Annotated in this window: 53 protein-coding genes, 1 tRNA gene and 1 pseudogene (1 of these 55 running past the window's edge); 30 read left to right on the forward strand and 25 right to left on the reverse strand. The window is 66.2% G+C overall.

Annotation, left to right across the window (positions count from 1 at the left end; translation table 11 throughout):
• Positions 1–52: 52 nt before the first annotated feature.
• From PARHAE_RS21200 to PARHAE_RS15315, 7 genes are all read right to left on the reverse strand, one after another.
• The gene (locus PARHAE_RS21200) at positions 53–193 is read right to left on the reverse strand and encodes a hypothetical protein (RefSeq protein ID WP_164555274.1); all 141 of its coding nucleotides are present in this window, start codon (positions 191–193) and stop codon (positions 53–55) included.
• A 231-nt stretch (positions 194–424) separates the two neighbouring features.
• Positions 425–1012: a DUF5946 family protein gene (locus PARHAE_RS22165; protein ID WP_420899415.1), complete on the reverse strand. Its 588-nt coding sequence runs from the start codon at positions 1010–1012 to the stop codon at positions 425–427.
• On the reverse strand, positions 901–1272 hold the full coding sequence (locus PARHAE_RS15295) for a hypothetical protein (RefSeq protein ID WP_126155441.1): 372 nt from the start codon (positions 1270–1272) through the stop codon (positions 901–903). The genes PARHAE_RS22165 and PARHAE_RS15295 overlap by 112 nt, the downstream gene beginning before the upstream one ends.
• A gap of 88 nt (positions 1273–1360) precedes the next feature.
• Positions 1361–1867: a GNAT family N-acetyltransferase gene (locus tag PARHAE_RS15300; RefSeq protein ID WP_164555275.1), complete on the reverse strand. Its 507-nt coding sequence runs from the start codon at positions 1865–1867 to the stop codon at positions 1361–1363.
• A gap of 168 nt (positions 1868–2035) precedes the next feature.
• Positions 2036–3256: an amidase gene (locus PARHAE_RS15305; protein WP_126155443.1), complete on the reverse strand. Its 1221-nt coding sequence runs from the start codon at positions 3254–3256 to the stop codon at positions 2036–2038.
• Between the two features lie 97 nt (positions 3257–3353).
• Positions 3354–4253: an alpha/beta fold hydrolase gene (locus PARHAE_RS15310; protein WP_164555276.1), complete on the reverse strand. Its 900-nt coding sequence runs from the start codon at positions 4251–4253 to the stop codon at positions 3354–3356.
• A gap of 104 nt (positions 4254–4357) precedes the next feature.
• Positions 4358–4813, reverse strand: coding sequence for an SRPBCC domain-containing protein (locus PARHAE_RS15315; RefSeq protein WP_126155445.1), 456 nt, complete (start codon positions 4811–4813; stop codon positions 4358–4360).
• Between the two features lie 182 nt (positions 4814–4995).
• Between PARHAE_RS15315 and PARHAE_RS15325 the strand changes: the two genes are divergently transcribed.
• From PARHAE_RS15325 to PARHAE_RS15345, 5 genes are all read left to right on the forward strand, one after another.
• A complete protein-coding gene (locus PARHAE_RS15325) occupies positions 4996–5937 on the forward strand; it encodes a GlxA family transcriptional regulator (protein ID WP_126155447.1) in 942 nt (313 codons plus the stop codon).
• Between the two features lie 102 nt (positions 5938–6039).
• Positions 6040–6654 (forward strand): glutathione S-transferase C-terminal domain-containing protein, encoded by a 615-nt coding sequence (locus tag PARHAE_RS15330; protein ID WP_126155448.1) that lies wholly within the window; start codon positions 6040–6042, stop codon positions 6652–6654.
• Positions 6655–6715: 61 nt separating this feature from the next.
• Complete coding sequence (locus tag PARHAE_RS15335; protein WP_126155449.1) at positions 6716–7201, forward strand: DUF1772 domain-containing protein; 486 nt, start codon at positions 6716–6718, stop codon at positions 7199–7201.
• Between the two features lie 15 nt (positions 7202–7216).
• Positions 7217–7663 carry a hypothetical protein gene (locus PARHAE_RS15340; protein WP_126155450.1) on the forward strand — a complete coding sequence of 149 codons (447 nt, stop codon included), beginning with the start codon at positions 7217–7219 and terminating at the stop codon, positions 7661–7663.
• 664 nt (positions 7664–8327) lie between these two features.
• Complete coding sequence (locus PARHAE_RS15345; protein ID WP_126155451.1) at positions 8328–8912, forward strand: hypothetical protein; 585 nt, start codon at positions 8328–8330, stop codon at positions 8910–8912.
• Here PARHAE_RS15345 and PARHAE_RS15350 read toward each other — a convergent pair.
• A complete protein-coding gene (locus PARHAE_RS15350; RefSeq protein ID WP_126155452.1) occupies positions 8909–10579 on the reverse strand; it encodes a formate--tetrahydrofolate ligase in 1671 nt (556 codons plus the stop codon). The two genes, PARHAE_RS15345 and PARHAE_RS15350, sit on opposite strands and share 4 nt — an antisense overlap.
• 71 nt (positions 10580–10650) lie before the next feature.
• Positions 10651–11238, reverse strand: coding sequence for a uracil-DNA glycosylase family protein (locus PARHAE_RS15355; protein ID WP_126155453.1), 588 nt, complete (start codon positions 11236–11238; stop codon positions 10651–10653).
• A 150-nt stretch (positions 11239–11388) separates the two neighbouring features.
• Here PARHAE_RS15355 and PARHAE_RS15360 point away from each other — a divergent pair, with 150 nt between their 5' ends.
• The 3 genes from PARHAE_RS15360 to kdsA are packed head-to-tail and all read left to right on the forward strand — an operon-like array spanning position 11389 to position 14583.
• Positions 11389–12042 carry an ABC transporter ATP-binding protein gene (locus PARHAE_RS15360; protein ID WP_126155454.1) on the forward strand — a complete coding sequence of 218 codons (654 nt, stop codon included), beginning with the start codon at positions 11389–11391 and terminating at the stop codon, positions 12040–12042.
• Entirely contained in the window at positions 12026–13744 is a 1719-nt protein-coding gene (locus tag PARHAE_RS15365; RefSeq protein ID WP_126155455.1) for a KpsE/RkpR family capsule polysaccharide export protein, read from the forward strand. The genes PARHAE_RS15360 and PARHAE_RS15365 overlap by 17 nt, the downstream gene beginning before the upstream one ends.
• The gene (gene kdsA / locus PARHAE_RS15370) at positions 13741–14583 is read left to right on the forward strand and encodes a 3-deoxy-8-phosphooctulonate synthase (RefSeq protein ID WP_126155456.1); all 843 of its coding nucleotides are present in this window, start codon (positions 13741–13743) and stop codon (positions 14581–14583) included. The genes PARHAE_RS15365 and kdsA overlap by 4 nt, the downstream gene beginning before the upstream one ends.
• Here kdsA and PARHAE_RS15375 read toward each other — a convergent pair.
• The gene (locus PARHAE_RS15375; protein WP_126155457.1) at positions 14580–15755 is read right to left on the reverse strand and encodes a BaiN/RdsA family NAD(P)/FAD-dependent oxidoreductase; all 1176 of its coding nucleotides are present in this window, start codon (positions 15753–15755) and stop codon (positions 14580–14582) included. The two genes, kdsA and PARHAE_RS15375, sit on opposite strands and share 4 nt — an antisense overlap.
• A 93-nt stretch (positions 15756–15848) precedes the next feature.
• On the opposite strand from PARHAE_RS15375, the gene PARHAE_RS15380 reads away from it, so the two are divergent.
• Positions 15849–15923 (forward strand) — tRNA-Gln (locus PARHAE_RS15380).
• Positions 15924–16426: 503 nt separating this feature from the next.
• Here PARHAE_RS15380 and PARHAE_RS15385 read toward each other — a convergent pair.
• Complete coding sequence (locus tag PARHAE_RS15385) at positions 16427–19183, reverse strand: right-handed parallel beta-helix repeat-containing protein (RefSeq protein ID WP_126155458.1); 2757 nt, start codon at positions 19181–19183, stop codon at positions 16427–16429.
• A gap of 1 nt (position 19184) precedes the next feature.
• The gene (locus tag PARHAE_RS15390) at positions 19185–19511 is read right to left on the reverse strand and encodes a hypothetical protein (RefSeq protein ID WP_126155459.1); all 327 of its coding nucleotides are present in this window, start codon (positions 19509–19511) and stop codon (positions 19185–19187) included.
• Between the two features lie 104 nt (positions 19512–19615).
• Here PARHAE_RS15390 and PARHAE_RS15395 point away from each other — a divergent pair.
• Positions 19616–20079: pseudogene (locus PARHAE_RS15395) on the forward strand (IS5 family transposase); the annotation flags it as partial.
• Between the two features lie 126 nt (positions 20080–20205).
• Here the strand turns inward: PARHAE_RS15395 and PARHAE_RS15400 are convergent.
• Positions 20206–20706, reverse strand: a complete 501-nt coding sequence (locus PARHAE_RS15400; RefSeq protein ID WP_126155460.1) for an Lrp/AsnC family transcriptional regulator — start codon at positions 20704–20706, stop codon at positions 20206–20208.
• Positions 20707–20824: 118 nt separating this feature from the next.
• Here PARHAE_RS15400 and trxB point away from each other — a divergent pair, with 118 nt between their 5' ends.
• Positions 20825–21847 carry a thioredoxin-disulfide reductase gene (gene trxB, locus PARHAE_RS15405; protein WP_241232845.1) on the forward strand — a complete coding sequence of 341 codons (1023 nt, stop codon included), beginning with the start codon at positions 20825–20827 and terminating at the stop codon, positions 21845–21847.
• 180 nt (positions 21848–22027) lie between these two features.
• Here trxB and PARHAE_RS15410 read toward each other — a convergent pair whose 3' ends face one another.
• The 4 genes from PARHAE_RS15410 to PARHAE_RS15425 all read right to left on the reverse strand — a co-directional run bounded on the left by PARHAE_RS15410 (position 22028) and on the right by PARHAE_RS15425 (position 26306).
• Positions 22028–22975, reverse strand: coding sequence for a D-ribose ABC transporter substrate-binding protein (locus tag PARHAE_RS15410; RefSeq protein ID WP_126155461.1), 948 nt, complete (start codon positions 22973–22975; stop codon positions 22028–22030).
• 88 nt (positions 22976–23063) lie between these two features.
• Entirely contained in the window at positions 23064–24092 is a 1029-nt protein-coding gene (locus tag PARHAE_RS15415) for an ABC transporter permease (RefSeq protein ID WP_126155462.1), read from the reverse strand.
• Positions 24093–24117: 25 nt separating this feature from the next.
• Positions 24118–25650, reverse strand: coding sequence for a sugar ABC transporter ATP-binding protein (locus tag PARHAE_RS15420; RefSeq protein ID WP_126155463.1), 1533 nt, complete (start codon positions 25648–25650; stop codon positions 24118–24120).
• Positions 25647–26306, reverse strand: a complete 660-nt coding sequence (locus tag PARHAE_RS15425) for a DUF2291 family protein (protein WP_126155464.1) — start codon at positions 26304–26306, stop codon at positions 25647–25649. Before PARHAE_RS15425 ends, PARHAE_RS15420 begins: the two co-directional genes overlap by 4 nt.
• A gap of 368 nt (positions 26307–26674) precedes the next feature.
• Here PARHAE_RS15425 and PARHAE_RS15430 point away from each other — a divergent pair, with 368 nt between their 5' ends.
• From PARHAE_RS15430 to PARHAE_RS15450, 5 genes are read left to right on the forward strand one after another with little or no spacing between them, the layout of a single operon-like run.
• The gene (locus tag PARHAE_RS15430; protein WP_126155465.1) at positions 26675–28237 is read left to right on the forward strand and encodes an FGGY-family carbohydrate kinase; all 1563 of its coding nucleotides are present in this window, start codon (positions 26675–26677) and stop codon (positions 28235–28237) included.
• Position 28238: 1 nt separating this feature from the next.
• Positions 28239–29768 carry a glycerol-3-phosphate dehydrogenase gene (locus tag PARHAE_RS15435; RefSeq protein ID WP_126155466.1) on the forward strand — a complete coding sequence of 510 codons (1530 nt, stop codon included), beginning with the start codon at positions 28239–28241 and terminating at the stop codon, positions 29766–29768.
• A gap of 5 nt (positions 29769–29773) precedes the next feature.
• On the forward strand, positions 29774–30706 hold the full coding sequence (locus PARHAE_RS15440) for a sugar phosphate isomerase/epimerase family protein (protein ID WP_126155467.1): 933 nt from the start codon (positions 29774–29776) through the stop codon (positions 30704–30706).
• The gene (locus PARHAE_RS15445) at positions 30706–31851 is read left to right on the forward strand and encodes an iron-containing alcohol dehydrogenase (protein ID WP_126155468.1); all 1146 of its coding nucleotides are present in this window, start codon (positions 30706–30708) and stop codon (positions 31849–31851) included. Before PARHAE_RS15440 ends, PARHAE_RS15445 begins: the two co-directional genes overlap by 1 nt.
• Entirely contained in the window at positions 31851–32792 is a 942-nt protein-coding gene (locus tag PARHAE_RS15450) for a sugar-binding transcriptional regulator (protein WP_126155469.1), read from the forward strand. Before PARHAE_RS15445 ends, PARHAE_RS15450 begins: the two co-directional genes overlap by 1 nt.
• Before the next feature lie 149 nt (positions 32793–32941).
• Here the strand turns inward: PARHAE_RS15450 and tkt are convergent, their stop codons facing one another.
• Complete coding sequence (gene tkt / locus PARHAE_RS15455) at positions 32942–34972, reverse strand: transketolase (RefSeq protein WP_126155470.1); 2031 nt, start codon at positions 34970–34972, stop codon at positions 32942–32944.
• 143 nt (positions 34973–35115) lie between these two features.
• Here tkt and PARHAE_RS15460 point away from each other — a divergent pair, with 143 nt between their 5' ends.
• The 5 genes from PARHAE_RS15460 to fba are packed head-to-tail and all read left to right on the forward strand — an operon-like array spanning position 35116 to position 39143.
• Positions 35116–35880 carry a DeoR/GlpR family DNA-binding transcription regulator gene (locus PARHAE_RS15460; RefSeq protein ID WP_126155471.1) on the forward strand — a complete coding sequence of 255 codons (765 nt, stop codon included), beginning with the start codon at positions 35116–35118 and terminating at the stop codon, positions 35878–35880.
• 13 nt (positions 35881–35893) lie between these two features.
• Positions 35894–36661 carry a triose-phosphate isomerase gene (locus PARHAE_RS15465; protein WP_126155472.1) on the forward strand — a complete coding sequence of 256 codons (768 nt, stop codon included), beginning with the start codon at positions 35894–35896 and terminating at the stop codon, positions 36659–36661.
• Positions 36658–37119: a D-erythrulose-4-phosphate isomerase gene (derI, locus tag PARHAE_RS15470; protein WP_126155473.1), complete on the forward strand. Its 462-nt coding sequence runs from the start codon at positions 36658–36660 to the stop codon at positions 37117–37119. Before PARHAE_RS15465 ends, derI begins: the two co-directional genes overlap by 4 nt.
• A gap of 1 nt (position 37120) precedes the next feature.
• Complete coding sequence (locus PARHAE_RS15475) at positions 37121–38101, forward strand: class 1 fructose-bisphosphatase (RefSeq protein ID WP_126155474.1); 981 nt, start codon at positions 37121–37123, stop codon at positions 38099–38101.
• A gap of 7 nt (positions 38102–38108) precedes the next feature.
• A complete protein-coding gene (fba, locus tag PARHAE_RS15480; RefSeq protein WP_126155475.1) occupies positions 38109–39143 on the forward strand; it encodes a class II fructose-bisphosphate aldolase in 1035 nt (344 codons plus the stop codon).
• A 47-nt stretch (positions 39144–39190) separates the two neighbouring features.
• On the opposite strand, the gene PARHAE_RS15485 is transcribed toward fba, so the two are convergent.
• Positions 39191–39460 carry a DUF6525 family protein gene (locus tag PARHAE_RS15485; protein ID WP_164555277.1) on the reverse strand — a complete coding sequence of 90 codons (270 nt, stop codon included), beginning with the start codon at positions 39458–39460 and terminating at the stop codon, positions 39191–39193.
• Positions 39457–40674 (reverse strand): GTP-binding protein, encoded by a 1218-nt coding sequence (locus tag PARHAE_RS15490; protein WP_126155476.1) that lies wholly within the window; start codon positions 40672–40674, stop codon positions 39457–39459. Before PARHAE_RS15490 ends, PARHAE_RS15485 begins: the two co-directional genes overlap by 4 nt.
• Before the next feature lie 104 nt (positions 40675–40778).
• On the opposite strand from PARHAE_RS15490, the gene PARHAE_RS15495 reads away from it, so the two are divergent.
• The 3 genes from PARHAE_RS15495 to PARHAE_RS15510 all read left to right on the forward strand — a co-directional run bounded on the left by PARHAE_RS15495 (position 40779) and on the right by PARHAE_RS15510 (position 45466).
• On the forward strand, positions 40779–42626 hold the full coding sequence (locus PARHAE_RS15495) for an ABC-F family ATP-binding cassette domain-containing protein (protein ID WP_126155477.1): 1848 nt from the start codon (positions 40779–40781) through the stop codon (positions 42624–42626).
• Between the two features lie 124 nt (positions 42627–42750).
• Positions 42751–43494, forward strand: coding sequence for a MipA/OmpV family protein (locus PARHAE_RS15500; protein WP_126155478.1), 744 nt, complete (start codon positions 42751–42753; stop codon positions 43492–43494).
• Between the two features lie 685 nt (positions 43495–44179).
• Positions 44180–45466, forward strand: a complete 1287-nt coding sequence (locus PARHAE_RS15510; protein WP_126155479.1) for a solute carrier family 23 protein — start codon at positions 44180–44182, stop codon at positions 45464–45466.
• A 5-nt stretch (positions 45467–45471) separates the two neighbouring features.
• Here the strand turns inward: PARHAE_RS15510 and PARHAE_RS15515 are convergent, their stop codons facing one another.
• Positions 45472–46743, reverse strand: a complete 1272-nt coding sequence (locus PARHAE_RS15515; RefSeq protein WP_126155480.1) for a hemolysin family protein — start codon at positions 46741–46743, stop codon at positions 45472–45474.
• A gap of 137 nt (positions 46744–46880) precedes the next feature.
• Positions 46881–47882 carry a TerC family protein gene (locus tag PARHAE_RS15520; protein WP_126155481.1) on the reverse strand — a complete coding sequence of 334 codons (1002 nt, stop codon included), beginning with the start codon at positions 47880–47882 and terminating at the stop codon, positions 46881–46883.
• 251 nt (positions 47883–48133) lie between these two features.
• Between PARHAE_RS15520 and PARHAE_RS15525 the strand changes: the two genes are divergently transcribed.
• Together PARHAE_RS15525 and PARHAE_RS15530 are read left to right on the forward strand one after the other, a co-directional pair.
• Complete coding sequence (locus PARHAE_RS15525; protein WP_241232846.1) at positions 48134–49369, forward strand: AGE family epimerase/isomerase; 1236 nt, start codon at positions 48134–48136, stop codon at positions 49367–49369.
• A gap of 70 nt (positions 49370–49439) precedes the next feature.
• Positions 49440–50858, forward strand: coding sequence for an alkaline phosphatase D family protein (locus PARHAE_RS15530; RefSeq protein ID WP_126155483.1), 1419 nt, complete (start codon positions 49440–49442; stop codon positions 50856–50858).
• Here PARHAE_RS15530 and PARHAE_RS15535 read toward each other — a convergent pair.
• On the reverse strand, positions 50855–51424 hold the full coding sequence (locus PARHAE_RS15535) for a retropepsin-like aspartic protease family protein (RefSeq protein WP_126155484.1): 570 nt from the start codon (positions 51422–51424) through the stop codon (positions 50855–50857). The genes PARHAE_RS15530 and PARHAE_RS15535 overlap by 4 nt on opposite strands.
• Positions 51424–52041: a MarC family protein gene (locus PARHAE_RS15540; protein WP_126155485.1), complete on the reverse strand. Its 618-nt coding sequence runs from the start codon at positions 52039–52041 to the stop codon at positions 51424–51426. The genes PARHAE_RS15535 and PARHAE_RS15540 overlap by 1 nt, the downstream gene beginning before the upstream one ends.
• 204 nt (positions 52042–52245) lie before the next feature.
• Between PARHAE_RS15540 and PARHAE_RS15545 the strand changes: the two genes are divergently transcribed.
• From PARHAE_RS15545 to PARHAE_RS15560, 4 genes are read left to right on the forward strand one after another with little or no spacing between them, the layout of a single operon-like run.
• Positions 52246–52509, forward strand: a complete 264-nt coding sequence (locus PARHAE_RS15545; RefSeq protein WP_126155486.1) for a twin-arginine translocase TatA/TatE family subunit — start codon at positions 52246–52248, stop codon at positions 52507–52509.
• Positions 52510–52536: 27 nt separating this feature from the next.
• Positions 52537–53052 carry a Sec-independent protein translocase protein TatB gene (gene tatB / locus PARHAE_RS15550; RefSeq protein WP_126155487.1) on the forward strand — a complete coding sequence of 172 codons (516 nt, stop codon included), beginning with the start codon at positions 52537–52539 and terminating at the stop codon, positions 53050–53052.
• Positions 53053–53904, forward strand: a complete 852-nt coding sequence (gene tatC / locus PARHAE_RS15555; protein ID WP_126155488.1) for a twin-arginine translocase subunit TatC — start codon at positions 53053–53055, stop codon at positions 53902–53904.
• Entirely contained in the window at positions 53904–54743 is an 840-nt protein-coding gene (locus PARHAE_RS15560) for an ATP-binding protein (RefSeq protein ID WP_126155489.1), read from the forward strand. The genes tatC and PARHAE_RS15560 overlap by 1 nt, the downstream gene beginning before the upstream one ends.
• A gap of 101 nt (positions 54744–54844) precedes the next feature.
• Here PARHAE_RS15560 and PARHAE_RS15565 read toward each other — a convergent pair whose 3' ends face one another.
• On the reverse strand, positions 54845–56057 hold the 3' portion of the coding sequence (locus PARHAE_RS15565) for a thiamine pyrophosphate-dependent enzyme (RefSeq protein ID WP_126155490.1). The gene runs 452 nt beyond the window's last position; 1213 of the gene's 1665 nt are visible here — the last part of the coding sequence; its start codon lies beyond the right edge, outside the window — the gene reads right to left on this strand; its stop codon occupies positions 54845–54847.

Consider the following 56057-nt stretch of genomic DNA (forward strand, 5'->3'; position numbering starts at 1 on the left):
CCCCGCATAAGATACGTCGTTAACGACGTCGCTATGCACGTGTCTTAGCCGATCACCCCACGCTCAGGCAGGCGGTGGCAACCGGGCGGTTACGATCCAGGCTCGGGCGGCCGAGGAACTGACCTTGCTGCCAGATGGCTCGGCCATTGCCGAGATGCTGAGCGACTACGGCGTCATGCGCGATCAGGCTCAAGCGTGCAACCGCGCACAACACCCGGTGTCAACCACTCTCGGGGGACGAATGCCCGATCAAACACAACTTTCCCACTCCGCGCTGTGCCCGCCATCTGATCGATCCCTGCCGCCTGGACTTAGAGAACTCGCATCATGACAGCTTACGAACCAGGTTGTGCAGTCGCGCCCAGTACGCCCGGTAATAACAGATCATCGAAAGAAGGCGCCGATATGGCTTGCGGCAGTCTTCCTAAATGCCACATGCCTCAGAGACCCACTGCCGAGCTAACCCCCAGTGATCCTTCCAGGCGCCCCAGGCAGAGCGCGCCCACGTCCAGGAGTGCGCTTCGTACTCGTCGAGGGTGTCGGCAAGCACCATATCGGAAATCGTGAATCCTCCCCTGTGTAGGGGCTTGGGCGGCTGGACTCGAGCGAACTTCCTGGGACCATCGAAAAAAGCCTTGAGCCGGGGATGCAGGTTACAGGTCAATCCTTGCTCCATTGACCAGCACATCGCAGCCAGATGGGCAGCGGCCGATTTGGAAGAGATCATGTAGATTTCCGGGTGCTGCAAGCAGTAGGCGTCAACTGTCAGCCGATGAAAAGCGAAGTAGGAAGCATCGGAGAACTCCTTCTCGGCCAGAGCACCGAATAGCTCCCGACATCCATCGAGCCCACCAACATCTGACGCGCCACAAAGCGGACATTCTCTGTTGTGCGGGCCACTCACGTCGTGACGTGCCCCGCCAATCCCAGCAGCGCCACGGCGGCAAAAGCAATCCACTGCGGCATATCGCGGTGTCGTTGCCGCTTCCAAATCACGACGGTGAAGCTCCACACTGCGAGCAGGGCTATCAGGATCGTTCCCGCCAGAGCGAAATCCCTCCATCCATTTGACATCGCTGCAGCGATGTAGCCTGCCGCAGCCCCGGCCATGACCAAGGTCACAAGATGCCAGCACAAGAAGAGCACGTACTTCACGTCGTCCTTGAACTCACGCGAAGCGAGCAGCGGGCTCACGACTTCCTTCTCGCCCGCCGTCAGATGGACCAATATCAAGACCAGAAGGCCGGCCGCCGCAGTCCAATACGCAATCATGGTGCATCCTATTCTTTAGAAAAATCCTGAACAGCGGCATTTGGCGACCGCCGAAACTGAGCAAGACCATCTCCTTCGTCGCATCGATTTAGCCTCGATCCGACCGCCACATGCGCTTTTCACCCATGCTGAACTGTCGCAGACCCGTCTTTCGCGCAAGCTGCTCTGCCGCGGCATTCTCGATCGCCGTCTCGGCGATGAACGTTGTCAGACCGAACCGCCGGGTAGCCCAGGGAAGGATTGCTGCCATAATCTCGGTCGCCGCTCCGTTACCCCAGCAAGACGAAATCAACTCAATTCCAAGATCGGCCTGACCGGGCGCCAACCCTCCCATTCGAACACCGACATTGCCGAGGTATGTTTTCGGATCGTCACGGGGCGCGACCGCGAGTTGGTAGTTCAGCCTGGGTTCCTCGCGTTGCCAGAGAAGAAAAAGATCGAAAACCGACGAAGCATGCGCCGCGCCGCGTTCACTCTCCAGATGGAACCGCGAGAACTCCGGATCCATGTGGCAGGCAATGAATGCTTCACGGTCATGCTCCGTAAACTCCCGGACCATGAAGCGGTCCGTAGTCATGAGGCCCGCAATCGACATGTGTCTATCTATCCTTTCCACGGATGAACAATTGTGTGACATGCCAGCGCCGCCCTTCCTTGCCAACCTCGCAGCGTCGACATGGGTCTGAACCATTACCGGTCACCTCATCGTCGACTCGTCGTTGTTGCCGACAAAAACTCACACGGTCTCCGCGTATCCAGAAGCTCAAGGGACAGGATGCCTTGAGCCGAAGCTTGCAGACATTTCATAATGGTGCGCAACTTGCAGGATGTTTCGTTCGCCGCCGGGCTTTCCGACAATTTGCAGGCCAATCGGCATGCCCTTGCTGTCGAAGCCGCAGCAGACGGTAACAGCAGGCAGCGCATAGTAATTGGCAAAGGCCGTGTTCTCCGGCGCAACACCCTGATCCGGATTATTTGCCGCTGCCTCGATTGACGGAACGCACGAGGTCAGAGTTGGAAGCAGGATTATATCGGCATCGGCAAACGCATCGCGAGTGACATTGGCCCGATCTGCTTCAATAGTGTCCAAGCCGGCTTGGGGATTCCAGACCGGCACCGCGGATTCACCCAACCCGTATCCAACGCCCCGGAGGATGTTCACCGCCTGGTCGAAGGCATGTCTGATTTCCCCGTCGGATTTGAGATTGTTTCCAATACCAAGTCTCAGGCTGGTGGCTGGATCTTCAAGGTCGGCGAGAGAAATATTGCCCTTGCGCTCAGACAGCACATTCAACATCAACGCGGTATCGGAAGCGCTGCGAGTCGTGATCCCTGCATGCGCCATCCAGCGGATAAAGTCATCGACAGGCTCGTCGCCCAAGATGCCTTTCGTACTGATCAGATCAAAGCCGCCCTTGAAACCCACCACACCGCAACATGCCGCAGGCAGGCGCGTCGAACCGACCGCATCGGTATCAATCGTCGCATAACAGAGCCCGGCAGCCACAGCGACTGCAGAGCCAGCAGACGAACCGCCGGGAATATAGGCTTCGTTCCACGGGTTTCGCACCGGACCAAAACAGCTGGTAAGTCCTGTGGTCGCCATCCCCAGGGCATCCATATTGGTCTTCCCGACAATTATTGCGCCGGACCGTTTCAGTCTATCGACGGCTTGCGCATCCGCCTCCGGCACGCGGTCCTTGAAGTGCTCGAACCCGGCGGTGGTTCTGACGCCGGCCGTATCGTAAAAATCCTTCACAGCCACGGGGATGCCGTGGAGCGGTCCGCGACGGTTACCGCCCTTGATTTCCGCTTCCGCCTGCCTTGCCTGCTCGCGGGCGTCATCGTCCATCACCGTGATGAAGGCGTTCAATTTCGGGTTCAACGCAGCGATCCGTCGCAAACATGCTTCGACTACATCAATCGGCGACACCTCCCGCGAACCGATGCGCGTGCCCAGATCCTTGATGCTATCGTAGTACATTGAAGTTGGCCCTTCTGTTCAGGGTGTCGATTTGTCCTCGCGGACCCGCCCCTGCTTTATCGATGGTGGACATCCAGGGGATTGCTGTTTCTGTACCTCACGGCGTGGGCAGGTCTCGCACGAAATCTACGATACGCTCTGCGACAGCCGGCGCCGCCGCGTCGGAAAGAATGTGCCCCATACCGTCGATCACTTCGATCGGAGCATTTCCCAGGGCTGCCGCCGTGCTTTCGGCATGTACCAGCGGAAACCATGGATCATCATCGCCATGAAGAACGAGCGCAGGGACTTCGATTGAGCGCAACAATGCTCTTCTGTCGCCCGTTCGGATCGCCGCCGCCACCTGCCGCTCGGCGGCGTTCGGGTCCTGCACGGCCATGTCGGCCTCCACCCTCGCAGCAACTTCGACATCCGGCATCCTGTTGGCCTCGCCCTCGAAGATGCGATAGAACCGCGCGAGTTGATCGGCCATCGGTGCGGACGCGTTGGGCGGCGGCTCGGACATTGCCGCCATTGCCGGGCCGTAAGCCAGCCCCGGTTCTCCCGATGTGGACGAAACCGAGATCAACGACAGCACCCGGTCGGGGTACTCCGCGGCAAGAACCTGGGCGATCATGCCGCCAAGCGAGTGGCCCATGACATGTGCGCGGTCGATGCCGGCAGCGTCGAGGACCGCAATCGTGTCCGCAGCCATGTCGGAAAGGTCGTAGGCGGCAGAACCGTCCGCGCTCAATACCGTGCTTTGGCCTGAATCGCGATTGTCGAAAAGCACGACGCGAAAACCATCGGCAAGAAGTGCCTTTGTCAGCCCATCGTTGTGGGGCCGTGTCGCGACGCCCTGGCCGTTGATGACGATAATCGGAACGCCGGCCTCAGGGCCATGTATCCAATAGGCGAGGTCCACCGCGCCGTTCCTGGCGATGTCCGCGCGTTCCTGCGCGACTGCAGGGGTCAGCCATAGCAATGCGACAAGCGCGGCAGCCGAAGCATGTATCATGGTCTTCCTCCTATTATTGTATTCGATTCGCCGATGCCCCAATGCGTATCCGCCGGACTTTCTGGCCTGGTTGCCCCAATCGCAGCCCATTTCGCCTGAACGGCTCAGCGTCGGCCGCGAAGGTATTTTCCGAGCGATTCCAGCATCCCTTCCCAGCCGGATCGATGGCCGGCGACGTCATCCTGGCCATCGAAATAGAGACCCTGTTCGATCAGCCTCATCCGCGTGCCGTCTCCCGTCGTCTCGAAGGTGATGGCGAGTGTGCCAGCGAAGGTCAGCCGGTCGGCGCTCTTGAGGGACGTTGCGTAGACGATCCGCTGTTCCGGCTCGATCAGCAGATAGCGGTTCTCGTTGATGTATTGCGGACCTCCCTTGGGGCCGAAGCGGCAGATGTCCGTTTCGCCGACGTGGAAGCGGAACCGCTCGAAGCTCATCTCCCAGCCCTCTCCGGGTTCGCCCCATGTCCGTTGCGCATCTTCACTCGACCAGGCCGCGAAAACCTCTGCGATCGGCTGGTCGAAATCTCTCGTCAGGTCGACGGTTCCCTCCACGATGCTCATGCCATTGTCCCTTCGTGATGTTGTTTCTGGCGTGGACCGAGACTGCGCCGGATCGGCCTCAAACGTCAGTGTCAGACTCGACAGTTTCGGGGCATTTGTGCCAGAACTTGAGAATGCCGATACGCCCACGTCCTACAGAACCTCTTCGTGTTTCTATCCTGAGCCTGCCGGAAAGCGGGACGATGGCCGCCTTCGGCCTGCACGAAGTCCTCGGTGACACGGGGACAAACGACCAGGCGCTGTCCCGCCCGATGCACCCGAAACTGGTGGCGCATCGCCGAGGGCCATTCCGGTCCAGCACCGGGTTGATGGTCACGCCCGATGGCGGCCTGAATGGGGATTGTGCCGACGTCATCATCATCTGCGACATCCACCTGCACCATGACGATGCGCTCGACGGACGATGGCCAGCAGAGATCGAATGGGTTCATCGCCACATCGACCACGGATCCCTTGTTTGCTCGACATGCAGCGGTGCCGTGCTTCTGGCCGAGGCAGGCCTTCTGGATGGCGCCGAGGCGGCATCGCACTGGACGATGGCCGACCTCTTCCGCGACCGGTATCCAGCCGTCCGGTTCCGGCCAGAGCGCATCCTGTGCGACAGCGGGCGCGGCGGGCAGTTGATCACGACGGGCGGGGCATCGTCCTGGCAGGATCTCGCGCTTTACCTGATCGGCCGGTTCTGCGGCGCGGACGAGGCGGCCCGCATCGCGCGACTGTTCCTTCTCGGCGACCGAGGCTATGGACAGTTGCCCTTTGCGTCGATGGCCCGGCCACGGCAGCACAGCGATGCGGTCATATCCAGGATCCAGGAATGGCTCGTCGATCACTATGACACCCCGGCACCTGTGGCTGTCATGGTGGATCGCTCGGGCCTGTCGGAACGCAGCTTCAAGCGCCGCTTTTCCGCCGCCACCGGCTATACGCCCGTCGAATACGTTCAGGCGCTCCGGATCGAGGAAGCCAAGCAGATGCTCGAGACCGAGGACATGGGCATCGAAGACATATCCGCCGCCGTGGGCTACGAGGATCCGACCTTCTTTCGCAGGCTGTTCAAGCGCCGCGCCGGCGTCACCCCGGCGCAGTATCGCCAGCGCAACCGACTCCGCAGTCTTCCCAGGTAATGGCTGTTTTGCCCCGAAACCGGTCGAAACGCCTCTGATCTGGTCCGGTCCGATCTGCGACGGTGGGGATGCAAGTTCCACGGGACAATCAGGAGACCGGACATGGATTTCTACCACACCCCAACCAGTTGCTCGCAGGCCACGCACATTCTTCTGCGCGAAGCGAAGCTCGATTTCCGGCCACATCGTGTCGACATCTTCAATCGCACGCTCGCGGACGGTTCCGATTACACGCGGATCAATCCCAACGGCTATGTGCCCGCCCTGGTGCGTGATGATGGCATGCTGCTGACCGAGAACGTTGCCATCCTGGACTGGATCGCAAGCCAGGCCGATGGTCTTCTGCCCACGGGCCGACTTGGGCGAACGCGGCATCTGCAGATGCTTGGCTTCATCTCGACCGAACTGCACAAGCCCTGCATCCCGCTGTTCTTCATCGAGGACGCGGAACAGCAGAGCCGGATCCGGGATCTGCTGTCGTCCCGGTTCCGCAGGATTGGGTCAATGATGGCGGGCGACCATCTGTTCGGAGACCGCTTCACCGGCGCGGATGCATTCCTTTATGTCATGCTTCGCTGGGCAGCGATGCTTGAGATCGCGACGCCGAAGGTTTTCGACGCGTTCGTCGACCGCGTCGAACAGAGGCCCGCGGTGCAGGCCGCTCTCGCCGCCGAGGCGGTGTCGCCGTTGCACGCCGACGTGGCAGAATGCGCCTGATCAAGGCCGCCCCAAGGGCGAGGCATCATTAGTCCCCAGGGGAGATCGAAGGAGCACCCTCATGACACAGGCGCTTTCCGTCCTTGCGGTCCTGCTGGTCGCCGTGACCATGGGCCTTGCACTTGCCCATGCGCTGGAGTTTCCGGGAAAGCTGCGGCTGGACGAGCAGACCTATCGCGCCGTGCAGGCGATCTATTATCCCGGCTTCACCATCGGGGGGCTGATCGGAGAGCTGGGAGCACTTCTCCTTCTGCCGGTCCTGCTGTTCCTGCTGCCAATCGGCGGCGACCGGTTCTGGTGGACTGCCGCCGCCCTTGCCTGCCTGGCCGCCGGGCACGCGGTCTACTGGCTCGTCACCCATCCGGTGAATGCGGTCTGGCTGCAGGACACGGACATTTCGGGACCGGGAGCCGCCTTCTTCTCCATCTATGCGGGACGCGAAGCAGATTGGCAGCACCTTCGGAACCTATGGGAGTATTCCCACATCGCGCGCGCCGTGCTGGGCATGGTCGCCCTGACTGCCATGGTCATCGCGCAGACAGCTTAGGGCGGGCTGACGCGATTGACGGATCGAAACATCGAAAAGCGGATCGAGGAGAAACGCCAGATGACGACAAATGACAAACGCGGCTTGGTCCGCATTCTGAACATCGATGCGGCGACCTGTCTCGCGATGGGGCTGCTGCTGGTCCTTGCCGCGCGCCCGGTCGGCACAATCACGGCCATTCCTGGACCGGTGCTGTTCTACGCCGGCGTATTGCTGATCCCGATCGGCATCTGCATGGCCGTGATTGGCCGCGCCGGAACCGGCAGCGCGCTTGCTGTATGGCTCGTCATCCTCGGCAATGTCGGGTGGACACTTGTCAGCGTGGCACTGCTCGCCTTCATCACCCCCAATGTCCTCGGAATCGCGCTGATCCTTGCGCAGGCGCTGATCGTCGGCCTTCTGGCCTGGCTCGAATACCGCGCCTGGAGCAGCTTGGGCGACCGCGCTGACGCAGTTGCATGATTGCGGGCGACTGTAACGGCGGAGAGGCGGGATTACACAGCGGAAAAGAACGACGCGCGGCATTGAGCCTTCAGTCCCGCGCGCCGAAAGCCACTCGGCTCGTGATTGTGGCCAAAAGAACTGGAGAGGGTTGGATATCAGGCCCGTCCCCTCCGCCATCTTCCCAGTCACGATATCCGTCCGACGGGCTTGGTCCTTGACCTGTTTTGACAAGTCGCCGGGATGTGGAACCCTTTCGCGGATTGGCGGTTAAGCCCGACGGTCTCTTTATGCATCTTCCTGCAAAAGAATATCGACAAAGTTTTCAGAGCATTTTCCGCAAGGAGTTTGCCTAACCAGGCGCAGAATTATTGCCAAATCGTTAATCGGGGTTTCTAATCCATGAACCAGTTCCGGGAGGAGTACGCTCATGCCCTACGATTTCGCCTATAGGCAGCTGTTGACCCTGATTGCCGCGCGCAGCCAGCAATGGCTGCGCAACCGGATCGACCTGATGCCTCAGAGTTCGGTCCCAGAAGATCAGATCGACGATCTGGCGGAAATGGTGGTCGCGGCCCATATCTGCTCTGGCTTGAGGGGAACCCCGGCGCCGTTGCAGGCTTTTGTCCAAAGCCGATTTACCCCGGAATTTACAGATTTGTTTGTCGTCCGATTTCAAAGCGATATGACAAACGCCACCCATCCCGGCGGCGCCTTGCTGCGGTGCCTGCCGATCGATCAGCGCGAGGGGATCGCGCTGCCGGATACCCGATCCCTGGCGGACCGCCTTGCAGCAAGAGACACGCCCAATCCGGCCCTGTGGGCCGAGGTGGAGGCCGAACTGCGCCGCCCTATCCCCGAGGAACGGCTGAACGACCGCGCCATCGAATCCTATGCCGGGGTGCTGATGCTCGCATACAGGTTCGGGGCCGAGCGGCCGCGCTTTGCCAGCCTTCAGACCTATGGGGACGCCTTTGCGAACTGCCTTCGCTTTGCCGACTGGGCGCGGCGGAAGGGCAGGCTGGTGCCGCTGGCGCAGATGATCTTCTGCCTGTGCCTGATCGACCCCGACCATGACGTAACGCCGATGCTGGCCGAGGCCATTTCAAGCCAGCGGCCCGACGGGTCCTTTCCCGCGCGGATCGGCTTTGGAACCGCCGATCAGGACGGCGCGGCGCTGCGGCCAACGCTGGCGGTCCTTGTCGCGCTGCACATGGCGATCCATCGCCGCTGGCGCGCGCCGCGACCCACCATGCCGATGGCGGCCTAGAACAGCCCCTCGATCTGACCCAGATCGTTCAGACCGATGGTTTCGGCGGCAGGATGGCGGGGCAGGCCGGGCATCGTCATGATCTGTCCGCAGATCGCCACGACAAAGCCCGCACCGGCGTTCAGGCGAACCTCGCGGACCGGGATCACATGGCCGTCCGGGGCGCCCCGCAGGTCGGGATCGGTGGAAAAGGAATATTGCGTCTTGGCAATGCAGACGGGCAGGGTGCCGTAACCCTCGGCCTCCCAGGCCTCCAGCTGCGCGCGGACGCCGGGCAGGGCCTCGACATGGGCGGCGCGGTGGACGCGGGTGCAGATCGTCTCGATCTTCTGCCACAGGGGCATCGAATCGGGATAGAGGGTGTGGAAATCGGCAGTCTGGCCTTCGACCAGTTCCACGACGCGGCGCGCCAGATCCTCGGCCCCCGCGCCGCCCTGCGACCAGTGCCTGCACAGGATCGCGTCGACGCCATGACGCGTGCAGTAATCCTGAAGGGCCGCGATCTCGGCCGGGGTGTCGCTGTCGAAATGGTTCAACGCCACCACCAGGGGCACGCCGAAGCCACGCAGGTTTTCGATATGGCGTCCCAGATTCGCGCAGCCGCGCGTGACCGCGCCCGCATCCTCGGCCCCCAGATGGTCCTTGGCCACGCCGCCGTTCATTTTCAGCGCGCGGATGGTGGCGACCAGAACCACGGCGGCGGGGGACAGGCCGGCCAGGCGGCACTTGATGTTCAGGAACTTCTCGGCCCCCAGATCGGCGCCGAAGCCTGCCTCGGTCACGACGTAATCGGACAGCCGCAACGCAGTGTCGGTGGCGATGACGCTGTTGCAGCCATGGGCGATGTTGGCGAAGGGTCCGCCATGGACCAGGGCGGGGTTGTTTTCCAGCGTCTGCACCAGGTTCGGCTGCAAGGCATCGCGCAGAAGGACGGTCATCGCCCCGTCGGCTTTCAGGTCGCGGGCAGTGACGGGGCGGCGGTCGTGGGTATAGGCCACGACGATCCGGCCCAGCCGGGCGTGCAGGTCGTCCAGGTCGCGTGCCAGACACAGGATCGCCATCACCTCGGACGCGACGGTGATGTCGAAGCCGGTCTGGCGCGCGAAGCCGTTCGACACCCCGCCCAGCCCCACCACGATGTCACGCAGCGCGCGGTCGTTCATGTCCATCACCCGCCGCCAGGTGATCCGGCGCGTGTCGATCTGAAGCGTATTGCCCCAATAGATGTGGTTGTCGATCATCGCCGCCAGCAGGTTGTGGGCTGCCGTGATCGCGTGAAAATCGCCGGTGAAATGAAGGTTCATCTCCTCCATCGGGACGATCTGGGCGTGGCCGCCCCCCGCCGCGCCGCCCTTCATGCCGAAATTCGGCCCCAGGCTCGCCTCGCGGATGCAGATCGTGGCGCGCTTGCCGATGCGGTTCAGCCCGTCGCCCAGTCCCACGGTGGTGGTGGTCTTGCCCTCGCCTGCCGGGGTGGGGTTGATGGCCGTCACCAGCACCAGATGGCCCCGCGGGCGATCGGCCAGACGGGCCAGGGTGTCGTGCGAAATCTTGGCCTTGTCTGGGCCATAGCGCAGGATGTCGTCGTCGCCCAGGCCCAGCCGGTCGGCGATCTGGGCGATGGGCAGCTTGCGCGCGGCGCGGGCGATCTGGATGTCGGTCGTCATGCCGCCCCGGATGGCCCGGCCCGCCGCGCCTGTCAACAGGCAGGAGGACCGTCCCGGACCAAAGGCCGGGGTCAGTCGTTGCGGGTCAGTTCGGCCCGGACGGCGGCGCGCAGGACGGGCAGCAGATCGGCCTCGAACCAGGGATTGCGGCGCAGCCAGCCGGTGTTGCGCCAGGAAGGATGGGGCAGGGGAAAGACCCCCGGCGCGTGATCCCGCCAAGAGGCTACGGCGCCGGTCACGTCGCGCAGCCCAAGATGCCAGCGGATCGCGTGGCCGCCGACCAGCAGCGTCAGGCGCGGGCGCAGGGCCGCCAGCACGCTGGCGCGCCAGGTCTTCGCGCAGATCGGCGGCGGCGGCAGGTCGGATCCGCGTGGGTCATAGCCCGGAAAGCAGAAGGCCATCGGCACGATGGCGATCCGGTCGCGGTCGTAGAAGACAGGCTCGGCCAAGCCCATCCAGTCGCGCAGCCGGTCGCCCGACCGATCCGTGAAGGGCCGCCCGCTAAGGTGGACGCGCATTCCCGGCGCCTGGCCCACCACCAGGATGCGCGCCTGGGGCCGGAACCAGGTCACCGGACGGGGTTCATGCGCCGTGGCGGTCGCGGCAAAGCGCGGCGCGCACAGGCGGCAGTCCTGAATGGATCGTTCCAAGGGCGACATGACGAAGAGATAGTGAAAATCTGCTGCGGATGAAGTGCGTCAAATCTTTGTTGAAAGAGTATCGCAAAACGCGAAAACTGGACAGCACGGTCGCCTGATCGTAAGCGTGGCGGGCGTCCGTAGGACGTCTCGCGGGGGCGGAAGGGGCAGATGCTGGAATTCGAAAACGTCTCGAAGTCCTTCTGGACCGGAACGCGGCGCAAGGTGATCCTGGACCGGGCATCCTTTCGGGTCGAACCGGGCAACTCGCTGGGCATTCTGGCGCCGAACGGCACCGGCAAGACCACGCTGATCAACATGATGTGCGGGCTGGAAAAACCCGATGAGGGCGCGATCCGGCGCGGCTGCCGGATCTCGTTCCCGCTGGGCTTCATGGGCGGCGTGGTCGCCAAACATTCGGCCAATGAAAACGCCCGCTATATCGCCCGGATCTATGGGCTGGATCCCGACTATGTGTCGGCCTTCACGCGCTGGCTGACGGATATCGACGAATATTTCGACCGGCCGGTCGGCACCTATTCCGCCGGGATGCGGCAGCGGTTCACCTTTTCGCTGCTGCTGGCTCTGGAATTCGACATCTACCTCATCGACGAGGGGATGCCGCGGACGACGGATGTCGAATTCAACCGCAAGGCGGGCGCGGTGCTGTATGACCGGCTGAAGACCGCGACCGTCGTGATCGTGTCCCACCAGCCCGCCACGATCGAGAAATTCTGCCGGTCGGCCGCCATCCTGCGGGACGGCCGGCTTTATCATTTCGAATCCCTTGCCGAGGCGACGCAGTATCATGACCACACCGCCTAAGGTCCGCCGCTATCACGCCTCGGCCGCTGAATCGGTCCGCCCGGCCGAAGGGGATGGCCCGCCCTCGGCGCCCGGCGCGGACATCCGCATCACCGTGCGCAAGCGGCCGGTTGGGGCGGACAGCGCGGCCGGAGACGACGAACGCGACCGCTTCATGCGCACCGATCCGGTGGATGACGGCCTGCCGCATGTCGCGCCCGCCCCGGCCCAAGGCGATGTGGACGCGCAGCTTGCCCTGATCCGCAGGGAAAACCTGTCCGAACGCCAGCTGCGCATCGCCCGCCGCATCGCCGCGCTGCACCAAATCGAGGTCGGATCGGACGAGGAAGCCGTGCTGCGCCTGCGCCAACGCGGCATCGACCCGTCCCATCGCGCCGCCCTCAGCCAGATCCTCTCCAGCGAGGGAAGCCGCGCGCAGGCCCAGCCCGCGGCGAACACGCCTGCGATCATGCCGCGCAATCAGGCGGCCCCGTCGGCGTGGCCCGGCAACCCCTCTGCCGCGCCGCGTCCCGACCTGCCCAGCCGCGAAGCCCTGACCGAGGAAAAGCGCGCGGCCCAGATTTTCCGCATCCAGCAGGACATCGCCCGGCGCAGGCGGCGGCGGATGGTCATGCTGGCCCTGCGCCTTCTGGCCTTGGTGATCCTGCCGACCGCCGTGGCGGGCTGGTATTACTTCAGCTTCGCGACCCCCCTTTACGCCACCAACTCGCAGTTCCGCATCCAGTCGGCGGAAGGCCAGGGGGCGGGGGGCGCCGCTGGGCTGGGCGGCCTGCTGGGCGGATCGCAACTGGCGACGAACACCGATTCGGTGGCGGTCCAAAGCTATCTGACATCGCGCGACGCGATGCTGCGGCTGGACGGCGACAAGGGCTTCCGGCGCGCGTTCCAGGATCCCGCCATCGACCCGATCAAGCGGCTGGCCCCCGATGCCACGAACGAGGCGACGTTCGACCTGTACAGGAAATCGGTCAAGATCGGCTATGATCCGACCGAAGGCATGATCGACATGGAGGTGATCGCCCCCGATCCCCGCCAGAGCCAGGACTTTTCCCTGGCCCTGATCGCCTATGCCGAAGAACAGGTGGACCAGATGACCTCGCGGCTGCGCGACGACCAGATGGAAGGCGCCATCGCCATCTATCGCGATGCCGAGGCCAAGGTGCTGGCCGCCCAACGCCGCGTGCAGGAATTGCAGCAGACGTTGGGCGTGCTGGACCCGGTGGCCGAAGGCACGGTGGTGATGAACCAGATCTCGGGGCTCGAGACGCAGCTGGCGGCAAAGCGGCTGGAACTGGGTCAGTTGCTGTCGAACCCGCAGCCCCTGCCAAGCCGCGTGGCCGCGCTGCGCGGCGATATCGCCCGGCTGGAGGAGATGATCGCCCAGACCCGCCAGAAACTGACCCAGGGGGGCGAGAACCGCAATTCCCTGGCGCTGATCTCGGGCGAATTGCGCATCGCGGAAAGCGAATTGCTGACGCGCCAGGAACTGCTGGCCACCGCCGCCACACAGATGGAGGCCGCCCGGATCGAGGCGAACAAGCAGGTCCGTTACCTGTCGCTGTCGGTCGCCCCCGTCGCCCCGGACGAGGCGACCTATCCCAAGGCGTTCCAGAATACCCTGGTGGCCTTTCTGATCTTTTCGGGTATCTATCTGATGCTGTCGCTGACGGCGTCCATCCTTCGCGAACAGGTATCCGCATGACCCAAGCCAAGCATATCCGCATCCGCGACCTGTCCTGCGGCAACGATCTGCCGCTGGTGGTGATCGCCGGTCCCTGCCAGCTGGAAACGCTGGACCATGCGCTGATGATCGGCGAACGGATGGCCGAAGCCTGCGCGCGCGCCGGGGCGGGCTATGTCTTCAAGGCCAGCTACGACAAGGCCAACCGCACCTCGCTGTCCGGGCGCCGGGGCGTGGGCATCGACGAGGGGCTGGAGCTTCTGGCCACCGTCCGCGAACGGCTGGGCTGCCCGGTGCTGACCGATGTGCATGATGCCGAACAGGTGGTGCGGGCGGCGAAGGTCGTGGACGTGATCCAGATCCCGGCCTTCCTGTCGCGCCAGACCGACCTGCTGCTGGCGGCGGGCAAGACCGGCGCGGTCGTCAACATCAAGAAGGGCCAGTTCCTGGCCCCCTGGGACATGGCGAATGTCGCGGACAAGGTGGCCTCGACCGGGAACGGCAATATCCTGCTGACCGAACGCGGGGTCAGCTTCGGCTACAACACCCTGGTCGCCGACATGCGGGCGCTGCCGATCATGGCGCGGACCGGCTATCCGGTGATCATGGACGCCACCCATTCGGTGCAGCAGCCGGGCGGGCAGGGCGGATCGTCGGGCGGGCAGCGCGAATTCGCGCCGGTCATGGCCCGTGCTGCGGTGGCCCTGGGCGTGGCGGGCGTGTTCATCGAAACGCACGAGGATCCGGATTGCGCGCCGTCGGACGGGCCGAACATGATTCCGCTGGACCGGATGCCCGCCCTGGTGGAATCGCTGATGGCCTTCGACCGGCTGGCCAAGGCCGACCCGGTGATGGGCTAATCCGCGCGGCCTGCGGCATCGGCCGAGGCCCAGGCCCACTGGAAATTGTATCCGCCCAGCCACCCGGTCACATCGACGCATTCGCCGATGAAGAACAGCCCCGGAACCTTGCGGGCCTGCATCGTGCGCGCGTCCAGATCGCGCGTGTCGATGCCGCCCACAGTCACCTCGGCCGTGCGATAGCCCTCGGTGCCGACGGGGCGGACCTGCCAGCGGTTCACCCGCGCCCCCAGGGCATCCAGCCGCGCGTTCGGCTGGTCGGCCAGCCGCGCCTGCGCCAGGCCCATCTCCTCGCAGATCGCGGCCGCCAGACGGGCGGGCAGGGCATTGCCTAGCACGGACGCGATACCGGCGCGCCCCGCCCGCGTTCGTTCGGCCTTCAGATCGGTGGCGATGTCGCGTCCCGGCGCCAGGTCGATCTGCAAGGTCTCTCCGGGGTTCCAGAAGCTGGAGATTTGCAGGATCACCGGCCCGCTGAGACCGCGATGCGTGAACAGCAGCGCATCGCGGAACCGCCCGTCCTTGTGGCGGATCTCGGCCTCGACCGAGACGCCGGCCAGCGGGCGGCACAGCGCCAGTTCCTGTTCTGCGAAGGTCAGCGGAACCAGCCCCGCGCGTGTGTCCACCAGCCGCAGCCCGAATTGCGCCCCGAGGTCATAGGCGATGCCCGTCGCGCCGATCTTGGGGATCGACTTGCCCCCCGTCGCCACCACCAGCCGGGCCGTGCGGATCGCCCCGCCCGCGGTTTCGACCACGAACCCGGTCCCGTCATGGCGGACCGATCGCGGCGCCGATCGCATCCGCAGATCGGCGCCGGACATCCGGTCCAGCAGCATCCGCGTGATCTGCGTGGCCTTGCCGTCGCAGAAAAGCTGCCCTTGGGTCTTTTCGTGCCAGGCGATTCCGGCCCGGTCCACCAGCCGCACGAAATCCGCCGCCGTGAAGCGCGCCAGAGCACTGGCCGCAAAGCGCGGGTTCCTGGACAGAAACCGATCCGCCGCGGTGGCGAGGTTGGTGAAATTGCACCGCCCACCGCCCGATATGCGGATCTTCTCGCCCGGCTGGGCGGCATGATCCAGGACCATCACGCGCCGTCCCGGCCGCAGGGCCGAGCCCGCGCAGAACAATCCCGCCGCGCCCGCGCCCAATATCAGAAGATCGACCTGTTCCATCCGGGCGGCATAAAACGGCGTGGCGCGGGGCACAAGTTTTGCGATTTTCGACTTGCACCCCCCCGCGCCCTTGGCTATTCACCCTCCCACAGTTGGGGCGTGGCCAAGTGGTAAGGCATCGGTTTTTGGTACCGTGTACCGTAGGTTCGAATCCTACCGCCCCAGCCAACATCATCCAAGTTCTTGAAAACTTTACCTGAAGAGGCCGCGAGGCAGTCAAAAGGACTCATGTCCTCCTGTAACGCGACAGAATCCCGGTGATCTGAGGGAAGGCCCCGGCATATCTGGGAACAGCTAATATTAACCGGGAACTATTGAATATCAGAGGCTTAGAGCGGCCAATCTCTGGGCGACTTAGAGAGCCGCATTTGCATGTTAGGTCGGAATCGGTGCGAGGGCAGTTAGGGCGGGCGGGCCGTGAGTTGCGTTAGACAGGCCGTAACAGTCGAGTAAACCACTGTTTACACGCGACTAAACGCCGGATCGAGCCGAAGGGCTGTGGTTGCGAGAGCGAGCCAACATGCAAATTTTGCGAGGCTTTGGAGGTGCATTTGCATGTTACTAAAAATCAATCACTTAGTAGGCTTTATCGCCATTGAGTGGATGCGGCCCTATCGGAACTGAAGGGCCGCAACGGTTTGCGCTGGGCGCATAGCTTAAGCGCCGTCTTTTCAGCTGACGGTCATCACGAGCTTTCCGCCGGTCAGGGCGACGCCTGCGGGCAGGGTTGCGCCGTTGTTGACGACGGCGACGCCCGGCCCGGTCAGGTCGTGGGTGCCGGCGGGCAGGCCGGTGGGCAGGACGATCTGCGCGGCGGCGGCCAGGGTGAGCGTGGCGGTTACGGTCGGCTCGACCAGCCCGGTGCCGATGGCGCCCGAGCGGAAGCGTTGCAGCGGGGCGATGCCGGATGCGCCCACGGTCGCGATCGTGACCACGGTCGGCGTATCGGTGCCGTTGGCCTCTCGCCTGGGGGCGACGGTGAAGGTCTCGCCCGCCTGGGGGGTGCCGACGACATCAGACAGCCAGATCCTGTAGTTGCCGCCGCGGTCATGGATGCGTTCCACCCCGGCGATCCGGGCGGTGAAGCCGCTGACGGACCCAGTGACCGTCTTGCCGACATGGGCGTAAATATAACGGATCTTCTCCATCCCGCTTTCCGCCGTGACCACGAGGCCCCGCTTGAACTCCAGCCGCCCCGCCACGGCCAGTGCCGCGGCGCTGGTCCCGTCCCAGCCCACCTGCGGGCGCAGCCCGTCGATGATCAGCGATCGGGCTGTGCAATCCGGTCCCAGCAGCACCTGTCCCCCCCTGGCCACCAGGTCCAGGTCGGCGGCCGCGCCGGTCAGCGCCAGGCGCCCGCTGACCACCTCGGCCGACAGCGGCTGCGCGGCGCCGCCGATCCAGATTTGGCCCGCCAGACGGGTGAGGATCGTGCCCGCATCGGTGATCGTCCCTACATCCAGCCGTCCCGAGGTCATCTCCAGGACGCCCCCGCCCAGGGCCAGGGCCGCGACGCTGGCATTGACCGTCCCGAACCGCACAAAATGGCCGTCCAGGTCGGCGCTGTCCGCGACATGGGTGCCGGGCAGGTCTTTCGACGACCAGTTGCGGCGATTGTCCCAGCGGAAGCCATCGGTGCGCGGATCGGGGTAGAACACAAGATCCGCAGGCGCCGTGCGGGCGGGGATCGGAGAGCCAAAGCGGCTCTTGGTCCAGCGGATGTCCTCGCGCACGATGTCGCCGATACTGGGGGCCGCGGCGACATGGGCGACGTATTCCGCGACGCTGGCCCACTGCTTGCCCAGCCTTTCACCGGCGCGGCGCCAGATCGTCGTCTCGTCCAGGGTCGCGGGGGCCAGCCCGCCCACATTGCGGCTGGCCGCGCCCCATTTCCAGACCTGCGTGTCGTCCGTCATCTTGGCGCTGGTGGACACGCCGTCGTTCCAGTTCACGGCCTTGTGGGCCTCGGCCGGATCGTCGGGGTTCTTGCCATGGGCGATGACATTGCCCACCATCGAGGACAGCGGGCCGTTCACGTCAAAGCCCCAGTCAAGCGCGCCTTCCTCGTAGGCGACACGCTTGTAGCCCGCCGAATAGATCACGTTGTCGATCACGTTGTTGAACTGGCCGACGCCGCCGGTACTGTTGACCGCGGCGCCCAGGTTGTTGTCGACCAGCAGGTTGCCTTCGAGTTGCAGGCCGGACCGCATCTGCACCCCGCAGGAAGACGACCGCGACAGCAGGTTGTTGCGGATCGTGATATTGAAGGTATCGGCGGCGAAATACAGCGCGTGCGAATATTTGGACATCGGCATCGGCATGGCGGCGCTGCCGTTGTAGTCGTATCCCTCGGCCCATCCGGCATGGTCGATCAGGCAGGAATCGACCAGGATGTTTTCAGTATAGGCTGTGTAGATGCCCGTCAGGTGGTGACCATTGGCTATCCATTTGCCGTCCGCGGAAATCTTTTCCGCCTTCGGCTTGTCATGCCACGGTTTCAAGATAGTGGTTTCTCGCACCGTGGCAAAAAACGTCTTCTGCAGATCGAGTACCCGGCCGATGTCCACATGGTCGAAAGCAAGGCAGTAGCCATACCAGGTCTGCACGGTATCGTTTGGGGCCATATTGGCGTCTCGCAGGGTTTGCACGTCCTGGATGACGCAATAGGGCAGCATGAGGAAGTTGCTCCACATGAAGATAACCGGGTCCGCGCCCGTGCCGAAGGCGCCGATCAGCATGGGATGCAACTCGTCCTCGCCGCAGAAGCCGTCCCATTTGTAGTTGCTTTGATTATAGCCGGTGACGTAATCATAGCCCCGTTCCAGACGCCAATGGTCCGACCGGCTGGGCTTGCCCGCGCCGGCCAGATCGGACCGGATAGCACTGAACAGATCAAAATGGATCGCGGTGGCGGCGGTGCCGCCGTATTGCGGCCGGGTCAGCAGCCAGGCGCCGGTGACGGTCGCCTCGGAGACGCCCGCATCGGCCGCGATCTGCGCGCGTGTCAGCGCGGCCGAGGACCGCGACAGATACCATTTCCGGTGGCGCCGACCCGGCTCGCAGACGAACCGGCCGCTGGTATCCACGGGCAGCCAGTAATGCTCGCCCGAGGGGTGGCCGCGACGGGCGGCGGCGGCGCTGACGGCGATCTCGGCGCGGCGGCTGTCGGGCAGATCGGCGCTGAGGGTCTGGGCATCGAGGATCCCGTGCAGCGCAAGGGATGTCCGACCATCCGACCGGGACACCGCCCGTCCGGCCGATACGCCGGTCAGGGCGCCCTCCAGGACGTTGAGGCGGTTGCCATAGGCCATATACGAGACCACCTCGGGCACCACGGCATAGTCAGTGACCGTGACGGCCGGATCGTCGCCCAGGGCGGCCGTGACGGTCTCTCCCGAAGCGTGGGGGAAATGGATGTAGCGAGCCATGTTAAGTCCTCCGATAGACGGCTGCGAGGCGGCCGGCATTGCCGCTGACATTGGGGGTGGCGGACAGAGTGCGCGTGGCCGATCCGGTCGCGTCGGTGGCGATGCCGATCCAGAGTTGCCATGGAGCGTGGCCTGGTTTTGCGTCAAGGCGTCGGTCGACAACCTCCGTCACGCCAGCCGCCGCGTCGACAATCCCATTCTCGGCAGTCGGGGTCGAAACCATAGCCATGACGCACAGATCCCCAGCTTGTGTTGCCGCCTGGAGCGATACCGGCGTCCCGACAATCATCGTGACTCGAAGATTCGGAATCAGCGTCTGCCGCGCCATACCCTTGAGGGCGAGGATTTCGGCAGCAAGTGTAGCGCGTCAGATAAACGGTCCGTTTGCGTCAGAAAAACGGTCCAGAATCGACTTTAGAAGGAATTGCTTGCACCCTTGAAGGTCGCGCGGTGGAGATGACGGGCAACCGCATCGGAGATGCGCCCGTTCTGCCGGACCTGCTGGCGCAGGTCCCGCTACAAGAGCGGATCGGCAGCGTTACCGCCGACGGCATCTATGACACCAAGGATGTCACACCGCCATCGCGGCCCGAGGGGCCGATGCCATCATACCGCCGCGACGGAATGCCAGGGTCTGGAAGGGCCACGATCCCGGCCTGCAGGCGCGAAACGAAGCGCTACGTGCCTGCAAGCGGTTCGGGCGGGCCAACGGGAAGAAAGGGTCCGGATATCACCGACGAAGTCGCGTCGAGGCCAAGATGAGATGCCTCAAGCCTATGGGCGAGCGCATCATGGCCAGAGACTTCGACAGGCAGGATGCGGAGGTTCGGATCCGCATCGCATTCATGAACCGCTATACATCACTCGGCACGCCCGAGACCGTCCGCATGCGCTGACGATAGACGGGAAAGGGACACTTCCGACCTCATCCCAATAGCGCAACAAAGCCATCATAAATTAAAAAAAATCAAATGGCTAAATTAATATTAGCAGGCTTAGGGCGCGTGCTTGCACGCACGTTCTCACCCCGCCTCCCTTACCCGTTCCTCGACCACCTCGAAGGGTACCCCCGGCTGATCCTTCGCCGCCCGGATCACCAGCGAGGTCTTGACGCTGGCGACGTTTGGCGCCGCCGTCAGCGATTGCGTCAGGAACCGCTGGAAGGTCGATAGATCCGGCGAGACGCATTTCAGGATGAAGTCGATCTCTCCGTTCAGCATGTGGCATTCGCGGACCAGCGGCCAGTTCTGCACAAGCGCCTCGAAGGCCGACAGGTCGCGTTCGGACTGGCTGGCAAGGCGGACCATGGCGAAGACCTGCACTTCGAACCCCAGTTCGCGCGCGTCGATGTCGGCGTGGTATCCGCGGATGAAGCCCGTCTCCTCCAGCGCGCGGACCCGGCGCAGGCAGGGCGGGGCCGAGATGCCGACACGGCGGGCAAGCTCGACATTGGTCATTCGGCCGTCGGCCTGCAATTCGGCCAGGATCTTGCGGTCGATGTCGTCCAGTTTCGCGCCGGCCATGCTGTTCTTTCTTGATCGGGTTCTTGGCGTTGCCGGAAACTACAATGCGGGCATCGCGCGCGCAACATTCTTTCCGGGCGCGTCCTGCGTTGCAGAGTCGGATGGGAAGGACTACCTCATGCACAAACACCGGATGGGACGCAAGATGACCGACACGACGCATGTGAAACTTCTGATCATCGGCTCTGGCCCGGCGGGCTATACCGCCGCCGTCTATGCCGCGCGGGCCATGCTGAAGCCGATGCTGATCCAGGGGATGCAGCCCGGCGGCCAGCTGACCATCACCACCGAGGTCGAGAACTGGCCCGGCGAGACCGAGATCCAAGGGCCCGAGCTGATGGTCAAGATGGAGGAACACGCCCGTGCCATGGGCGCCGAGATCGTCGTGGACATGGTGACCTCGCTGGACCTTGGACGGCGGCCCTTCGTCGCCACCTGCGACAGCGGCCGGGTGGTCACGGCGGATGCGGTGATCCTGGCGACCGGCGCGCAGGCCCGCTGGCTGGGCCTGCCGTCCGAGGAGAAGTTCAAGGGCTTCGGCGTGTCCGCCTGCGCGACCTGCGACGGCTTCTTCTATCGCAACCGCGAGGTGCTGGTGATCGGCGGCGGCAACACCGCCGTGGAAGAAGCGCTGTTCCTGACCAAGTTCGCCAGCAAGGTGACGCTGGTCCACCGCCGCGACAGCCTGCGGGCCGAGAAGATCCTGCAACAGCGCCTGTTCAAGAACCCCAAGGTCGAGGTGATCTGGGACCACGAACTGACCGAGGTTCAGGGGGTGGATACGCCGCTGGGCGTGACGGGCGTGGTCCTGACCTCGACCAAGGACGGCAGCACGCGCACGGTTCCGGCGGACGGCATCTTCGTGGCCATCGGCCATGCGCCCGCCAGCGACCTGGTGCGCGATCAGTTGGAGCTGCACAACGGCGGCTATGTGAAGGTGGAACCGGGCAGCACCCGCACCTCGATCCCCGGCGTCTTCGCGGCGGGCGACCTGACCGACCACATCTATCGCCAGGCGGTGACAAGCGCGGGCATGGGCTGCATGGCGGCGCTTGATGCCGAACATTGGCTGGCCGAACACGACGCGGCGGGCGAACCCGATCCGGCGCATGGGGAACTGCCCGAAGCGGTCGCGGGGTAGGCGGGGCCTATCGACTGGCCGGATCACGACTGTTCGGCTTGGTGGCACCCCCTTCTTGCCTTCGTCTTCCGGGCGAATGTCCACTGGACATTCGCCTGCCGGACCTCTGGTCCCGTTGTGCCAGACACAAAAAAGCCGGGGTCGTTGCCCCGGCTCTTCCTGTCATGCGCGGAATGCGCTTTACTGCGTCAACGTGAACGGCGCCGTGATCTGGTCCACGTTGTCGGCATTCACCAGCACGCAGTCGAACAGCTGCTTTTCGGTGTCCACGCCGGTCGAGCCGGTCTTGATGAAGTTGTCGGCCTGGCGCACGGCTTCCTCGGCGAAGACCGCGACGGGTTGCAGCACGGTATACTGCATCTCTCCGGCCTTCACCGCCTCGACCGCGTCGGGAGATCCGTCGAAGCCGCCGACCTTCACCTGCTCCAGCTTGCCCGCTTCTTTCAGCGCGGCGATCGCGCCGAGCGCCATTTCATCGTTGCCCGAGATCACGCCGATGATGTCGGGATTGGCTTGCAGCAGCGACTGCATCTTCTGATAGCCCTGAGTGCGGTCCCAGTTGGCGACCTCTCGCCCGACTTTCACCAGATCGGGATACTGGGTCAGCACGGTCTCGAACCCGTTCGAGCGGGTCTGGGCGTTGTTGTCGGACGGCGCGCCGAACAGTTCGACATAGTTGCCGGCATCACCCACCGCCTCGACCCAGGCCTGCGCGCCAAGGGCCGCGCCCTGGGCGTTGTTCGACACCAGCTGCGCCTTGGCCAGGCCTTCCTGGTTGATCTCGGCATTGATCAGGATCACCGGGATGCCCGCGTCGACGGCCTTCTGCACCGCGCCCACCGACCCGTCGGCATTGGCCGGATCCATGATCAGCGCCACCGACTTGTTGGTGATCGCGGTGTCGACCAGGGTGCTTTCGGTATTGGTGTCGCCCCGGTGGGCGGCGACGTTGGCGGTATAGCCCAGCTCCTCGGCGGTCTTCTTGGCGACCTCGCCCTCGGTGAACCAGTAGGGGTTCGCGGGGTCGTTGACGATGATGGTGATCAGCCCCTCGGCCTGGGCCGCGGCAGCCATCAGCGGCAGCGAGGCGGCGGCGGCAAGCAGCGCGCGGCGGGTCAGTTTGAACATGGTTTCTCTCTCCCTTTGGGTTGGTTGACTGCCTTGAAGCAGGGATGGGCCGCCCAGGCCCCCCGGCCCGGACGGAAAGGAATGGTCGTCAGGACTTGCGTCCGCCGCGCCCGTACTGGATCGAGTTCATCAGCACCGCCAGCACGATCACCGCGCCGGTGAACACCGTCTGCCAGTATGAACTGACGCCGATGATCACCAGGCCCGCCGACAGGAAGCCGATCACGAAGGCCCCCAGCATGGTGCCGCGCACCCCGCCGCGCCCGCCGGTCAGGGCCGCGCCGCCGATCACCACCGCCGCGATGGCGGTCAGCTCGTAGGTGGTGCCCGCCGTCGGCCCGGCCGAGGTCAGCTGCGAGGCCAGCACCAGCCCCGCCACCGCCGCCAGCGCGCCCGAGACGGTATAGACGGTGATCTTGACCAGCCGCACCGGCACGCCCGACAGTTCCGCCGCGCGTTCGTTCCCGCCCGAGGCGTAAAGCCACCGCCCGAAGGCCGACCGCGACAGCATCAGCCCGGCCAGGATCGCCACCACCGCCAGCACGATCACGCTGATGGGGATGCCCCACAGCCGGTTGAAGCCCAGCCAGTTGAAGCCGGTGTTGCCGAGCGCCTCGGATCCCCGCAGATTGTTGTAGGTCAGCCCGTTCGTCATCAGCAGCGCGACGCCGCGCGCCACATACATGACGCCCAGGGTGGCCACGAAGGGCGGCACCTTGAAGAAGGCGACCAGCACCCCGTTCAGCGCGCCGACCAGTGCGCCCACGGCAACGGTCAGCACCACCACGGCCCAGACCGGCGGGTAAAGGATCACCCCGGCCCATTCCAGCGTGACGCCCTGCATCATCGCGCCCGCCACGACGCCGCACAGCGCCAGGATGGATCCGACCGACAGGTCGATGCCGCCGTTCAGGATCACCAGCAGCATCCCGATGGACAGGATGCCATAGATGGCGACCTGCGAGGACATGATCAGGAAATTGCTGACCGTGAAATAGTTCGGCGACAGGAACGAAAACACCGCGATGATGGCGATCAGCGCGAAGAAGGCGCGGCCTTCCAGCAGCAGGCGGCCCAGGCTGAAGCCGTCGGATTTTGCGGCGGTCGTGGCGGACATCAGGTTTCCTCCCTCACATGATCCGTCAGGCAGCCACGGACTCGCCCGAGGCGGCCATGATCTTTTCCTTGGTGACGGTGGAATCGAATTCGGCCGAGATCCGGCCCTTGTGCATGACCACGATCCGATGGGCGACGGACAGGCATTCGCCGACCTCGGAGGTGGAATAGATCACCGCAAGCCCCTGGCGCGCGCCCTCGGCCAGCAGGCGGAAGACCTCGGCCTTGGCGCCGATGTCGATGCCGCGCGAGGGTTCGTCCAGCAGGATCACGCGGGGTTTCGTGGCCAGCATCTTGCCGATCACCACCTTCTGCTGGTTGCCCCCCGACAGCGACCCGATGGGCGCAGCCCCGCCCGCCGTCTTGACGGTGACGCTGCGGATGCTGTCCTCGATCAGTTTGCGTTCCGCCCGCCTGCTGGTGAACAGCCCGCGCGTGAAGTCGCGGATGGATGCCAGCGACAGGTTCTGGCCGACGCTCATCGTCTGGACCAACCCGTCGCGCTGCCGGTCCTCGGGCACCAGGGCCAGGCCGCGGGCGATGCGTTCGGCGATGGACAGGTGGCTGATCTCCTGGCCCTCCAGCACGATCTCTCCGGCGCTGGCGCGCAGCCGTCCGGCGCAGGTTTCCAGCAGCTCGGTGCGCCCGGCGCCCATCAACCCATAGATGCAGACGATTTCCCCGGCGCGCACGTCCAGCGACAGGTCGCGGACCAGATCCTTGCCGGTCGCGTCCGGCACCGACAGGCCCCGGATCGACAGGGCGATGCCCCGCCTGGCGCTGTCGGGCGGGCTGCCCAGGTCGTAATTCTCGCCCACCATGTTGCGCACGATCCAGTCCAGGTCGATTTCGGCGCGCGGCGCATAGGCGGTCATGGTGCCGTCGCGCAGCACCACGGCGTGGTCGGTGATGGTCAGCGCCTCTTCCAGGTGGTGCGAGATATAGACGATGCTGACCCCCTTGGCGGTCAGGTCGCGGATCACCTTGAACAACACCTCGACCTCACTGGCCGAAAGCGCGCTTGTGGGTTCGTCCATGATGAGGATGCGGCTGTCCACCGACAGGGCGCGGGCGATTTCCACGATCTGCTGCTGGCCCAGGCGCAGTTCCTCGACGGGGGTGAGGGGGTCGATCTCCTCCTCCAGTTCCTCCATCAGCAGGCGGACCTGGCGCTCCTCCTCGGCGAAATCGACGCCCAGGGGACCACGGATCTCGCGGCCCATGAAGATGTTGTCGCGCACCGACAGGTTCGGGGCCAGGGACAGTTCCTGGTGGATGATGGAAATGCCCCGGTCGCGCGCCTCGTTGGCGCTGGCAAAGCTGACCGGCTGGCCGTCCAGGATGATCTGGCCGCTGGTGGGCCGGATCACGCCCGACAGGATCTTCATCAGCGTGGACTTGCCCGCGCCGTTTTCTCCGAACAGAGTCGTCACCTGGCCGCGATGGATGTCGAAGTTCACGCCCTTCAGCGCGTGGACGTTGCCGTATGACTTGGCGACGTTGCGGGCGGCCAGCACGACCTCGGCCGCGTCGGGGGCGCCTTGGGTCTGCGCGCTCATTGGACCGACAGCTCCACCGGGGTGATCATCCAGTTCTTGGGGTTGATCAGGCGGAAGGCGCCGGTGACGGTCACGGTCTTGCCGGTCAGGTTCGCCGTGTCGATCCCGTCCAGAACGGCGGCCTTCATGGCGCGGTTGATGCCCGATCCGGCGTCCTGGTATTCGATCTGGTTCTTGAAATTGCCGAAGGCGATATCGCCCGGCGCGTCGCGCAGGTCGGTGCCGTTGATCGCCGGGCCGGTCTGGACGCGGACCGTGATGTCCTGGGGGACGCCCTCGACCGCCACCGGATAGACGCCCGATCGAGGCTCGCCCGCGACGCCGGTCAGGGTCACGAACAGGATCGCCCCGGTGGACGAGGCGGTGCCGTATTTCGCGGCGGCCGCGTCCTTGTCGGCCAGAACCTCGGGCGCCAGCGTCGCGGCGTCCACCGCCTTTTCCGTCACGAAGGCCTGGATGCGGGGAAACTCGGTCTGGCCGTAGGTATCGGCGGAAAAGGACTGCGCCCGCACGTCCGATTCGGATCCGATATGGACCACGGTGGTATCAAGCGCGATGCCGCCGGCCAGCAGAACGGCGGCCGCAATGCCGATCAGCAGGCCGCGCCGCGAGGATGCGGGGGCCTTGGGCGCGGAAGAGGTGATGGTCTGCGTCATGGATGATCCCTTCGGCCAAAGATGCGGATCAGCGGGCGCGGAACCGGGGCCGCGCGGAACCCCGGCGCGGCGCCGGGCATTCACGGATCGAGTGCTGCATGTCCGATTCTCCCCCTGCTTTCCCTGCGGCGCTGCCTGCGATTCCGGGACCGCGACGGACAGGCCGGGCAGCGGCGCCTCCTCATGATGCCCTTGCCCTGATGCGCACCCTAACTGAAAATAATTTCTGTGTCTGCAAAAAAATGCATTCCCGATCCCTGTCCTTTCGTGTATGGATTTCGGACGGGGCGTGGTCCTGCGATGGACCTGCGCAGGAGGAATTGGAATGAACGCCGACGCATTCGGCCCGGCTGGCAGGGGCTTTGTCCATGGCCGGTCGTGACATCCTGATCGGCGTCGATGCCGGAACCTCGGTCATCAAGGCGGTGGCCTTCGACCTGGCGGGTCGGCAGATCGCGGCGGCCTCGGTGCCGAACCGCTATCATTCGGGGATGGACGGATCGGCCACGCAGTCGCTGTCCCAGACCTGGGACGATTGTGCCGCCGCCCTGCGCGGGTTGGGCGCCAAGGTGGACGGGCTGGCGGGCCGCACGGCGGCGCTGTCGGTGACGGCGCAGGGCGACGGGACGTGGCTGGTGGGCAAGGGCGGGCCGGTGTCCGATGCCTGGTTGTGGCTGGACGCGCGCGCCGCCCCGACGGTGGCGCGGCTGGCGGGCGGACCCGCCGATCGCGCTCGGTTCGAGGCCACGGGCACGGGGCTGAACACCTGCCAGCAGGGCGCGCAGATGGCGCATATGGATGCCCGGACCGACCTGCTGGACCGGGCCGAGGTCGCGCTGCACTGCAAGGACTGGCTGTATCTGAACCTGACGGGCGTGCGCGCCACCGATCCGTCCGAGGCCAGCTTCACCTTCGGCAATTTTCGCACCCGCCAGTATGACGATTCGGTGATCGCCGCGCTTGGCCTGACCCACCGCCGCAACCTGCTGCCGCCGATCATCGACGGCAGCCAGGTCACCCATCCGCTGACGCCTGACGCCGCGCGCCAGACCGGGCTGCTGGCGGGAACTCCGGTCAGCCTTGGCTATGTGGACATGGTGATGACGGCGCTTGGCGCGGGCGTCTATGGCGGCGCGGCGGGCGACGTGGCCTGTTCGACCGTGGGATCCACCGGCGTCCATCTGCGCGCCGTCCGCGCCGAGAACGTGCATCTGAACGACCAGGGCACCGGCTATGTGATCTGCCTGCCGATCCCCGGAATGGTCACGCAGGTGCAGACCAACATGGCGGCGACGCTGAACCTGGACTGGGTGCTGGGGCTGGCGGCGGGGCTGCTGTCGGACATGGGCCATGCCGTCACCCATCGCGATCTGGTCGCCCATATCGAGGGCTGGCTGGCGCAGGCCCGCCCCGGCCAGATCGTCTATCACCCTTATATCTCGGAGGCCGGGGAACGCGGGCCGTTCGTCAATGCCGATGCCCGCGCCGGGTTTGTCGGCCTGTCGGCGGGCCACCGCTATCCCGACCTGATCCGCGCCGTGGCCGAGGGGTTGGGCATGGCCATGCGCGACTGCTATGCCGCCATGGGTCCGCTGCCGTCCGAACTGCGCCTGACCGGCGGCGCGGCGCGGTCTCGCGGGTTGCGCGGGATCCTGTCGGCCAGCCTGAACGCGCCCGTTCGCGTGTCGGACCGCGACGAGGCCGGCGCCGCGGGTGCCGCGATGATGGCTGCCGTCGCCATCGGCGCCTATCCCGACATGGACGCCTGCATCGCCGAATGGGTCACGCCGCTGCTGGGGGAACCCGAAACCCCCGATCCCGCCCTTGTCGCCGCCTATGATGCGCTGTTTCCTGCCTTCACCGCGTCGCGCCGGGCCTTGCCGCCCGCCTGGGACGCGCTGGCCGCGGCCCGATCCCTGAAAGGACACTGAGATGAGCCATGACACCGACATGATCGACCTGTTCGTCATCGGCGGCGGCATCAACGGCGCGGGCATCGCGCGCGATGCGGCGGGCCGGGGCCTGAAGGTCGTGCTGTGCGAAAAGGACGACCTGGCGCAGGGCACCTCGTCCCGGTCGGGCAAGCTGGTCCACGGGGGGCTGCGCTATCTGGAATATTACGAATTCCGCCTGGTCCGCGAGGCGCTGATCGAACGCGAGGTGCTGATGGCCGCCGCGCCGCACATCATCTGGCCGATGCGCTTCGTGCTGCCGCATTCGCCGCAGGACCGTCCCGCCTGGCTGGTCCGGCTGGGGCTGTTTCTCTATGACAACCTGGGCGGGCGCAAGAAGCTGCCCGGCACCCGCACGCTGGATTTGCGCCGCGACCCCGAGGGCGCGCCGCTGCTGAACCAGTATCACAAGGGATTCGAATACAGCGACTGCTGGGTGGACGATTCCCGCCTGGTGATCCTGAACGCCCTCGGCGCTGCGGAAAAGGGCGCGACCGTCCTGACCCGCACCCCCTGCATCTCGGCCCGCCGCGAAAACGGCGCCTGGACCGTCCAGACCCGCCACGAGGCGACCGGAGAGATCCGCAGCTTCCGCGCCCGCTGCGTCGTGAACTGCGCGGGGCCGTGGGTCAGCGACGTGATCAACAACGTCGCCGGGTCCAATTCCAGCCGCAACGTCCGGCTGGTCAAGGGCAGCCATATCATCGTGCCGAAATGGTGGGCGGGGGCGAACGCCTATCTGGTCCAGAACCACGACAAGCGGGTGATCTTCATCAACCCCTATGAAGGCGACCTGGCGCTGATCGGCACCACCGACGTGGCCTATGAGGGCCGGGCCGAGGACGTGGCGGCGGGCGAGGACGAGATCGCCTATCTGCTGGCCGCCGTGAACCGCTATTTCAAGGAAAAGCTGCGGCGCGAGGATGTGCTGCATTCCTTCTCGGGCGTGCGGCCGCTGTTCGACGACGGCAAGGGCAACCCCTCGGCCGTCACGCGGGATTACGTCTTCGACCTGGACCAGACGGGCGGCGCGCCGCTGCTGAACATCTTCGGCGGCAAGATCACCACCTTCCGCGAACTGGCCGAACGCGGGATGCACCGCCTGCGCGGCATCTTCCCCAGGATGGGTCCGGACTGGACGGGCGAAGCGCCCTTGCCGGGCGGAGAGATCGCCAATGCCGATTTCGAATCCTTCGTGGAATTGCAGCGAGAGCTGAACCCCTGGATGCCGCGCCCGCTGGTGCTGCACTACGCCCGCCTTTATGGCGCGCGGACCAAGGACGTGATCGCGGGCGCGATGAGCCTCGACGGGCTGGGCCGTCACTTCGGCGGCACCCTGTACGAGGCCGAGGTCCGCTATCTGGTCGCGAAGGAATGGGCGCAGACGGCCGACGACATCCTGCTGCGGCGCACCAAGCATTACCTGCACCTGACGCAGGCCGAACGCGACGCCTTTGCCGACTGGTTCGCCGGATCCGGCCTGGCGGCCGACCTGAACCGGGCCGCGTGACCGCCATGTCCCTGACGCTTTCGCTGAACACCAACCCGCTGGTCAACCGCTTCGCCGACCCGGACGACCTGATCGACACCGTGGCGCGCGACCTGCGCATCCGCGATCTGCAACTGACGCATGAGTTCATCAACCCGTCCTGGCCCGCCCCGGTGATCCGCCGCCTGACCCGCCGGATGGGCGCGGCCCTGGACCGGACCGGCGTCCGCGTGACCAGCGGCATGACCGGGCCTTACGGGCGGCTGAACCATTTCGGCCATCCCGACCGCGACGTGCGGCGATACTATGTGGACTGGTTCAAGACCTTCGCCGACATCATCGGCGACCTGGGCGGCAGCAGCGTGGGGACGCAGTTCGCGATCTTCACCTATCGCGATTACGACGACCCCGCGCGGCGCGAATCGCTGATCCAGACCGCCATCGATTGCTGGGCCGAGGTCGCGGACCACGCCAAGTCCGCCGGGCTGTCCTATGTCTTCTGGGAACCGATGAGCATCGGGCGGGAATTCGGCGAAACCATCGCCGCCTGCATGGACTTGCAGGACCGGCTGACGGCGGCAGAAATGGCCGTGCCGATGTGGATGATGGCCGATATCGACCATGGCGACGTGACCAGCCCCAACCCCGACGACACCGACCCCTATGCCTGGGCGCGGGCGGTGCCGCGCGTCTCGCCCATCATCCACATCAAGCAGTCGATGATGGACAAATCGGGCCACCGCCCCTTCACCGCCGAATACAACGCCAGGGGCCGGGTCCAGCCCGAACCGCTGCTGGCGGCCCTGGCCGAAGGCGGCGCCGTGAACAACGAAATCTGCCTGGAGCTGTCCTTCAAGGAACGCGAACCGAACGACCGCCAGGTGATCGCCCAGATCGCCGAAAGCGTGGGTTTCTGGGCGCCGCATATCGACAGCGGCGCCGGGGATCTGAGGGTGTGATGCAGCCCTTTGCCTTCGCCACCGCCACCCAGATCCTGTTCGGCAGGGGGCAGGCGGATCATGCCGCCCCGCGCATCGCGGCGATGGGACGGCAGGTGCTGCTGGTCCATGGCCGCGACGGCGCGCGCGCCGCATGGCTGGCCGAGGCTCTGGCGGGGCAGGGATGCCGTGTCGCCCGATTCGCCGTGCCGCGCGAACCGGACATGGATCTGATCGGCGACGGCATCGCGGCGGGGCGGGGCGCGCAGGTGGTTGTGGCGCTTGGCGGCGGCGCGGCGATCGACACGGGCAAGGCCGTCGCCGCGCTGATCCCCGCCACCCGCCCCATGCTGGATCATCTGGAGGTCGTGGGCCAGGGCCTGCCGCTGGACCACCCGCCCTTGCCCTTTGTCGCCATCCCCACCACGGCAGGCACCGGGGCCGAGGTCACGCGCAACGCCGTGATCGGCGTGCCGGAACACCGCCGCAAGGTCAGCCTGCGCGACGCCCGGATGCTGCCGCGCCTGGCCATCGTCGACCCCGTTCTGACCGAAGGCTGTCCCCGCGCGGTGACGCTGGCCTCGGGGCTGGACGCCATCACCCAGGTGATCGAGCCGTTCACCTGCACCCGCGCCAACCCCCTGACCGATGCGATCTGCCGCGACGCGATCCCGCGCGGGCTGGCGGCGCTGCGGCGGCTGATGGAGGCCGAGGATGCGCATGCCCGCGACGACATGGCCTGGGTGTCGCTGGCGGGCGGATTGGCCCTAGCCAATGCGGGCCTTGGCGCGGTTCACGGCCTGGCCGGGCCGCTGGGCGGGTTGACCGGCGCGCCGCATGGGGCGATCTGCGGGGCGCTGCTGCCGCCCGTGCTGATGGCCAACCGCCGCGCCGCGACCGACCCTGCCGCCGTCGACCGGCTGGATCAGGTCGCCCGCTGGATCGGCGCAGCCTTCGGCACCCCCTTCGCCTCCGTCCCCGAGGCCGCCCGCGCCTTGGCCGACTGGTCCCACCGCGCGGGACTGCCCGCCCTGTCTGCCTTGGGCATCGGCCCCGAGGCGCAGGCGGCAGCCGCCGAAGCCGCCGCGACCTCCTCTTCGATGAAGGCCAATCCCGCGGTCCTCACCCCCGGCGACCTGCGCCGGATCATGGAGGATGCGGGCTGATGGCGCGCGGCGATCCTGAACAAAGCCTGGCGATCCGCGCGGCCTGGCTGCATTACGCGGGCGGGCTGACCCAAGCGGCGGTCGCCAAGCGGCTGGGCGTGACCGGCGTCAAGGCCCATCGCCTGATCGCCCGCGCGGTGGCGGACGGCGTCGTGAAGGTCAGCGTCGATGGCGAGATCGTCGAATGCGCCCTGCTGGAGGACCGCCTGTGCCAGCAATACGGCCTCGAATTCTGCGAGGTCGCGCCCGATCTGGGCGAGGACGGGGCGCCCTTCCGCGCCCTGGGCTTGGCCGGGGCCAGCTTCCTGCGCCGCCAGATCGAAAGCGGCGAACATCGCGTCATCGGCCTGGGCCACGGCCGCACCCTGGCGGCGGCAGTGGAACAACTGCCGCGCTTCGATGCCAACGGGACGCATTTCGTGTCGCTGCTGGGCGGGCTGACGCGGCATTATTCGGCCAACCGTCATGACGTGATGCACCGGCTGGCCGAAAAGACCGGCGCGCAGGCCTATGTCCTGCCGGTGCCCTTCTTCGCCAATTCCGAATCCGACCGCGCGGTGCTGCTGGCCCAGCCGGGCGTGGCCGAAATCTTCGATCTGGCGAATGGCGCCGGGCTGAAGGTCGTGGGCATGGGCACCGTTGATCCCGGCGCGCAGCTTGTCGCCTCGGGCATGATCGAGCCGCGAGAGATCGACGAAATCCGCGCGGGCGGCGGCGTGGGCGAGATGATGGGCCATTTCTTCGATGCCGACGGGCGGGTGCTGGAAACCATGCTGTCGGCGCGCACGCTGTCGGCTTCGCTGGACGGACCCGAAGACAGCCGCACCGTTGTGATCGCGGGCGGCGCCGACAAGGTTCAGGCGATCCGCGCCGCGCTGCGCAGCGGACGGCTGCGCGGGCTGATCACGGACGAGGCGACAGCGGAAGCCCTGGTCGGCTGACCCGCGCGCCCTCTCCTTCTTCTTTGAAAAAATACCCTCGGGGGGCGTTGCGGCCTTGCCGCAACCGGGGGGCAGACAGCCCCCCGCCTTGGGCGCAACGAAAACGGCCCGCGCAAGGCGGGCCGTCCTTCACGACTCGGGTCGCCGGTTCATTTCTCCGTCAAGGCCTTGGCCCGCGCGACGATGGCGTCCGTGGTGATCCCGAATTCCTGATACAGCCGGTCGATGGGGGCGGATGCGCCAAAGCCGGTCATGCCGATCACGTCATCCTCGGATGCGACATAGCGGGTCCAGCCGAACTTGCCTGCGGCCTCGACCGCGATGCGCGGCGCGTCGCCCAAGGTGGCCTTGCGATAGGCCTCGGGCTGGGCGTCGAACAGTTCCCAGGATGGCATCGACACCACGGCAACGTTCAGCCCCTGGGCGTGCAGCGCCTCGCCCGCCTGCACCGCAAGCTGCACCTCGGTCCCGGTCGCGATCAGGGTCACGTCGCGGCCCTCTCCGAACTGGCGGATCACATAGGCGCCCTTGGCGGTCAGGTTTTCGTCGCCCGCCTCCAGCCGCAGTTGCGGCACGTCCTGGCGCGACAGCGCCAGCAGCGACGGCACATGGCGGTTGCGGATGGCGATGTCCCAGGCTTCCAGCGTCTCGACCGTATCCGCCGGGCGCAGCACCGTCAGGTTGGGGATGGCGCGCAGCGATGCCAGATGCTCGATCGGCTGGTGGGTCGGGCCGTCCTCGCCCAACCCGATGCTGTCATGGGTCATCACGAAGATCGTGCCCACGCCCATCAGCGCCGCCAGGCGGATCGCGTTGCGGGCATAGTCCGAAAACACCAGGAACGTCCCGCCATAGGCAATGAATCCGCCATGCAGGTTGATGCCGTTCATGGCCGCCGCCATGCCGAATTCGCGCACGCCATAGCCGATGTAACGCCCCGGCGCCTCGCGCGTGTACTGGCTGTCCACGGCCTTGACGCGGGTCAGGTTCGATCCGGTCAGGTCGGCGGAACCGCCGATCATCTCGGGCAGGGCGGCGGTCAGGGGTTCCAGCGCCATCTGGCTGGCCTTGCGGGTCGCGGCCTTCTTGGGATCCGCGAACAGGGCATCGCGCGCGGCCTTCAGGGCCGAATCGTAGGCCTCGGGCAGGGTGCCCGACAGGCGGCGTTCGAACTCGGCACGGACATCGGCGCTGCGATCTTTCAGTCGCGCTTCCCAGGCCTCGCGGTCGGCGGCGCCGCGCGTGCCGATCCGGCGCCATTCCGACAGCAGATCGTCCGGGATCACGAAGGGATCATGAGGCCAGCCGATCGCCTCGCGGGTCAGCGCGGCCTCGTCGCGGCCCAGCGGCGATCCGTGGACCGCATAGCTGCCGGCCTTGTTGGGCGAGCCGAAGCCGATCACCGTCTTCATGGCGATCAGCGAGGGCTTGCCGGTCTCGGCCTTGGCCGCCGCAATCGCGGCATCCAGGGCCTTGCCGTCATGGCCGTCGCAGGATTGCACATGCCAGCCGCAGGCCTCGAACCGGGCGGGCACGTCCTCGGAGAAGCTGATCGAGGTCGGCCCGTCGATGGTGATCGAGTTGTCGTCATACAGCACGATCAGCTTGCCCAGGCCCAGATGGCCCGCCAGGCTGATCGCCTCTTGCCCGATGCCCTCTTGCAGGCAGCCGTCGCCGGTGAAGACATAGGTGTGATGATCGACCAGATCGTCGCCGAATTCGGCGGCAAGGCGGCGTTCCGCCAGCGCCATGCCGACGGCGGTGGCGATGCCCTGGCCCAGCGGGCCGGTCGTCGTCTCGATCCCCTTGGCATGGCCGTATTCGGGATGGCCCGCCGTGATCGATCCCCACTGGCGGAAGTTCTTCACCTGCTCCAGCGTCATGTCCTCGTACCCCGTCAGGTGCAGCAGGCTGTAGAGCAGCATCGAGGCATGGCCGTTCGACAGCACGAAGCGGTCGCGGTCCGGCCAGTCGGGGTTCTTGGCGTCGAATTTCAGGTGGTTGCGGAACAGCACGGTGGCCGCGTCCGCCATGCCCATCGGCGCGCCGGGATGGCCCGAATTCGCCGCGTTCACCGCGTCGATGGACAGCGCGCGGATGCAGTTGGCCAGCGCGAAGTTCTGCGGGTCCAGATCGGCCTTGGCGGCGATCTTGGGGTCTTTGGGCGAATCTAGGGGCATGTGGTCCTCCGACGGTTTGAGGCTGAATACCCCGGACGGCCCGCCACCACAACAATAATCACAAACTACCGTCACAATGTCACAAAAACCATGTTGCGATTTTCGCAACAAGTGTTACAAAGCCCCCAACCCAGGAGGATCAGGTGAAGCGCGAGGAACGCAGGCAGGCGATCATGGATCTGCTGGTCGGGGCGCGGGCTGTCGATCTGGACGATCTGGCCGACCGTTTCGCCGTGTCCCGCATGACCATCCACCGCGACCTGGACGACCTGGAGCAGGCGGGCCTGCTGCGCAAGGTGCGTGGCGGCGCGACCATCGAGGCAGGCACGCAGTTCGAATCCGACTTCCGCATCCGCGCCTTGCAGGACAGCGACGCCAAGGCCCGCATGGCCCGCGCCGCGCTGGATCTGGTGGAACCCGGCATGACGGTGATGGTCAACGACGGATCCATGGCCGCGCTGCTGGGGGCCAACTTGGTCGACAAGGCGCCGCTGACCGTCATCACCAACAACGCCGCCGTGATCGACCGGCTGAAGGATGCCCCGCGCGTTACCCTGATCGCGCTTGGTGGCGCCTATAGCGCCAAGTTCAACGGCTTCTTCGGGGTGGTGACCGAGGATGCGCTGGCGCGGCTGCGCGCCGACCTGGCCTTCATTTCCACCCCTGCGGTGGCGGGGCTGCGGGCCTTCCACATGGACGACGCGGCGGTCCGGGCCAAGCGCGCCATGATCGCCGCCGCCGACAGGTCCGTGCTGCTGGTCAACCATACCCGCTTCGGCCGGTCCGCCCTGCACGCGCTGGCGGATCTGACCGATTTCGACGCCATCATCACCGATGCCGCCCCCGCGCCGGACGATCGCGCCGCGATCGACCGCGCCGGGCTGCGGCTGACCATCGCACGAGATTGAACGGGGGGCTGACATGAGCGATTTCTGGATCGGCACAAGCTGGAAGATGAACAAGACGCTGGATCAGGCGCGCGTCTTTGCCGAGGGGCTGGCGGCGGCGGACCGGGACCGCGACCCGCGCATCCAGCGTTTCGTGATCCCGCCCTTCACCGCCGTGCGGCAGGTCAAGGACTGGCTGGCGGATACCTCGGTCAAGGTCGGCGCGCAGAACATGCACTGGGCCGACGAGGGCGCCTGGACGGGCGAGATTTCTCCGGTGATGCTGCGCGACTGCAACCTCGACATCGTGGAACTGGGCCACAGCGAACGCCGCGAGCATTTCGGCGAGACGGACGAGACCGTGGGCCTGAAAACCGAGGCCGCCGTCCGCCACGGGCTGATCCCGCTGATCTGCATCGGCGAGACCCTGGCCGAACGCGAGGAAGGCCGCGCCCAGGACGTGCTGGAAAGCCAGGTGCGCGCCGCGCTGTCCCGCGTGGCGGGCAGCGATGCGACGATCCTGCTGGCCTATGAACCCGTCTGGGCCATCGGCGTGAACGGCATCCCCGCGACCTCGGACTATGCCGACGCGCGGCAGGCGGAAATCATCGCGGTCGCGCAGAACGTGCTGGGCCGCAAGGTGCCCTGCCTTTACGGCGGCTCGGTCAATCCGGGGAACTGCGAAGAACTGATCCAATGCCCGCATATCGACGGGCTGTTCATCGGCCGGTCGGCCTGGACCGTGGAAGGCTATCTCGACATCCTGGCGCGCTGCGCCGCAACCATCGGAGAAACCAAATGAAACTGGCGATCGCAGGCGACAGCGCGGGCGAGGGTCTGGCCAAGATCCTGGCCGACCACCTGAAAGACAAGCATCAGGTCGCGGAAATCAGCCGCACCGACGAAGGCCCCGACGCCTTCTACGCCTCCCTGTCCGACCGGGTGGCGTCGCAGGTGATCGACGGCACCTATGACCGCGCCATCCTGGTCTGCGGCACCGGCATCGGCGTCTGCATCGCGGCCAACAAGGTGCCGGGCATCCGCGCCGCGCTGACCCACGACACCTATTCCGCCACCCGCGCGGCCTTGTCGAACGACGCCCAGATCATCACCATGGGCGCGCGCGTGATCGGCCCGGAACTGGCCAAGGCCATCGCCGACGCCTGGCTGGCGGAAACGGAAAACTTCGACAAGGCGGGCAAGTCGGCAAGCAATGTCGATGCCATCAACGCGGTCGATGCCAAGTACAACAAGGCGTAAGATGCTGAAACTGCCCAACGACGGCCCCGCGACGGGCCGCCTTCTGTCCGATGTGCTGACGGGGGACGGCCCCGCCGCCATCGTCCACGCCATCGCCCGCGCCCAGGCCCCGCTGATGGAGCGCCTTGCCGCCGGGCGGCTGCACGGCGACCCGACCGAGATCGTCGGCGTCAACGACAGCGGCGACCGGCAGAAGGCGCTGGATGTCGGCGCGCATCACCACATGATCGCGGTTCTGCGCAAGGCGGGCGTCCGCCAGGTGCTGTCCGAGGAAGCCGAGGCGGTGATCCCCTTGAACCCCGACGGCGCCTGGGACGTGGCGATGGACCCCATCGACGGATCGGGCAGCATCGGCATCGGCGCGCCTTTGGGGATGCTGTTCAGCATCCTGCCCGCCGCGCCCCAGGGCTTCCTGCGCACGGGCGAAGCGGTCGTCGCGGCGGGCTATGCCTCGTTCGGGCATTCGATGGACTTCGGCTGGTCGCTTGGCGACGGCACCCATATCGCCGGTTGGGACGCCGAGGCGGGCGAATTCCGCATGGTGCGCGAGAACGTGACGCTGAAGCCCGCCGCTTCGACCATCGCCTATAATGCGTCCAACGAACGCCACTGGGACGCAGGCCTGCAAGCCTGGGTCGCCGATCTGCGGGCGGGCAAGGACGGGCCGCTGGGCAAGAACTACAACATGCGCTGGCTGGCGGCCGCAGTGGGCGAATTGCACCGAATCCTGCTGAACGGGGGCGCGTTCCTGTATCCCGCCGACCGGCGTCCGGGGTATGAGAACGGGCGGCTGCGGCTGGTCTATGAGGCGATGCCCATCGCCTTTCTGGTCGAACAGGCGGGCGGGCTGGCCTCCGACGGCGCCCAACCGATCCGTTATCGCAAACCGTTAGCGGTACATGACATGACGCCCCTGATATTCGGCGCTAAGGACGAGGTCGAGACGATCCTCGGCTATCTTGCCGGGCCAAGCAAAGGATGACGATTTCATGGCTATGATTACCCTGCGCCAGCTTCTCGACCACGCGGCCGAGAACGGCTACGCGGTCCCCGCCTTCAACATCAACAACATGGAGCAGGGTCTGGCGATCATGACGGCCGCGCAGGCCACGAAATCGCCTGTCATCCTGCAAGCCAGCCGGGGCGCGCGCGCCTATGCCAACGACCTGGTTCTGGCCGGTCTGATCCAGGGCTTCGCCAAGGCCTTCCCGGACATCCCGCTGTGCATGCACCTGGACCACGGCAACGGCCTGGCGACCTGCGCCACCGCGATCCAGAACGGGTTCACCTCCGTGATGATGGACGGCAGCCTGAAGGCCGACGGCAAGACGCCCGCCGATTACGACTATAACCGCGACGTGACCGCCAAGGTGGTCGAGATGGCCCATGCCTGCGGCGTCTCGGTCGAGGGCGAGCTTGGCGTTCTGGGGTCGCTTGAAACCGGCATGGGCGACCAGGAGGACGGCCACGGCGCGACCGAGCAGCTTGGCCACGACCAGCTTCTGACCGACCCGGACGAGGCGGTGCGCTTTGTCGGCGACACGAACGTGGACGCGCTTGCCATCGCCATGGGCACCTCGCACGGCGCCTACAAGTTCTCGCGCAAGCCCGACGGCGACATCCTGGCGATGAGCGTGATCGAGGAAATCCACCGCCGCCTGCCCAACACCCACCTGGTGATGCACGGATCGTCGTCGGTCCCCGAGGATCTGCAACAGATCATCAACAGCTATGGCGGCGACATCAAGCCGACCTGGGGCGTCCCGGTCGAGGAGATCCAGCGCGGCATCAAGCACGGCGTCCGCAAGGTCAACATCGACACCGATAACCGCCTGGCCATGACCGCCGCGATCCGCAAGGTATTTTCGGAAGAACCGTCCGAGTTCGACCCGCGCAAATACCTGAAACCCGCGATGCAGATGATGTCGCAGGTCTGCAAGGACCGCTTCGAAGCCTTCGGGACGGCGGGCAACGCCGACAAGATCGTGCCGCTGCCGCTGTCGGTGATGGCCGGAAGGTATTGATTCCGCCCTCTGGATGCGATTGCGGCCACCCGGAGGGGTGGCCGTTTTCATTCAGGGATATGCCTTTCGCGTTGCAATGCCCTGGTCTGGGCGCGATCCAGATGGGCCAGGGCATCGGCGGGCGAAGCACCGCGCGCGATGGCCTGCGCCCAAAGCCTGCGGCACGAGGCGGGCGACCACGGCAGCGCCGCCTGCGCCAGCCAGCGCCGCAGTGGGCCGGGTAGGGCGTCGAACGCTGCCATCGGATCCGTGGTGCGGCGCCGCGGCCTTCGCACCGTCGCCCCCAGATTGCCGCAGGCCAGGCGGTGGCGCGTCATGCCGCCATCCCGTCCGCGCGCCGCCAGCCGGGGAAAGGGTCAGCCATGGTCGGCCATCGCGCGGGATCGTCGCCCCATTCCTCGCCCAGCAAGCAGGCATCCAGGCGCAGGCGCAGCCGGTCCTCGTCCATGCCGGTGCCGATGAAAACCAGTTCCTGCCGACGGTCGCCCCATGGCTCGGACCAATGCTGCGCCAGATAATCGCGGGCCTGACCGTGATCCGGCCAGCGGTCGCGGGGCACCGAAGCCCACCACTGACCCAGCGGCCGGACGCTGGACAGCGCCCCCGCCAGCGAAAATTCGGCCACCCAGTCGGGTCGCGTGGCGATCCAGAAATGGCCCTTGGCCCGGATCACGCCGGGCAGCGGTCCGTTCAGCAATTCATGGATCTTGCGGGGATCGAAGGGCTGGCGGGCGCGATAGACAAAGGATCTGATGCCGTATTCCTCGGTCTCGGGAACGTGGTCGGCAAAGCCGTAAAGCTCCTTCGCCCATTGCGGATGGCTGTGGGCGCGGTCGAAGTCGAACAGCCCCGTGTTCAGGATGTCGCCCGGCGCGACGCGGCCGTGGTCGGTCTCGATGATACGGGCATCGGCGTTCAGCGCGCGGATGATGCGGCGCGCGGCATCCGTGCGGTCGCGCCCTGCGTCGCCGACCTTGTTCAGCACCACCACATCGGCGAATTCGATCTGGTCGGTCAGCAGATCGACCAGCCTGCGCTCGTCGGCCTCACCCATGACCTCGCCGCGGTCCGACAGAAAGTCATGGCCCGAGAAGTCCGACAGCAGGTTCACCGCATCGACAACGGTGACCATCGTGTCAAGCCGCGCCACGTCCGAGAGGCTGTTCCCGTCCGCATCGGCGAATTCGAAGGTGGTGGCGACCGGCAGAGGTTCCGAGATGCCGGTGGATTCGATCAGCAGGTGGTCGAAGCGCCCGGTCTCGGCCAGCTTGCGAACCTCGACCAGCAGATCCTCGCGCAGGGTGCAGCAGATGCAGCCGTTCGACATTTCGACAAGGGTCTCGTCCGTGCGGGTCATTCCACCCTCGGCCCGGACCAGATCCGCGTCGATGTTCACCTCGGACATGTCGTTCACGATGACGGCGACGCGGATCCCGCTTCGATTGTTCAGGACATTGTTCAACAGCGTGGTTTTTCCGGCGCCCAGAAAGCCGGACAGGACCGTGACAGGCAGGCGGGTGTCGTCTTGCATCGATAAGCCTCCAAATGACGGCATGAACGATATAGTATAACATAACGTAGTGCAAGACTCGGACTCCCCTTGACGCGCCCCCTCCCGTCCTCCATCCCCCACCCATGCTGCGCATCGACGACATCTCCTATTCCATCCAGGGCCGCCCTTTGTTCGAGGGCGCCTCCGCCACCATCCCCGAAGGCCACAAGGTCGGCCTTGTCGGGCCGAACGGCGCGGGCAAGACCACGCTGTTCCGGCTGATCCGGGGGGAACTGTCCCTGGATGGCGGCGACATCAGCCTGCCGTCCCGCGCGCGGATCGGCGGGGTTGCGCAGGAATCCGCGGCGACCGGCGTCTCGGTCCTGGACACCGTGCTGGCCGCCGATACCGAACGCGCGGCGCTGCTGGCGGAAAGCCACACTGCCACCGACGCGCATCGCATCGCCGAGATCCAGACCCGGCTGGCCGACATCGACGCCTGGTCGGCCGAGGCGCGGGCGGCCTCCATCCTCGACGGGTTGGGCTTTTCCACCGCGGACCAGGCGCGGCCTACGGCTGATTTTTCCGGCGGCTGGCGGATGCGGGTGGCGCTGGCGGGGGTGCTGTTCGCGCAGCCCGACCTGTTGCTGCTGGACGAACCCACGAACTATCTGGACCTGGAAGGCGCGCTGTGGCTGGAAACCTATCTGGCGCGCTATCCCCATACCGTCATCATCATCAGCCACGACCGCGACCTGCTGAACCGCGCGGTGGGCCATATCCTGCATCTGGAAAACCGCAAGCTGGTGCTCTATACCGGCGGCTATGACGACTTCGCCCGGATGCGCGCCGAACGCCGCGCGCTCCAGGCCGCCGAGGCGAAGAAGCAGCAGGCCCGGCGCGCGCATCTGCAAAGCTTCGTGGACCGCTTCGGCGCCAAGGCCAGCAAGGCCCGCCAAGCCCAAGCCCGCGTCAAGATGCTGGCCAAGATGGAGCCGATCACCGCGCCGGAGGAGGCCAAGTTCCACCGCTTCGGATTCCCTCAGCCCGAGGAACTGTCGCCCCCCATCGTCGCGATGGAGGGGGTCAGCGTCGGCTATGACGGCCGCGCGGTGCTGCGCAAGCTGACGCTGCGGATCGACCAGGACGACCGGATCGCGCTGCTGGGCCGGAACGGGCAGGGGAAATCCACCCTGTCCAAGCTGTTGGCCGAACGCCTGTCCGCGATGGAGGGCAAGGTCACCCGGTCCTCGAAGCTGCGCATCGGATACTTCGCCCAGCATCAGGTCGATGAACTGGACCTGAACGAGACGCCTCTGGCCCATGTCAGGCGCCTGCGCCCGGCCGAGGCGCCGCCCCGGTTGCGCGCGCGTCTTGCGGGCTTCGGCCTGATGGAGGCGCAGGCGGAAACCAAGGTCGGGCAGCTGTCCGGTGGCCAGAAGGCGCGGCTGTCGCTGCTGATCGCCACCATCGACGCCCCGCATCTGCTGATCCTGGACGAGCCGACCAACCATCTGGACATCGAATCCCGCGAGGCGCTGACCGAGGCGCTGAACGACTATACCGGCGCGGTGGTGCTGGTCAGCCACGACATGCACCTGCTGGGCCTGGTCGCGGACCGGCTGTGGCTGGTGCGCGACGGCGCGGTGGCGCCCTATGAGGGCGACCTGGACGATTACCGGCGCTTCCTGCTGGGCGGGGACGAACCCAAGGTAGTGGAGGAAAAGCCGAAACCCGCCCCGAAGCGCGCGCCCCGCGACGAGATCCTGGGTCTGCGCGCCGAGGCGCGCCGGGCCGAGGAACGGGTGCAGAAGCTGACCGAGATGCTGGCCAAGCTGGACGTGAAGCTGGCCGATCCGGCGCTGTACAACGACCCCTACGAAGCCAAACGCTGGACCGCCAAGCGCGCCGAGGCGGTGCAGGCCATGGCGCGGGCCGAGGAGATCTGGATGACCGTCCTGGAGAACCTGGAAGGGGCGGAGCGCGGCTAGGCTGTTGCCCAAATGCGCCGCCCCCTGAACGAAGGTCAAGGAAGGGCGCGGCCCGCCTTGTGCAAAGGCGCGATTCGACCCTAGGAAGCATTTACATTCCGCCGACCCCCTGAAGGATCCGACCATGAAGATGACGCTGGCCCTGGCCGTTCTTGCCGCATCCGCTGCCACGGGTGCCCTGGCGCAGGATTTCGGCTTTGCCGGCCGCGAGTTTTCGGTCGATCTGGGGGTCGGCGTGGATGTCGGGCCGGATTATCCGGGATCCGACGATGCCGAGGCGGGGCCGTGGCTGATCTGGCGCAACGCGGGCTTCACTCAGCCGGGCAGCGACCTGCGCGAGGGCTTCGCGATCTCGCCGTCCTTCAACATGGTGGGCGAACGCGAGGCGGCGGACAATGCCGACCTGGCGGGCATGGCCGATATCGATGCCGCCTATGAACTGGGCCTGCGCGTCAGCTATGGCGCCGGTCCCTGGACGACCTTCGGTTCGGTGCGCCGCGGTTTCGACGGGCACGAAGGCGTGACCGGGGAAATCGGCGCCAAGTACCGCACCGACCTGTCGGATCGCCTGTCGCTGTGGTCGGGCCTGTCGCTGGGCTATGGCAACGGCGATTACAACGACACCTATTTCGGCGTGAACGCCGCCGAGGCGATTCCCGGCCGCCCCGCCTATGACATCGGCGGCGGCTTCAACAAGGCCACGATCAGCTTCGAGGCGCGCTATTCCCTGACCGAGAACGTCGCCCTTCTGGGCGAGGTCGAATACGGCAAGCTGATCGGCGACGCGGCGGATTCGCCGGTCGTTCAGGACGAATACCAGCCCGCGCTGAAGCTGGGCATCGTGCGGAAATTCTCGTTCGGCTTCTGATCCGACCGCAAGGCGCTGCCGGATCCGATCAGGGCGGTCAGGCCATCTTGCGCCGCAGCCGCAGCCCGGCCAGCAGCCCTTTCATGACGACCGAACAACCGTCGTTCACGACCGACCCGCCGCCGCCGCAATTGCCGACGCGCGAGAAATCTTCGGTTTTCAGGGAAATCGCCAGACCTTCGACTGATGGACAGGTCGTGAAACGAAAGTCCTGGGTCTCGGCGAGGGCCGAGCGGAAGTCTTCCCCCAGGCTGTCGGCCGCCGGATGGATGCGGGTGAGGGGATGGCCCTTCCCGAGACGGTCACGGTGTTCATGTGCCTCTCACGCTCGAATGGGTCGACTGGTTCAACAAGCGCCGCCTGCTCGAACTGGCCTGCCACTGGTCTTTCACCCGGCCGCGACCGTCTTGGGAGTCATGCCGAGTTCCCGGTTCTGAGTCGCGAGGGAAGCTTGCGATCGCCGTATTGCTGCCCGGACAGCCTGCGGTGTCGTGGCGCTTCCGCGACACACTTGGCCCATGACGCTTCCTTCCATTCCCGAGAAAGGATCGCACCATCAGACCACGGGATCAAACGGATCGTGACATGCGGGGCGGTCCCGAAAGGTCCAAATCGCGGGCGATTGGTGCGGGCGCGCGGATCGGTTAAGCCTGCCGCCAGAATCACGATCCCGAAAGAGAAGACGATGGGCTATTTCCCCCACTGGCGCCCCGCCACCGGCACGACGGTCCTTCCCGACGAAAAACTGCCCTGGGCCGCCGCCGTCCCGATGAGCTTCCAGCATCTGCTGGCCATGTCGGGTTCCACGATCCTGGCGCCGCTGATCATGGGGTTCGATCCCAATGTGGCGGTGTTCTTTTCCGGCATCGGCACGCTGCTGTTCTTCGTCATCACCGGCGGGCGGGTGCCCAGCTATCTGGGGTCGTCCTTCGCCTTCATCGCGGTGGTGATGGCCGCGACCGGGTTCGCGGGTGGCGGCGCCAACCCGAATATCGGCGTGGCCCTGGGCGGGATCATCGCGGCGGGGCTGGTCTATGCGCTGATCGGGTTGGTGGTGATGGCCATCGGGTCTGGCTGGGTCGAGCGGCTGATGCCGCCCGCCGTGACCGGGGCCATCGGGGTTGCCATCGGACTGAACCTAGCGCCCGTGGCCGTGGGCCAGTTGAAGGGCAGCATGGCGCATCTGGCCATCGCCCTGGCGACGGTGCTGTGCATGGCGATGGTGTCGGCCTATGGCGGGCGGGCGACGAAGCGGGTGGCGGTGCTGATCGCCCTGGCCTTCGGCTATGGGCTGGTTCTGCTGCTGGGCAACGGCGCGGGCATCGTGCCGGGGATCGACTTCGCCCGCGTGGGCGCCGCGCCCTGGTTCGGCATCCCCAACTTCACCGCCCCGCAATTCGACTGGACCGCGATCAGCATGATCGCCCCGGTCGCGGTCGTGCTGGTGGCTGAGAATCTGGGCCACATCAAGGCGCTTGGCGCCATCACCGGGCAGAACATGGATCGCTATATCGGTCGCGGCTTCCTGGGCGACGGGCTTGCCACGATGATCGCCGGGGCAGGGGGCGGCACCGGCGTCACCACCTATGCCGAGAATATCGGCGTCATGGCGATGACCCGCGTCTATTCGACGCTGATCTTCCCGCTGGCGGCCGGAATCGCGATCCTGCTGGGCCTGTCGCCCAAGTTCGGCGCGATCCTGCAAACCATTCCTGCCCCGGTGCTGGCGGGGCTGGCGGTGTCGGTCTTCGGGCTGATCGCGTCGGCCATGGCGCGGATCTGGGTGGACAACCGGGTGGATTTTTCCGACCCGAGGAACCTGTTCACGGTGGGCGTCGCGCTGATCCTGGGGGCGGGCGATTTCACGGTGAATATCGGCGGCTTCGCCCTGGGCGGGATCGGCACATCGACCCTGGCCGCCCTGGTCCTGTATCAGCTTCTGGGGATCGGCCGCGACCGCCGCGCGGCCTGACCGCGTCAGCTTTCGGCAAGCTGCGTGACCAGCAGCTTGTCGATCCGGCGGCCGTCCAGGTCCACCACCTCGATCTGCCAGCCGGACACGGCGATGCGCGCGCCGATGTCGGGCAGCACGCCCGCGCGGTCCAGCACCAGCCCGGCGACCGACTGATAGTCGCGGTCCTCGGGCAGCGAGATGCCGATCATCTCCGCGAATTCGTCGGCAGGCATCCAGCCCGCGACCAGCCAGCTGCCATCGTCGCGCTGGACGGCCTTGGGTTCGTCGTCGCCGGGTTCGGGGAAATCGCCCGCGATGGCCTCCAGCAGGTCCATCGCGGTGACGACGCCTTCGAAATGGCCGTATTCGTCATAGACCAGCAGCATATGCGCCGGGCTGGCCTTCAATTCCTCGATCACGTTCAGCGCGGGCAGGCCCTCGCGGATCACCGGCACCTCTTGCACCAGGGGGCGCAGGTCGGTCACGTCCTCGGACAGCAGGTCGCGCAGGGTGATGACGCCGATGATGTCGTTGTCCGACCCGTCGCGCACCAGCAGGCGCGACCGGCGGCTGTCGCGGAACTTCTGCAAGACATCCGCCGCCGGGTCGCCGACATCGACCGTCTCGACCTCGTGGCGCGGCGTCATCAGGCCGCGGGCGGATCGGTCGGCGATGCGCATGACGCCTGCGATCATCTCGGTCTCGGCGGGTTCGATGACGCCCGCGGTGCGGGCCTCGGACAGCATGACGCGGATCTCCTCGTCCGAGATGCCGCGTTCGGATTCGCCTGATTGCCCCAGCAGCCGCAGGACGACGTTGCCCGACTTGTCCAGGATCCAGACGATCGGCGCCGCGATGCGCGAGATGAACAGGATCAGCGGCGCGATCCGGCTGGCGACCCCTTCGGGCGAACGCAGGGCGATCTGCTTGGGCACCAGTTCGCCGATGATCAGCGACAGATAGGTGATCAGAACGACCACGCCGCCGACGCCCAGGGCCTGGGCCAGGGCGGGCGACAAGCCGCTGTCGATCAGCGCCGTCGACAGCCGCGCGCCCAGGGTGGCGCCGGAAAAGGCGCCCGACAGCACGCCGACCAGGGTGATGCCGATCTGCACGCTGGACAGGAAGCGGCCGGGTTCGGCCCCCAGGTCCAGGGCAATGTCGGCGCCCCGGCTGCCTTCGGCGGCCATCACCTTCAGCCGCGCCGGGCGGGCCGAGACGATCGCCAGTTCCGACATGGCAAGGACGCCGTTGAACATCGTCAACAGCAGGACGATGAGAATTTCCAGAAGCATCGGTTCACTTTGTCCAACAAGTCAGGCTTTCCGCAATCTGCACGAAGCGCGCGCCGGTGCAAAGGCATGAAGGCCGCCTGCGGGCCGGAATCGGCAGGCAAGGCGCCGTCGCGGGCGCCTTGCCAAGGGATTTTTACTTATTTTCCCGTGCTGTGAGAGGTCAGCGGCTGGGGCTTGTCGCCGTTGGTTTTCCACAGCGAAAACAGGATGCCGGCGCCCAGGATCGCGAAGGTGATGCCCAGCGACCAGGTCGGCGGGAACTTTTCCCAGCCCATCAGGTCGGCGATGAAGATCTTGGACCCGATGAACACCAGCAGCAGCGACAGCGCGTATTTCAGATAGCTGAAGCGGTGCAGGATCGCGGCCAGGGCGAAATACAGCGCCCGCAGGCCGAGGATCGCGAAGATGTTCGAGGTATAGACCAGATAGGGATCGGTCGTGATCGTGAACACCGCCGGGACCGAATCCACGGCAAAGACCAGATCGGCGATCTCGATCATCACCAGGGCCAGCAGCAGGGGGGTGGCATGGCGGACCAGCTTGCCCGTGCGGGAATCGGGCAGCTTCACGATGAACCTGTCGCCATGGAAGTCGTCGGTGACGTGGAAGCGGCGGCGCATGAACTGCACCAGCTTGTTGTCGTGCAGGTCGTGGTCGCCTTCCTTGGCGAACAGCATCTTGATGCCGGTGAACACCAGAAACAGCGCGAACAGATACAGCACCCAGTGATAGTTCTCGACGATGGTCGCGCCCAGGCCGATCATGATGCCGCGCAGCACGATCACCCCCAGGATGCCCCAGAACAGCACCCGGTGCTGGTATTCGCGGGGCACGGCGAAAAAGCCGAAGATCAGCGCGATGACGAAGATATTGTCCATTGCCAGGGTCTTTTCGACCACGAAGGCGGTCAGGTACTGGGCGGTCGCCTCGGTCCCCATCTGCCAATAGACGAAGCCCGAAAAGCCCAGGCCCAGGACGATATACATCGCCGACATGCGCAAGCTTTCCGCGACGCCGATTTCGTGATTGTCCTTGTGAAGCACGCCCAGGTCGAACGCCAGAAGCGCCACGACCAGGGTCAGGAACAGCAGCCACATCCACAGCGGCTTGCCCATGACCAGAAGTAACAGAATTTCCATCTTGCCCTCATCGTTGCTGTAGTGCTTCGATGCCAGGGGCTTCGCCGGGACAGGGCCACTTGCATCGAGGCACGCTCGATGCGGTTCCGACATCACGACATTGCTGTCGCCAGAGGGGCCCGGTTCCGCTGGGGAAACAGGTGGCGCAGCCCGGCGCGGATTGCAAGGGGCCGACCTTGAAATTCCTTGCAAGTCGCTGTGGCAAAGGAAAACTTTTGCGCAGACATGCGCCGGTGCAAGGGGGATCAAAGGTGGAACAGGCGCGGCTTGGCGGGGATCGTCGACCCTGGCTGCACGATTCGGCGCACCGGGCCTATCTGGCGGACGACGCGCGCCGGTCGCTGGATTTCTTCGATGCAAGCGCCGGGCCGAAGGGCGGGCTGGTCCCGCTGGACAACGCGGGCCGCCTCCTGCCGGGGGGGCTTCAGGAACTGCATGCGACGACGCGGCTGGTCCATTCCTATGGCTTGGGCCAACTGGCGGGACGGCCCGACCGGGCGGGCATCGTCGACCGGGGGATGGCGGCGCTGTGGCGCGGGCATCGCGACGGCCGTCACGGCGGCTATGTCTGGGCGCTGTCCGGCGGGGCGATGGCGGACGGCACCAAGCTGGCTTACGGCCATGTCTTCGTGCTGCTGGCGGCCTCGACCGCCAAGCTGGCGGGCCATCCCGATGCCGACCGGCTGCTGGACGACATCGCGCAGGTGCTGGAGGATCGCTTCTGGGACGCCGATGCGGGGCTGTTCCGCGACGAATTCACCCGCGACTGGCAGCCGTTTTCCACCTATCGCGGCATGAACGCCAACATGCACGGGGTCGAGGCGCTGCTGGCCGCGCATGAGGCGACGGGCGACAGCGAATACCTGCGCCGCGCGGGCGGCATCCTGAAGTTCTTCATCGCGGGCCAGGCGGCGGCGCATGGCTGGCGCATCCCGGAACATTACGATGCCGATTGGCGCCCCGATCCGGGGTATGAGGGCAATCCGATGTTCCGCCCGGCGGGCACCACCCCCGGCCATTCGTTCGAGATGGCGCGCCTGCTTCTGCAATATTGGGATCTGGCGGGGCGGCCCGATCCGGACGCGCCCCGGCAGGCCCGGCTGCTGGTCGAAACGGCGCTGTCCGACGCCTGGATGGGACAGGGCGGGCTGGCCTATACGCTGGGCGCGGATGGCACGGTGGCGCGCCCGGACCGATACTGGTGGCCCGTGACCGAGGCGATCGGCGCGCTTGCCGCGCTGATCAAGCTGGACCCATGCCCCGAGGACGAGGACTGGTATCGCCGGTTATGGCGCTTTGCGGACGACGCCCTGATCGACCACGACCGGGGAGGCTGGTTCCCCGAACCGGGCGGACCCGTTGCCGCGGGGCAGTTCCAGGGCAAGCCCGATATCTATCACGCCTTGCAGGCCGATCTGTTCCCGCTGGCGCCCGGCCTGTCGCGCCTTTCCGCCGCCTTGGCGCAAACCGTGCCGCTGAAGGCCTGATCCGGGGTGCATTTCTGACACAAGCGCCTATCTAAGACCTCGAACGTACAGGGAGGGACAACACGAACCGATGGTTCAGAATGACGGCTTCGCGGGTCCGATCCTGCATTTCCGGGGCTGCGATGGCGATGGCTTGCGCCTGGCTGCGATTTCGGTCCGGCCCGAGGCGGCGCCCCCGCCGGGCGCGCTGACGACCTCGGCCGGGGCGGTCGCGCCGTTGCTGCTGGCGCGGGTGGCGGGGCTGTCGGTCTGGCGGCACGATTTCGTTCTGGCTGCAGGCGAGGCCGGATACAGCCTGGACGGGCGCGATCATCCGGTGGAGACCTGTCTGGACGGCGACATCCGCATCGCCTTCGTGTCCTGCAACGGAGAGGAGAACGGCGATCTGGACCGCGACGGGTCCGAGCGCAACCGGATGTGGGCGCGGCTGGCCCAGGATCACGCCCGTGCGCCCTTCGCCCTGCTGCTGCAAGGCGGGGACCAGATCTATGCGGACGAGGCGACCCACGGCCACCCCCTGTCCGAGGGCTGGCCCGACGATGTTCCCGATGACCCCGTCCCGGCCGATCTGGAGAGCCTGACCCGCCATCTGGAGGCGAAGTTCGCCCAGCGTTACCTGATGGTGCTGGCGGCCGAGGGCTGTGCCGACCTGTTCGCCAGCCTGCCCTCTCTGTCGGTCTGGGACGATCACGACATTTGCGACGGGTGGGGGTCGCTGCCCGAAAGCCGCACGGCCTCGGCGGTGGGGCAGGTGCTGTTTTCGGTGGCGCGGCGGATGTATCTGCTGTTCCAGCACGGCGCGACGGATGCCGACGTGCCGGCGCTGTTCATGGACCCCACCGGCAGCAACCTGGGCTGGCGGCGCGACCTGCCGGGGGTGACGCTGTTCGCCCCGGACCTGCGGTCGGAACGCCACCGCCGCCGGGTGATGGGCGATGCGGGCTGGACGGCGGTCGAATCGCTGCGGCCCTCGGGCGATCACGTCTTCATGGTGTCCAGCGTCCCGCTGTTGGGGCCGCGCCTGTCGCTGCTGGAATCGCTGATGATGGCGGTCCCCCGGATGCAGCATTACGAGGACGACCTGCGCGACCAATGGCAAAGCCACGCCCATCGCGACGAATGGCGGCGGATGCTGGGCCAGATCCTGCGGATGCGGCAGGCGGCCCCGGTCACGGTCCTGTCGGGCGAAATCCACCTGGCCACGCGGGCCGAGATGGGACCGGAGGACACGAAGATCCACCAGCTTGTCGCCTCTGGCATCTCGCATCGCGCGCCGCCGCGCGCCTATGCCCGCGCGCTTGGGCTGTTCGCGGGGCTTGGCGATGCGCCCTTGCGGGGGCACCCCATCGCGATCCGGCCCCTGCCGGGCCAGAAGCACCGCTATGTCGCCGAACGCAATTTTCTAACGCTGGATCGCCGGGGCGGGCGATGGCAGGCGGTCTGGCATCTTGAGAACAGCGGCCTGACGCCGCCGCTGGCGCTGGACTAGCGTTCCAGAACCAGCAGGTCGCCCTCGAAGCTGACGCGGGCGAAGGTGCGCAGATAGGACATGCCCAGCAGCGATCCGTCCAGGTCGGCGCCGATCACCCAGGCGCGGACATTGCGGTCCACGATGTCGCCGATGGCGATTTCCTTGATGGTGACCGGGGCGGTCTGGACCCTTCCGTTCGCGGTCATCGCCGTGCCGACATAGGCCAGCCCGTCGGGATCCAGCCCCACGCGCCGCGCATCCGCCGGGCCAAGCGCGATGGATGACGCGCCGGTATCGACCATGAAGCGCACCTCCTGCCCGTTCACCAGGGCGGTCAGGTGGAAATGGCCGTCGCGGCCCACGGGAATTTCGATCCGGCCGCCGTCCAGCACCTGCTGGCGCGGGGCGGTGCCGTCCAGATACCAGTTCGCGGCCAGCGTCGCGCCCGCGAAGATCACCGCCCACAGCATGATCTGGCGCAGCACCTGTCCGCCGCGTCCCGCCAGTTCGAAGATCATCGCGCCGCCGATCACCAGCAGAAGCAGGCCATAGTAGACAAGCTGCACGGTGTCGTCCCCGGTCATCAGAACAACCCCGATCCCTTCAGCCCGTCGATCACGAACTGCACCGACAGCGCCGCCAGCAGCATCCCCAGCAGGCGCGTCACCACCATCACCCCGGTGCGCCCCAAGGCATGGGCCAGCGGCGTGGCGATCACGAACAGCGCCATGGCGATGGCCAGCACCGACAGCATCACCGCATTCACCATGACCATGTGTCCGACGCCCGGCGATTCCCCCATCAGCAGGATCATCGAGGCCAGCGCCCCCGGACCCGCCAGCAGCGGCATCGCCAGCGGAAAGACCGAAGGGTCGTGATGCAGCGGATCGGCCTCTCCCTGGTTCTCGCGCCGTTCGGTCCGGCGTTCGAACAGCATGTCCAGCGCGGTCAGGAACAGCAGCAGCCCCCCGGCGATGCGGAAGGCGGAAATCGAGATGCCGATGGCCCCCAGGATCGATTCGCCCGCGAAGCCGAAGATCATCATCAGGACGGCGGCGATGGCCAGGGCGCGAAAGCCGATGCGGCGGCGCTGCGCGGCGCCCATGCCGGGCGTCAGCGCGATGAACACCGGCGCCAGACCGATCGGGTCGATCACCACGAACAGCGTGACGAAGGCGGTGACATACAGCGACAGGTCCATTCCGTCTTATGGCCCGCACGCCCGGCCCTGCCAAGCCGGGCGGCCGGGGGCAGGGCTTTCAAAATACCGTCAGTTTGTCGCAGATTAATGACGAGCGCCCCGAATCATGGCAGTTGGGGTTTCGCTGCGGAGGCTAAGGCCCTATATTCCGCAGATTGGTTTTATCCCAGGTCACTGGCCTGACCCTGGAACTGGAGAACTGCAATGCACGCACCGTCCCCCATGGCACTGCTCGTCATCGCCATCGTGGTCCTGGTCCTGTTCGGCCGCGGCAAGGTATCCTCGCTGATGGGCGAATTCGGCAAGGGCATCACCGCCTTCAAGAAGGGCATCAACGACGGCAACGCCGAAACGAACGCCGAACGCAACGCCGCCCTGGACAAGCCCGTCCAGCCCACCACCCCCGTCCAGCCCGTGCCCGGCGCCGAGGCGCGCGACGTCACCCCGCAAAACGAACCCCGCGTCTGATCCCGCGACCGGGACAGGGGTTCCAGAATGCTTGATGTCGGGTGGAGCGAACTGCTGCTGATCGGTGTTGTCGCGCTGATCGTCATCGGTCCCGAGGATTTGCCGAAGCTGTTTCACACGCTGGGCCGGATCACGGCGCGGGCGCGGTCCATGGCGCGCGAATTCACAAGCGCGATGGAGGATGCCGCCAAGGGCAGCGGCATCAATGACGTGACCAAGGATATCAGGGACTTGAAGAACCTGACCTCGAAAAAGTCTCTGGGCCTTGACGCCCTGGACCGCGCCGCGACCCGGTTCGAGCAATGGGATCCCAAGGCCAGCCTGGACAAATCGACCCGCGCCACGCCCGACCCGGCGGCGCCCGCCGCGCCGGTCGACACGCCACCTGCCGATACACGCCCCATGGACGCGCCGCCGGTGCCTGCCGCCTTGCAGGCCGCGAACGAACCCGCCGCCGCCCCGATCCCGGCCCCGATGGCTGCGGCGAACGACAGCCCGCGCCGCATCGCCGGTGTCCGTCGTTCGGACATGAAGGACCATTAAGTGTCATCGCAAAACCTCGATGAGCTGGATGACAGCTCGGCCCCGCTGATCGAGCATCTCAAGGAACTGCGCACCCGTCTGGTCTGGTCGGCCCTGGCCTTCGTGGTGGCGATGATCCTGTGTTATCTGGTCTGGAATCCGATCTACAACTTCCTGACCCGGCCGATCTGCGCCGCGCTGGAAGATCGCGGCCAGGAATGCGGGCTGATCCTGCTGAAATTGCAGGAAGGCTTTACCGTCGCCATCCGCATCTCGTTCTTCGGCGGCTTCATCCTGGCCTTTCCGGTGATCGGCTATCAGTTGTGGCGCTTCATCGCGCCCGGCCTGTATCGCAGCGAAAAGCGGGCCTTCCTGCCGTTCCTGGTGGCCTCGCCGGTGATGTTCGGCCTGGGGGCGGCCTTCGCCTATTACGTCATCCTGCCGATGGTGTTCTCGTTCTTCCTGGGCTTCCAGCAGGGGCCGCTGGCGCTGCCCGACGATCCCGCGGGGGCGGCGGCCGGGAACAGCCACCTGGCCGGGATCGTCTTCCAGGGGTCGGTCAGCGAATACCTGAACCTGACGACGCGCTTCATCCTGGCCTTCGGGCTGTCCTTCCAGTTGCCCGTGGCCCTGGCGCTGATGGGCCGGGCCGGGCTGGTCTCGGCCGAGACGCTGGCCAGCACGCGCCGTTACGCGGTGATCATCATCCTGACCCTGGCGGCCTGCCTGACGCCGCCGGATGTGGGCAGCCAGCTTGTGCTGTTCTCGGTCATCTACGGGCTTTACGAGATTTCGATCCAGATCGTCCGGCGCATCGAAAAGACGCGCGAAAAGGAACTGCGTGCCCAAGGATTGTGGGACGAGGACGCCTGATGTCCGACGACCTGCGCCGAATCGCCGAGGCGTTGGAGCGCCTTGCCCCGCCGCCCATTCCCGCGCCCAGCTTTGCCGAGGCGGATGCCTATGTCTGGCATCCCGATCCCGACCGGCTGGAACCCGTGGCCACCGTGGCCCGCGTCGATCTGGTGCAGCTGATCGGCATCGACCGGGCCAAGCAGATCCTGCTGGACAACACGCTGCAATTCGCGCGCGGCTTCGGCGCGAACAACGCCCTGCTGTGGGGCGCGCGGGGGATGGGCAAGTCATCGCTGGTCAAGGCCGTCCATGCCGAGGCCGTGGCCCAGGGCCTGCCCCTGGTGCTGGTGGAAATCGCCCGCGACGACCTGGGATCGGTGGGACGGCTGCTGGCGATCCTGGGTCAGGCCAGGGACAAGCGGTTCCTGCTGTTTTCGGACGACCTGTCCTTCAGCCATGACGACACGCAGTACAAGTCGCTGAAGGCGGTCCTGGACGGCGGCATCAGCGGGCGTCCCGCGAACGTGATCCTGTACGCGACCTCGAACCGCCGCCACCTGATGCCCCGCGACATGATCGACAACGAACGCGCCACGGCCATCCATCCCGGCGAGGCGGTCGAGGAAAAGGTTTCCCTGTCGGACCGCTTCGGGCTGTGGCTGGGCTTCCATCCCTGTTCGCAGGACGAATACCTGGCGATGGTCCGGGCCTATTGCGACGCCTATGGCTTGGTCATCGACGCCGACAGCCTGCGGGCCGAGGCGATCGAATGGCAGGCAACCCGCGGCGGACGGTCGGGCCGGGTGGCCTGGCAGTTCTTCACCGATCTGGCAGGGCGTCACGGGGTGGCTGTCTAGGGTTTGATCCGCAGGTCTGGCTGGGCCGTCGCCCTCGCCCCGCGATACCCAGCCGGTCCAGGGCCGCTGGGCGCCCCGCCCGGAAACCGGCAGCGCCGACCCTATTCCTCCTGCTTCGCCAAGGCCGCTTCCCGCATCTGGGTCAGGGTTTGGCGCGGGGTCAGCGCCTCGGGCGAGATGTCCAGATCCAGCAGCGCGCCGGTTTTCGATGCCATTGCCTGCGCGAAGGCGGCCGGGAAATCGCCGGTTGCGGTCACCCGCTCGGCATGGAAGCCATAGGCTTTCGCCAGCATCACGAAGTCGGGGTTCTGCATGGTCGTGCCCGACACGCGCGCGGGATAGGTCCGTTCCTGATGCGCGCGGATGGTGCCGTAGATGCCGTTGTTCAGCACCAGCACGATGGGCTGCGCGCCCGCCTGCGCGGCCGTCGCCAGTTCTGCGCAGGACATCTGGAAATCGCCGTCGCCCGCGAAGCAGACCACTGTCCGGGCGGGATGGGCGATCTTCGCGGCGATGGCGGCGGGCAGGCCATAGCCCATCGCGCCGGATTGCGGCGCCAGCAACCGCGCCCTGGGACCGAAGGCGAAGAACTTGTTGGGCCAAACCGCGAAGTTTCCCGCGCCGTTGGTCAGGATCGCGTCCTCGGGCAGGGTCTGGCGCAGGTGGTCCATGACTGCGACCATGTCCACGGGCGACGGCTGCGCGGGCGCCTGCATCGAGGCCAGGTAACCCGACCGCGCGGCCTTGCGCCAATCGGCCCACGGTCCCGTGACGGGCCGCAGCGCATGGGCCAGCGCGTTCGGCCCTGCCTGGATGCCCAGGCGGGGCTGATAGATCTTGCCGATCTCGGCATCCGAGGCATGGGCGTGGATCAGCACCTGTTCCGGCTGCGGCACCCGCAGCAAGGTATAGGCGTCGGTCGTCATTTCTCCGAAGCGCACGTTGATGGCCAGCAGCACGTCGCATTCGGCGATCAGGCGGCGGACATGGGGCGGCATCCCCACGCCCGCCTCGCCCGCGTAAACCGGCGAGGTGTTGTCGAAGCAGTCCTGGAACCGGAAGGCGGCCAGGACGGGGATGTCGGACGCCTCGGCAAAGCGTTGCAGGGCGGTCTTGCCCTCGGCCGTCCAGGTGCAGCCTCCGGTCAGGATCAGCGGGCGCCTGGCCTGGGCCAGCAGGGCAAGGGTCTGGTCCAGGGCGGCGGGCAGGGGGGCCGGTTCGGCGATCCGGGACGGGCCGGTCAGGGGCTGCGCGTCGGTGGTCGCGGTCAGCATGTCCTCGGGCAGGGCGATCACGACGGGGCCGGGGCGGCCG

The sequence above is a fragment of the Paracoccus haematequi genome (genome assembly GCF_900631945.1).
Classification (GTDB): domain Bacteria; phylum Pseudomonadota; class Alphaproteobacteria; order Rhodobacterales; family Rhodobacteraceae; genus Paracoccus; species Paracoccus haematequi_A.

Excerpts from the sequence above, each read along its gene's own strand:
- PARHAE_RS15385 (WP_126155458.1), bottom strand. The coding sequence starts at position 19,183 with ATGGCTCGCTACATCCATTTCCCCCACGCTTCGGGAGAGACCGTCACG.
- PARHAE_RS15490 (WP_126155476.1), bottom strand. The coding sequence starts at position 40,674 with ATGCAAGACGACACCCGCCTGCCTGTCACGGTCCTGTCCGGCTTTCTG.
- PARHAE_RS15425 (WP_126155464.1), bottom strand. The coding sequence starts at position 26,306 with ATGACGCAGACCATCACCTCTTCCGCGCCCAAGGCCCCCGCATCCTCG.
- PARHAE_RS15410 (WP_126155461.1), bottom strand. The coding sequence starts at position 22,975 with ATGTTCAAACTGACCCGCCGCGCGCTGCTTGCCGCCGCCGCCTCGCTG.
- PARHAE_RS15440 (WP_126155467.1), top strand. The coding sequence starts at position 29,774 with ATGTCCCTGACGCTTTCGCTGAACACCAACCCGCTGGTCAACCGCTTC.
- PARHAE_RS15360 (WP_126155454.1), top strand. The coding sequence starts at position 11,389 with ATGCTGGAATTCGAAAACGTCTCGAAGTCCTTCTGGACCGGAACGCGG.
- PARHAE_RS15325 (WP_126155447.1), top strand. The coding sequence starts at position 4,996 with ATGGCCGCCTTCGGCCTGCACGAAGTCCTCGGTGACACGGGGACAAAC.
- tkt (WP_126155470.1), bottom strand. The coding sequence starts at position 34,972 with ATGCCCCTAGATTCGCCCAAAGACCCCAAGATCGCCGCCAAGGCCGAT.
- PARHAE_RS15375 (WP_126155457.1), bottom strand. The coding sequence starts at position 15,755 with ATGGAACAGGTCGATCTTCTGATATTGGGCGCGGGCGCGGCGGGATTG.
- PARHAE_RS15310 (WP_164555276.1), bottom strand. The coding sequence starts at position 4,253 with ATGATACATGCTTCGGCTGCCGCGCTTGTCGCATTGCTATGGCTGACC.
- PARHAE_RS15535 (WP_126155484.1), bottom strand. The coding sequence starts at position 51,424 with ATGACCGGGGACGACACCGTGCAGCTTGTCTACTATGGCCTGCTTCTG.
- trxB (WP_241232845.1), top strand. The coding sequence starts at position 20,825 with ATGCACAAACACCGGATGGGACGCAAGATGACCGACACGACGCATGTG.
- PARHAE_RS15295 (WP_126155441.1), bottom strand. The coding sequence starts at position 1,272 with ATGATTGCGTATTGGACTGCGGCGGCCGGCCTTCTGGTCTTGATATTG.
- derI (WP_126155473.1), top strand. The coding sequence starts at position 36,658 with ATGAAACTGGCGATCGCAGGCGACAGCGCGGGCGAGGGTCTGGCCAAG.
- PARHAE_RS15415 (WP_126155462.1), bottom strand. The coding sequence starts at position 24,092 with ATGTCCGCCACGACCGCCGCAAAATCCGACGGCTTCAGCCTGGGCCGC.
- PARHAE_RS15560 (WP_126155489.1), top strand. The coding sequence starts at position 53,904 with ATGTCCGACGACCTGCGCCGAATCGCCGAGGCGTTGGAGCGCCTTGCC.
- PARHAE_RS15495 (WP_126155477.1), top strand. The coding sequence starts at position 40,779 with ATGCTGCGCATCGACGACATCTCCTATTCCATCCAGGGCCGCCCTTTG.
- PARHAE_RS15485 (WP_164555277.1), bottom strand. The coding sequence starts at position 39,460 with ATGACGCGCCACCGCCTGGCCTGCGGCAATCTGGGGGCGACGGTGCGA.
- PARHAE_RS15420 (WP_126155463.1), bottom strand. The coding sequence starts at position 25,650 with ATGAGCGCGCAGACCCAAGGCGCCCCCGACGCGGCCGAGGTCGTGCTG.
- fba (WP_126155475.1), top strand. The coding sequence starts at position 38,109 with ATGGCTATGATTACCCTGCGCCAGCTTCTCGACCACGCGGCCGAGAAC.
- PARHAE_RS15365 (WP_126155455.1), top strand. The coding sequence starts at position 12,026 with ATGACCACACCGCCTAAGGTCCGCCGCTATCACGCCTCGGCCGCTGAA.
- PARHAE_RS15540 (WP_126155485.1), bottom strand. The coding sequence starts at position 52,041 with ATGGACCTGTCGCTGTATGTCACCGCCTTCGTCACGCTGTTCGTGGTG.
- PARHAE_RS15450 (WP_126155469.1), top strand. The coding sequence starts at position 31,851 with ATGGCGCGCGGCGATCCTGAACAAAGCCTGGCGATCCGCGCGGCCTGG.
- PARHAE_RS15530 (WP_126155483.1), top strand. The coding sequence starts at position 49,440 with ATGGTTCAGAATGACGGCTTCGCGGGTCCGATCCTGCATTTCCGGGGC.
- PARHAE_RS15305 (WP_126155443.1), bottom strand. The coding sequence starts at position 3,256 with ATGTACTACGATAGCATCAAGGATCTGGGCACGCGCATCGGTTCGCGG.
- PARHAE_RS15390 (WP_126155459.1), bottom strand. The coding sequence starts at position 19,511 with ATGGCGCGGCAGACGCTGATTCCGAATCTTCGAGTCACGATGATTGTC.
- PARHAE_RS15500 (WP_126155478.1), top strand. The coding sequence starts at position 42,751 with ATGAAGATGACGCTGGCCCTGGCCGTTCTTGCCGCATCCGCTGCCACG.
- PARHAE_RS15520 (WP_126155481.1), bottom strand. The coding sequence starts at position 47,882 with ATGGAAATTCTGTTACTTCTGGTCATGGGCAAGCCGCTGTGGATGTGG.
- PARHAE_RS15345 (WP_126155451.1), top strand. The coding sequence starts at position 8,328 with ATGACAAACGCCACCCATCCCGGCGGCGCCTTGCTGCGGTGCCTGCCG.
- PARHAE_RS15465 (WP_126155472.1), top strand. The coding sequence starts at position 35,894 with ATGAGCGATTTCTGGATCGGCACAAGCTGGAAGATGAACAAGACGCTG.
- PARHAE_RS15475 (WP_126155474.1), top strand. The coding sequence starts at position 37,121 with ATGCTGAAACTGCCCAACGACGGCCCCGCGACGGGCCGCCTTCTGTCC.
- kdsA (WP_126155456.1), top strand. The coding sequence starts at position 13,741 with ATGACCCAAGCCAAGCATATCCGCATCCGCGACCTGTCCTGCGGCAAC.
- PARHAE_RS15330 (WP_126155448.1), top strand. The coding sequence starts at position 6,040 with ATGGATTTCTACCACACCCCAACCAGTTGCTCGCAGGCCACGCACATT.
- PARHAE_RS15435 (WP_126155466.1), top strand. The coding sequence starts at position 28,239 with ATGAGCCATGACACCGACATGATCGACCTGTTCGTCATCGGCGGCGGC.
- PARHAE_RS15315 (WP_126155445.1), bottom strand. The coding sequence starts at position 4,813 with ATGAGCATCGTGGAGGGAACCGTCGACCTGACGAGAGATTTCGACCAG.
- PARHAE_RS15350 (WP_126155452.1), bottom strand. The coding sequence starts at position 10,579 with ATGACGACCGACATCCAGATCGCCCGCGCCGCGCGCAAGCTGCCCATC.
- tatB (WP_126155487.1), top strand. The coding sequence starts at position 52,537 with ATGCTTGATGTCGGGTGGAGCGAACTGCTGCTGATCGGTGTTGTCGCG.
- PARHAE_RS15355 (WP_126155453.1), bottom strand. The coding sequence starts at position 11,238 with ATGTCGCCCTTGGAACGATCCATTCAGGACTGCCGCCTGTGCGCGCCG.
- PARHAE_RS15445 (WP_126155468.1), top strand. The coding sequence starts at position 30,706 with ATGCAGCCCTTTGCCTTCGCCACCGCCACCCAGATCCTGTTCGGCAGG.
- PARHAE_RS15335 (WP_126155449.1), top strand. The coding sequence starts at position 6,716 with ATGACACAGGCGCTTTCCGTCCTTGCGGTCCTGCTGGTCGCCGTGACC.
- PARHAE_RS15515 (WP_126155480.1), bottom strand. The coding sequence starts at position 46,743 with ATGCTTCTGGAAATTCTCATCGTCCTGCTGTTGACGATGTTCAACGGC.
- PARHAE_RS15545 (WP_126155486.1), top strand. The coding sequence starts at position 52,246 with ATGCACGCACCGTCCCCCATGGCACTGCTCGTCATCGCCATCGTGGTC.
- PARHAE_RS15400 (WP_126155460.1), bottom strand. The coding sequence starts at position 20,706 with ATGGCCGGCGCGAAACTGGACGACATCGACCGCAAGATCCTGGCCGAA.
- PARHAE_RS15430 (WP_126155465.1), top strand. The coding sequence starts at position 26,675 with ATGGCCGGTCGTGACATCCTGATCGGCGTCGATGCCGGAACCTCGGTC.
- PARHAE_RS15300 (WP_164555275.1), bottom strand. The coding sequence starts at position 1,867 with ATGTCGATTGCGGGCCTCATGACTACGGACCGCTTCATGGTCCGGGAG.
- PARHAE_RS15510 (WP_126155479.1), top strand. The coding sequence starts at position 44,180 with ATGGGCTATTTCCCCCACTGGCGCCCCGCCACCGGCACGACGGTCCTT.